Source organism: Methylobacterium sp. A54F (assembly GCF_053346035.1).
In genome coordinates, this window is sequence record NZ_JBKFBF010000001.1 from 596,591 (window position 1) to 651,634 (window position 55,044).

The 55,044-nt window shown below is 67.0% G+C and carries 57 protein-coding genes and 1 tRNA gene (1 of these 58 running past the window's edge); 44 read left to right on the forward strand and 14 right to left on the reverse strand.

Going from position 1 to position 55,044, the window contains the following annotated elements:
* The first annotated feature begins 94 nt into the window (after positions 1-94).
* Both ACLBXP_RS03000 and ACLBXP_RS03005 read left to right on the forward strand, forming a co-directional pair.
* Positions 95-346 (forward strand): hypothetical protein, encoded by a 252-nt coding sequence (locus ACLBXP_RS03000; RefSeq protein ID WP_447666067.1) that lies wholly within the window; start codon positions 95-97, stop codon positions 344-346.
* Between the two features lie 127 nt (positions 347-473).
* Entirely contained in the window at positions 474-725 is a 252-nt protein-coding gene (locus tag ACLBXP_RS03005) for a GCG_CRPN prefix-to-repeats domain-containing protein (RefSeq protein ID WP_447666068.1), read from the forward strand.
* A gap of 208 nt (positions 726-933) precedes the next feature.
* Here ACLBXP_RS03005 and ACLBXP_RS03010 read toward each other — a convergent pair whose 3' ends face one another.
* Positions 934-1,326, reverse strand: coding sequence for an exopolysaccharide production protein YjbE (locus ACLBXP_RS03010; protein WP_447666069.1), 393 nt, complete (start codon positions 1,324-1,326; stop codon positions 934-936).
* A gap of 1,195 nt (positions 1,327-2,521) precedes the next feature.
* Positions 2,522-2,851: an HU family DNA-binding protein gene (locus ACLBXP_RS03015; RefSeq protein WP_447666070.1), complete on the reverse strand. Its 330-nt coding sequence runs from the start codon at positions 2,849-2,851 to the stop codon at positions 2,522-2,524.
* An 891-nt stretch (positions 2,852-3,742) separates the two neighbouring features.
* Between ACLBXP_RS03015 and ACLBXP_RS03020 the strand changes: the two genes are divergently transcribed.
* Positions 3,743-3,886, forward strand: a complete 144-nt coding sequence (locus tag ACLBXP_RS03020; protein ID WP_447666071.1) for a hypothetical protein — start codon at positions 3,743-3,745, stop codon at positions 3,884-3,886.
* 39 nt (positions 3,887-3,925) lie between these two features.
* Here ACLBXP_RS03020 and ACLBXP_RS03025 read toward each other — a convergent pair whose 3' ends face one another.
* From ACLBXP_RS03025 to ACLBXP_RS03035, 3 genes are all read right to left on the reverse strand, one after another.
* Positions 3,926-4,339 carry a response regulator gene (locus ACLBXP_RS03025; RefSeq protein WP_447666072.1) on the reverse strand — a complete coding sequence of 138 codons (414 nt, stop codon included), beginning with the start codon at positions 4,337-4,339 and terminating at the stop codon, positions 3,926-3,928.
* A 7-nt stretch (positions 4,340-4,346) separates the two neighbouring features.
* Positions 4,347-4,517: a DUF3606 domain-containing protein gene (locus ACLBXP_RS03030; protein ID WP_447666073.1), complete on the reverse strand. Its 171-nt coding sequence runs from the start codon at positions 4,515-4,517 to the stop codon at positions 4,347-4,349.
* Positions 4,518-4,824: 307 nt separating this feature from the next.
* Entirely contained in the window at positions 4,825-5,178 is a 354-nt protein-coding gene (locus ACLBXP_RS03035) for an HU family DNA-binding protein (protein ID WP_447666074.1), read from the reverse strand.
* Between the two features lie 180 nt (positions 5,179-5,358).
* Here ACLBXP_RS03035 and ACLBXP_RS03040 point away from each other — a divergent pair, with 180 nt between their 5' ends.
* The 6 genes from ACLBXP_RS03040 to ACLBXP_RS03065 all read left to right on the forward strand — a co-directional run bounded on the left by ACLBXP_RS03040 (position 5,359) and on the right by ACLBXP_RS03065 (position 8,898).
* Positions 5,359-6,480: a histidine kinase dimerization/phosphoacceptor domain -containing protein gene (locus ACLBXP_RS03040; protein WP_447666075.1), complete on the forward strand. Its 1,122-nt coding sequence runs from the start codon at positions 5,359-5,361 to the stop codon at positions 6,478-6,480.
* On the forward strand, positions 6,477-6,911 hold the full coding sequence (locus tag ACLBXP_RS03045) for a response regulator (RefSeq protein ID WP_447666076.1): 435 nt from the start codon (positions 6,477-6,479) through the stop codon (positions 6,909-6,911). The genes ACLBXP_RS03040 and ACLBXP_RS03045 overlap by 4 nt, the downstream gene beginning before the upstream one ends.
* A gap of 61 nt (positions 6,912-6,972) precedes the next feature.
* A complete protein-coding gene (locus tag ACLBXP_RS03050) occupies positions 6,973-7,383 on the forward strand; it encodes a response regulator (protein ID WP_447666077.1) in 411 nt (136 codons plus the stop codon).
* Positions 7,384-7,422: 39 nt separating this feature from the next.
* A protein-coding gene (locus ACLBXP_RS03055; protein WP_447666078.1) for an IS5 family transposase occupies positions 7,423-8,225 on the forward strand; the annotation gives its coding sequence in 2 pieces (ribosomal slippage) (positions 7,423-7,750 and positions 7,750-8,225; 804 coding nt in all).
* Positions 8,226-8,425: 200 nt separating this feature from the next.
* On the forward strand, positions 8,426-8,668 hold the full coding sequence (locus tag ACLBXP_RS03060; RefSeq protein ID WP_447666079.1) for a hypothetical protein: 243 nt from the start codon (positions 8,426-8,428) through the stop codon (positions 8,666-8,668).
* A 98-nt stretch (positions 8,669-8,766) separates the two neighbouring features.
* Complete coding sequence (locus ACLBXP_RS03065) at positions 8,767-8,898, forward strand: hypothetical protein (RefSeq protein WP_447666080.1); 132 nt, start codon at positions 8,767-8,769, stop codon at positions 8,896-8,898.
* A gap of 452 nt (positions 8,899-9,350) precedes the next feature.
* Here ACLBXP_RS03065 and ACLBXP_RS03070 read toward each other — a convergent pair whose 3' ends face one another.
* Positions 9,351-9,818: a pseudoazurin gene (locus ACLBXP_RS03070; RefSeq protein ID WP_447666081.1), complete on the reverse strand. Its 468-nt coding sequence runs from the start codon at positions 9,816-9,818 to the stop codon at positions 9,351-9,353.
* Between the two features lie 598 nt (positions 9,819-10,416).
* Here ACLBXP_RS03070 and ACLBXP_RS03075 point away from each other — a divergent pair.
* From ACLBXP_RS03075 to ACLBXP_RS03105, 7 genes are all read left to right on the forward strand, one after another.
* Positions 10,417-11,784, forward strand: a complete 1,368-nt coding sequence (locus ACLBXP_RS03075; protein ID WP_447666082.1) for a TadE/TadG family type IV pilus assembly protein — start codon at positions 10,417-10,419, stop codon at positions 11,782-11,784.
* 751 nt (positions 11,785-12,535) lie between these two features.
* Entirely contained in the window at positions 12,536-12,799 is a 264-nt protein-coding gene (locus tag ACLBXP_RS03080; protein WP_447666083.1) for a DUF6894 family protein, read from the forward strand.
* A gap of 225 nt (positions 12,800-13,024) precedes the next feature.
* Positions 13,025-13,252 (forward strand): hypothetical protein, encoded by a 228-nt coding sequence (locus ACLBXP_RS03085; protein WP_447666084.1) that lies wholly within the window; start codon positions 13,025-13,027, stop codon positions 13,250-13,252.
* 513 nt (positions 13,253-13,765) lie between these two features.
* Entirely contained in the window at positions 13,766-14,068 is a 303-nt protein-coding gene (locus tag ACLBXP_RS03090) for a hypothetical protein (protein WP_447666085.1), read from the forward strand.
* A gap of 301 nt (positions 14,069-14,369) precedes the next feature.
* Entirely contained in the window at positions 14,370-16,013 is a 1,644-nt protein-coding gene (locus tag ACLBXP_RS03095; protein ID WP_447666086.1) for a PAS domain-containing protein, read from the forward strand.
* A 26-nt stretch (positions 16,014-16,039) separates the two neighbouring features.
* On the forward strand, positions 16,040-16,396 hold the full coding sequence (locus tag ACLBXP_RS03100; RefSeq protein WP_447666087.1) for a response regulator: 357 nt from the start codon (positions 16,040-16,042) through the stop codon (positions 16,394-16,396).
* Between the two features lie 295 nt (positions 16,397-16,691).
* Positions 16,692-16,964: a PilZ domain-containing protein gene (locus tag ACLBXP_RS03105; RefSeq protein ID WP_447666088.1), complete on the forward strand. Its 273-nt coding sequence runs from the start codon at positions 16,692-16,694 to the stop codon at positions 16,962-16,964.
* 1 nt (position 16,965) lies between these two features.
* Here ACLBXP_RS03105 and ACLBXP_RS03110 read toward each other — a convergent pair whose 3' ends face one another.
* Together ACLBXP_RS03110 and ACLBXP_RS03115 are read right to left on the reverse strand one after the other, a co-directional pair.
* On the reverse strand, positions 16,966-19,869 hold the full coding sequence (locus tag ACLBXP_RS03110) for a hypothetical protein (RefSeq protein ID WP_447666089.1): 2,904 nt from the start codon (positions 19,867-19,869) through the stop codon (positions 16,966-16,968).
* A gap of 16 nt (positions 19,870-19,885) precedes the next feature.
* A complete protein-coding gene (locus ACLBXP_RS03115; RefSeq protein ID WP_447666090.1) occupies positions 19,886-20,320 on the reverse strand; it encodes a hypothetical protein in 435 nt (144 codons plus the stop codon).
* Between the two features lie 160 nt (positions 20,321-20,480).
* On the opposite strand from ACLBXP_RS03115, the gene ACLBXP_RS03120 reads away from it, so the two are divergent.
* Positions 20,481-20,714, forward strand: coding sequence for a hypothetical protein (locus ACLBXP_RS03120; protein ID WP_447666091.1), 234 nt, complete (start codon positions 20,481-20,483; stop codon positions 20,712-20,714).
* On the opposite strand, the gene ACLBXP_RS03125 is transcribed toward ACLBXP_RS03120, so the two are convergent.
* The 4 genes from ACLBXP_RS03125 to ACLBXP_RS03140 all read right to left on the reverse strand — a co-directional run bounded on the left by ACLBXP_RS03125 (position 20,660) and on the right by ACLBXP_RS03140 (position 25,797).
* Entirely contained in the window at positions 20,660-22,876 is a 2,217-nt protein-coding gene (locus ACLBXP_RS03125; protein ID WP_447666092.1) for a hypothetical protein, read from the reverse strand. The two genes, ACLBXP_RS03120 and ACLBXP_RS03125, sit on opposite strands and share 55 nt — an antisense overlap.
* On the reverse strand, positions 22,876-24,675 hold the full coding sequence (locus ACLBXP_RS03130; RefSeq protein WP_447666093.1) for a transglycosylase SLT domain-containing protein: 1,800 nt from the start codon (positions 24,673-24,675) through the stop codon (positions 22,876-22,878). The genes ACLBXP_RS03125 and ACLBXP_RS03130 overlap by 1 nt, the downstream gene beginning before the upstream one ends.
* A gap of 3 nt (positions 24,676-24,678) precedes the next feature.
* Positions 24,679-25,149: a hypothetical protein gene (locus tag ACLBXP_RS03135; protein WP_447666094.1), complete on the reverse strand. Its 471-nt coding sequence runs from the start codon at positions 25,147-25,149 to the stop codon at positions 24,679-24,681.
* 144 nt (positions 25,150-25,293) lie between these two features.
* Positions 25,294-25,797, reverse strand: a complete 504-nt coding sequence (locus ACLBXP_RS03140) for a hypothetical protein (RefSeq protein WP_447666095.1) — start codon at positions 25,795-25,797, stop codon at positions 25,294-25,296.
* Between the two features lie 162 nt (positions 25,798-25,959).
* On the opposite strand from ACLBXP_RS03140, the gene ACLBXP_RS03145 reads away from it, so the two are divergent.
* The 3 genes from ACLBXP_RS03145 (at position 25,960) to ACLBXP_RS03155 (ending at position 28,387) form a co-directional block, all read left to right on the forward strand.
* Positions 25,960-26,169 carry a helix-turn-helix domain-containing protein gene (locus ACLBXP_RS03145; protein WP_447666096.1) on the forward strand — a complete coding sequence of 70 codons (210 nt, stop codon included), beginning with the start codon at positions 25,960-25,962 and terminating at the stop codon, positions 26,167-26,169.
* Between the two features lie 245 nt (positions 26,170-26,414).
* Positions 26,415-26,891 (forward strand): hypothetical protein, encoded by a 477-nt coding sequence (locus ACLBXP_RS03150; RefSeq protein WP_447666097.1) that lies wholly within the window; start codon positions 26,415-26,417, stop codon positions 26,889-26,891.
* Positions 26,892-27,223: 332 nt separating this feature from the next.
* On the forward strand, positions 27,224-28,387 hold the full coding sequence (locus tag ACLBXP_RS03155) for a hypothetical protein (RefSeq protein WP_447666098.1): 1,164 nt from the start codon (positions 27,224-27,226) through the stop codon (positions 28,385-28,387).
* A gap of 76 nt (positions 28,388-28,463) precedes the next feature.
* On the opposite strand, the gene ACLBXP_RS03160 is transcribed toward ACLBXP_RS03155, so the two are convergent.
* Positions 28,464-28,540: transfer RNA gene (locus ACLBXP_RS03160), tRNA-Asp, on the reverse strand.
* 342 nt (positions 28,541-28,882) lie between these two features.
* On the opposite strand from ACLBXP_RS03160, the gene ACLBXP_RS03165 reads away from it, so the two are divergent.
* From ACLBXP_RS03165 to ACLBXP_RS03280, 24 genes are all read left to right on the forward strand, one after another.
* Positions 28,883-29,248, forward strand: coding sequence for an NADH-quinone oxidoreductase subunit A (locus ACLBXP_RS03165; protein WP_447666099.1), 366 nt, complete (start codon positions 28,883-28,885; stop codon positions 29,246-29,248).
* A gap of 54 nt (positions 29,249-29,302) precedes the next feature.
* Entirely contained in the window at positions 29,303-29,890 is a 588-nt protein-coding gene (locus tag ACLBXP_RS03170) for a NuoB/complex I 20 kDa subunit family protein (RefSeq protein ID WP_447666100.1), read from the forward strand.
* A 9-nt stretch (positions 29,891-29,899) separates the two neighbouring features.
* A complete protein-coding gene (locus tag ACLBXP_RS03175; protein WP_447666101.1) occupies positions 29,900-30,553 on the forward strand; it encodes an NADH-quinone oxidoreductase subunit C in 654 nt (217 codons plus the stop codon).
* Between the two features lie 83 nt (positions 30,554-30,636).
* Entirely contained in the window at positions 30,637-30,966 is a 330-nt protein-coding gene (locus ACLBXP_RS03180) for a four helix bundle protein (protein ID WP_447666214.1), read from the forward strand.
* 72 nt (positions 30,967-31,038) lie between these two features.
* Positions 31,039-32,229 (forward strand): NADH-quinone oxidoreductase subunit D, encoded by a 1,191-nt coding sequence (locus ACLBXP_RS03185; RefSeq protein WP_447666102.1) that lies wholly within the window; start codon positions 31,039-31,041, stop codon positions 32,227-32,229.
* A gap of 15 nt (positions 32,230-32,244) precedes the next feature.
* Entirely contained in the window at positions 32,245-33,609 is a 1,365-nt protein-coding gene (nuoE, locus tag ACLBXP_RS03190; protein ID WP_447666103.1) for an NADH-quinone oxidoreductase subunit NuoE, read from the forward strand.
* 3 nt (positions 33,610-33,612) lie between these two features.
* On the forward strand, positions 33,613-33,846 hold the full coding sequence (locus ACLBXP_RS03195; protein ID WP_447666104.1) for a hypothetical protein: 234 nt from the start codon (positions 33,613-33,615) through the stop codon (positions 33,844-33,846).
* Positions 33,847-33,865: 19 nt separating this feature from the next.
* Entirely contained in the window at positions 33,866-35,167 is a 1,302-nt protein-coding gene (gene nuoF / locus ACLBXP_RS03200) for an NADH-quinone oxidoreductase subunit NuoF (RefSeq protein WP_447666105.1), read from the forward strand.
* Positions 35,168-35,210: 43 nt separating this feature from the next.
* The gene (gene nuoG, locus ACLBXP_RS03205) at positions 35,211-37,292 is read left to right on the forward strand and encodes an NADH-quinone oxidoreductase subunit NuoG (protein ID WP_447666106.1); all 2,082 of its coding nucleotides are present in this window, start codon (positions 35,211-35,213) and stop codon (positions 37,290-37,292) included.
* Between the two features lie 12 nt (positions 37,293-37,304).
* Positions 37,305-38,327, forward strand: a complete 1,023-nt coding sequence (nuoH, locus tag ACLBXP_RS03210; RefSeq protein ID WP_447666107.1) for an NADH-quinone oxidoreductase subunit NuoH — start codon at positions 37,305-37,307, stop codon at positions 38,325-38,327.
* A 28-nt stretch (positions 38,328-38,355) separates the two neighbouring features.
* On the forward strand, positions 38,356-38,844 hold the full coding sequence (gene nuoI / locus ACLBXP_RS03215; protein WP_147726108.1) for an NADH-quinone oxidoreductase subunit NuoI: 489 nt from the start codon (positions 38,356-38,358) through the stop codon (positions 38,842-38,844).
* Positions 38,845-39,084: 240 nt separating this feature from the next.
* Positions 39,085-39,705, forward strand: coding sequence for an NADH-quinone oxidoreductase subunit J (locus tag ACLBXP_RS03220; RefSeq protein ID WP_447666108.1), 621 nt, complete (start codon positions 39,085-39,087; stop codon positions 39,703-39,705).
* An 11-nt stretch (positions 39,706-39,716) separates the two neighbouring features.
* A complete protein-coding gene (nuoK, locus tag ACLBXP_RS03225) occupies positions 39,717-40,022 on the forward strand; it encodes an NADH-quinone oxidoreductase subunit NuoK (RefSeq protein ID WP_003598182.1) in 306 nt (101 codons plus the stop codon).
* 73 nt (positions 40,023-40,095) lie between these two features.
* The gene (nuoL, locus tag ACLBXP_RS03230) at positions 40,096-42,213 is read left to right on the forward strand and encodes an NADH-quinone oxidoreductase subunit L (RefSeq protein ID WP_447666109.1); all 2,118 of its coding nucleotides are present in this window, start codon (positions 40,096-40,098) and stop codon (positions 42,211-42,213) included.
* A 34-nt stretch (positions 42,214-42,247) separates the two neighbouring features.
* Positions 42,248-43,771, forward strand: a complete 1,524-nt coding sequence (locus tag ACLBXP_RS03235; protein WP_447666110.1) for an NADH-quinone oxidoreductase subunit M — start codon at positions 42,248-42,250, stop codon at positions 43,769-43,771.
* Between the two features lie 14 nt (positions 43,772-43,785).
* Positions 43,786-45,228, forward strand: coding sequence for an NADH-quinone oxidoreductase subunit NuoN (gene nuoN, locus ACLBXP_RS03240; protein ID WP_447666111.1), 1,443 nt, complete (start codon positions 43,786-43,788; stop codon positions 45,226-45,228).
* Between the two features lie 72 nt (positions 45,229-45,300).
* Entirely contained in the window at positions 45,301-46,113 is an 813-nt protein-coding gene (locus tag ACLBXP_RS03245; protein ID WP_447666112.1) for a biotin--[acetyl-CoA-carboxylase] ligase, read from the forward strand.
* A 16-nt stretch (positions 46,114-46,129) separates the two neighbouring features.
* Positions 46,130-47,803, forward strand: a complete 1,674-nt coding sequence (locus ACLBXP_RS03250) for a ribonuclease J (RefSeq protein ID WP_447666113.1) — start codon at positions 46,130-46,132, stop codon at positions 47,801-47,803.
* Between the two features lie 126 nt (positions 47,804-47,929).
* On the forward strand, positions 47,930-48,334 hold the full coding sequence (mce, locus tag ACLBXP_RS03255) for a methylmalonyl-CoA epimerase (RefSeq protein ID WP_447666114.1): 405 nt from the start codon (positions 47,930-47,932) through the stop codon (positions 48,332-48,334).
* A 5-nt stretch (positions 48,335-48,339) separates the two neighbouring features.
* Positions 48,340-48,699, forward strand: a complete 360-nt coding sequence (locus ACLBXP_RS03260) for a DUF1467 family protein (protein ID WP_447666115.1) — start codon at positions 48,340-48,342, stop codon at positions 48,697-48,699.
* A gap of 90 nt (positions 48,700-48,789) precedes the next feature.
* Positions 48,790-50,109, forward strand: a complete 1,320-nt coding sequence (locus ACLBXP_RS03265; RefSeq protein WP_447666116.1) for a sugar MFS transporter — start codon at positions 48,790-48,792, stop codon at positions 50,107-50,109.
* A gap of 446 nt (positions 50,110-50,555) precedes the next feature.
* Positions 50,556-51,881 carry a proline--tRNA ligase gene (gene proS / locus ACLBXP_RS03270; RefSeq protein WP_447666117.1) on the forward strand — a complete coding sequence of 442 codons (1,326 nt, stop codon included), beginning with the start codon at positions 50,556-50,558 and terminating at the stop codon, positions 51,879-51,881.
* A gap of 8 nt (positions 51,882-51,889) precedes the next feature.
* Complete coding sequence (locus ACLBXP_RS03275; protein ID WP_447666118.1) at positions 51,890-53,188, forward strand: lipoprotein-releasing ABC transporter permease subunit; 1,299 nt, start codon at positions 51,890-51,892, stop codon at positions 53,186-53,188.
* Between the two features lie 124 nt (positions 53,189-53,312).
* On the forward strand, positions 53,313-54,044 hold the full coding sequence (locus tag ACLBXP_RS03280) for an ABC transporter ATP-binding protein (RefSeq protein ID WP_447666119.1): 732 nt from the start codon (positions 53,313-53,315) through the stop codon (positions 54,042-54,044).
* A 220-nt stretch (positions 54,045-54,264) separates the two neighbouring features.
* On the opposite strand, the gene ACLBXP_RS03285 is transcribed toward ACLBXP_RS03280, so the two are convergent.
* A protein-coding gene (locus ACLBXP_RS03285; protein ID WP_447666120.1) for a nucleotide disphospho-sugar-binding domain-containing protein crosses the window boundary here: on the reverse strand, positions 54,265-55,044 show its 3' portion. The gene runs 468 nt beyond the window's last position; the window shows 780 of its 1,248 coding nt (coding positions 469-1,248); its start codon lies off the right edge, out of view; it ends in the stop codon at positions 54,265-54,267.

Below are 55,044 nucleotides of genomic sequence, written 5' to 3' on the forward strand. Positions count from 1 at the left end.
CGCGGCCGCCACCGTGCTGAACTGCTTCCTGTTCGCACTGATGTGGCGGGAGCATCAGAGGGAGACGCAGGGTGGCCCGCAGTCCCGGTGACTGATGCCGGGCCTCCCCGGCTACTTCGCCTTTGCGGGCCTGTTCCTCTACACGAGCGGCGCTCGGCCCCTAGCAGATTGGCTCAACCTATTCGCCGTCGCCTTGCTGGGTGAAGGAATGGGCGCGGTCATCGTCTATTCGATCTTGATCGCAGCCCTGTTCACCCGTGACAGGCCGTGGCGTGATCGGGCTACGCCAGCCCTGATTGCCGCAGTGCTTGTGGTTGCGATGGTGGTCGGCGCCATCAAAGGCTGACCCTTACGAAGCCTTCAGCATCCGCGCCATGATCTGATCGGGTGTCTAGCTCTCGCCGGCCTCAGTCGCTGCTAAGCTGTTAGCGGACCGTGCCAACGGTGCTCGGCCCATCGATAGGGAGAAAGCAATGCTCAAGACGCTCATCCCGGCTGCCCTACTCGCCGCCGTTCTGGTTGCACCAGCCTCAGCCTTGCCACTGGCGCCTCTTCCAGCCCCCGACACCAACGTCGTTCAGGTCTACGGCGGCTGCGGACCCTACGGTCACCGTGGCCCCTACGGTGGTTGTCGCCCTGGCGGTCAGCGAGGCGGTTACTTCGGCCGGGCTTGCCCGCGTGGCTTTCATCTAGGCCGCGGTGGTCGCCGCTGCTGGCCAAACTGACGGAGGGGGCTACAGCCGGCAACCTTCTGCTTCGCCCTCAGTTGGCTTAGTGAGCTTCCAAGCTCAACTCCGATGTTAACGGGGAGCCGGTCAGTACGATGGGAAGCCTTGGCGGCCCGCCGCACTGGCCGGCTCTTCGTCAAGCCCATAGCAAAACCCGCTACGGCGGGTGCCGAGCGGGCTCTTATGAGGGCAGACTGCTTGGTGCTTAGCAGTTGTCGTCCTTGCCGACCCCCTGGTTGGGCGTGGCGTTGTTCATGGCGCCGACCGTGCCAGGCGAGGCAGGCTGCTGGCCGCCGGCTAGGTTCTTGCTCGCCGGATCGGTACCGTTCGCACCCTTCTTCTGATCACCCGAGCTCGTCTGAGCCGCCATCTGGTTGGCGCCCGCGTTGTTCATGGCGCCGACGGTACCGGGCGAAGCGGGCTGCTGACCGCCGGCGAGGTTCTTACTCGATTGGTCGACGTCCGAGCTCTTCTGGTTCGTAGACTGCTGGTTCGGGGTCTTGTCCTTCGCGGCACTCGTGTTGCAGGGAGCTGCGACAGCCGAGCCGATCATGAGGCTGAGGCCGGCGACGGCCCCGACCAGGGTGGAAACCTTCATTGCGTTCCTCCGATGTTTTGGCGAGGAACAAAGCACTGTGGGATGGCCAGAGTTCCCCGATGCCTCAAGACCATGTGGCAATTGCTGGTACCGGCATCTCCTTTTTCAGCGACGATGGAATAGAAGCCGCCTCCGGCAGAGACATCTGGCCGCAGCTAGCAGAGCAAGACAGCACCTTAACCCATATGGACGTCCGTTCGCGCTCGCCTGACTGACGCGGTTCGGAGCGGGCGGCGGCCCCGGTCTTCACCCCGTTGGCGGTGCGGGCCGCCGGCCATCCAAGCGCTTCGTTGTCGCGGTCCTTGCAGCCGCAGGAACGTTGAGCTCGCTGCCTACTTCTCCTGAAAACAATTCTGGGAAGGAGACAGCCATGGACAACGACACGCTGATCCCCATGCTCGCAATCGTGACGCTGGTGATTGTAGTGACGGCTGCATTAATCCTCCGAGGCCGAGTCGCCAAATCTAAGGGGGACCCAGCCCGCTCCAGCTTCACGGAACATCATGGGGAGGCTCCGCGGCAGAACAGGCCTGGCACTGATCACTGAGGCTCAGCCTCTGGGCAAGCCACAGATCAGCCTCACGACGCCTATAGCATTCGGACTACGACCTGATCGGGGGTCTCGGGCTCCCATTCAGGGACAGGCCCATCTGGTGCCACGGAACCGGCAGCTAACCGACTGCCGACATGCTGAGCCTTACGAACCCCGTTGCGTATCAGCTCGCCCACCGTGTGGGCACGGTACGCCCCCCGCCAGCCCATGATCAGCAAGTGCTCAATGATCGAAAGCGTGTGAGGGGTTGCTCATCTGCGTGCTCGCGACGAGCGATGCGATCCGCTCGATCTGCGCTGTCGCTGCAGTGCGTGCCTCGTAAACCTCAAGCCGAGAGGGTGCGCCGTAAGCGATCTCTCGACGCAGCTTAATGCCGAGGACAGCGATCTTCGCACGTATCTCCCCCAGGGCATTATTCCACCCGGGGGCGAAATCGGAATTTCCCTCAAGGCATCTGAGGTGCAGATCAGCCTCGGTTTCGAGCCTTTTAACAGTGTGCGTGCTGGCCCAACACACCTGGAACCGAAGCATGTTTAGGCTGGTCGATATGGTGTCTGACACGGGACCAGGGCTCCTGCAGGCGGGAAGCGGCCGTTAGCCATACAGAACTTCGCACGCTCTGCACGCAATGGTTGGATGCCCTCACTCTGCCTCTAGTGTCTGGGCCACGATCTGATCCGGCGTCTCAGGATCCTGAGAGTTCAGTCTCGCCCGCAGCCCCTTCCCGGCTTTGAACACAACGGCCCGCTTGGCCTCGACGTCGACAGCAGCACCCGTCTTCGGATTGCGCCCTGCCCGAGCCCAGGTCTCCTTCAGGGTGAAGGCCGCAAAGCCGCGCAGTTCGACGCGATCCCCCGCCACCAAGGCATCCGTGATGCGGCCGAGAATGGAGCTCACCACGGAGTCACATTCGCGGGCGGTCAAATGCGGGTGCTTGGCCAAGAGTCGGGCAGCGAGTTCGGATCGGGTCATGCAAGGAGGAAGCACGGCACGTCCTAGCGCTCAATGCAGCCCATGGGTAATCGCCGCGAGATAGGTTACCCATAATCGCGAGTGACGACGAAGCCGGTCTTGTCTTCAAGAAATGCGGCCACCGCGTTAGCATTCTCTGAGGACGGGTCCTTCAACACGATGATGGCCACTATTTCACCGCGCGGGCCTCGGACTTGGATACCATGTTGCCCATTATCGGCTACCAGAACCGTGAAGCACTTCGCTCCGTGGACGGTTCGAGTTTCCACCTCCATCGGGTTCCTCTCAGTGTTGGTTTGAAGGGTGCACGACAGCCGGAATGGCAAATCGGGCAGATCAGCTCCTCGCGAGCCGAGCGGCGGATATCAAGTTGACACAGGATGCCTCGCGCCACTTATCCGCTATCTGGACCATTCGGCATACAGGGTGCAAAGGGTAGGCGTCCTTCCGAGGACGATACCTCCCACTCTTGCCCCAAAGCCCTTTGGCTTGCGGGGCCCTTCACGCCAATTCTCGGCCTGTCATCCCGATATGCTAGAAACGGACCTGGGGGCAGCTTTATGATCACCGGTCCGCAGATCACTGTAGCTCGTAAGCGCCTGGGTTGGTCGCAGTCGCAACTGGCTGAACGCGCTAGGGTGCCGCTCGGTGTCGTGATGCGAGCCGAGAAGAGTAAGAGCGAGTCTACGATCACGATCGCGCAGATGGCGGCTCTGGTTCAGACGCTGCGCTCGCGCGGCATCGAGTTCACCGACGAAGGACCGCATGTGCAGCCGGCCGGGAACGCTGGGTAGCTGCGCGCCGGTATCCAGCCCGATGGCTTGCCAAGGGTTAGCGAAAGATTAAACTCACTACGTACGTAGCCAGCTTCGACTCGTGAAAGGAGCCCCCATGATCCGTGTGCAAGCCACCGAGGATGGGACCTACACGATCTATCGGGATCGCACCGTGCTCGTCACGGGACTGACCCGCGAGCAGGCTGATGATTTTGCTCGATCCAGCAAAGCGATCAGCGACATCCTCGCCGCTGAATAGCAGTTAGAGCCGCTGGACCATCAGGCGCCTGCCGACAGATCACACGCTTCCGGACTGGCGTGAGACGAAAGCGAACACCTGGCCGATGAGATCGCGCGTCCGGTAGGGCTTGGGCATAAACCGCACGCCCGGGGGCATGTCGCCCTCTGCCGGGCGGTCTACGCCTGAGAGGATCAACACACCCATGTGCGGCCAGCGCGAGGCAACGAGCCGCGCTAACTGATAGCCGTTCATGGCTCCCCTCGGCATGGCGAGGTCCGTAATCAGCACGCCGATGTCATCGCGCTGGCTGAGCACTTTCACAGCCTCATCCGAGTTAGAGGCCTCGAACACGGTGATGCCAGCCTCCTCGAAGGCCAGCGCAGTGCTCAACAGGAGCATCGGCTCGTCCTCGACGAGGAGAATACCGATCCTGTCGGCTACGAGCGGCGGGGCAGTCGCAGCCTCAGGCATGGGAGGCTTAAGACGCCCGATGGCCGAGGTAGGCCGCGACGCTGGCGATGCGTGAGCCAACCATCGAGGTAGCCTTCCTCAGGCGCTCCTCGGTGACGCCGAAATGCTGGGCCCAGCGCTGACGAGCCGAGCGATCGTACATGTCGATGTGAGTGGGGTTCCGAGGCTCGGTGGGCATGGACGAGATCCGAAGCTAGAGGCTTGTGAGAGCAGCGTTCGGATCGTCAACGGGGCGTGAGCGAGTCAGTTGCTTCCACGTGAATGCGTTCAACAGGCTTCGCTCTGGCGGCGGCAGATACGCCACGAGTTCGGCACGGGATGCCTAGGGGCATGGCTTCCCACCGGCCCGTGATCAAATCAGGTGGCGGGGCCGAACCGGTCCAAGACACGTGAACCAGCGCCAGCGTAAGCTGGTTTCAGCTCCATGTCCGATCGAGATCCGCTAACGGATTGCGCCTGTGAGCGGCTTCGCAGCCGTATCCTGCTCAGCCTCGTCGTAGAGGGGGCAATCGCGGCTGCTCTGTCGGACGCTGCATGTCGGTCGCGGCGAGCCGGTCAACCTGCGAATTGAGGCGTGCCCGCATCACCTTACCTACCTTCAATACGACAGTTCGTCGCTCGCTCACCGACACCTCGCTCTGGTTCCGTGGATTGCGCCTTTGTCGCGCTGGCATCTCACGCACAGAGAAGGCACCGAAGCCGCGCAGCTCGACACGATCGCCAGCCATCAGGGCATCTGTGATACAAGCGAGGATGGTCCTGACCGCCGCCTCCACCTCCATGGCGTAGAGGTGCGGGTTCCGGGAGGCAATACGATCGACGAGTTCGGAACGGATCATGCGCCCTTCTCCTCGCTCGGCCAACGTCCAGCTCGGACTGTTCAGTTCCTCCATGAGCGCGTGGTCGCGCCGCCCAAACCCTGCAGTCGAGCATCCAGTGCGTTGAACCGTCAGCCGCCAAGGCAGTTAACGACGGGCTCGGCCCCCTGCGGCCTTCACAGTCGCTAAGGGCCAGCAACCATGGAACCAGCCAACGCCTGGCACCTGACCGATCGCCTGAACGCCGAACAGGGGAAGGGTGATCCCTTCGCAGCTGCCATTCGCGCCACTCGCATGGCGATGATCATCACTAATCCGCGAGAGCACGATAACCCGATCGTTTTCGTCAACGATGCCTTCCTGCGCCTGACGGGCTACGGGCGAGAAGAGGTCATGGGCACCAACTGCCGGTTCCTGCAGGGGCCGGAGACTGATCGCGGTGCCGTTCGTCAGGTTCGCGAGGCGGTGGAGGACGTGCGCGACATCTCGATCGATCTGCTCAACTACCGCAAGGATGGCACGCCGTTCTGGAATGCGCTGTACCTCAGCCCAGTCATCAACGAGGCTGATGAACTGCTGTTCTACTTCGCCTCGCAGATGGATGTGACCGATCGCGTAGAGGGCAACCTGCGCATCCTGGAGGACAAGGAGCACTTCGAACGCGAGGTCGCTATACGGACCAAGGATCTGACTGAGGCGTTGGCAGCCAAGACGATGCTCGTCCACGAGGTCGATCACCGCGTCAAAAACAACCTTCAGATGATTGCCTCACTTCTGACCATGCAGACACGCACCATCGCTGATCCGGCTGCCCGGGCGACGATGACTTCCATGCTCAATCGGGTCGAGGCGTTGGGCACCGTGCACCGCCGGCTCTACCAATCGCGCGACGTCGAGCGCTTCGACGTGGCCGCGTTCGCTCAGGACCTTGCTGATGACCTCGTGCGCGGATCAGGGCGCAGCGACGTACGGCTGCACCTCGATCTGGAGGCCGTCGAGGTGCCGGTCGAGAAGGCACCGCCCGTTGCGTTGATGCTGAACGAATTGATCACCAACGCCCTCAAGCATGGGTTCGCCCAGGAGCGTGGTGGCGTCCTGTCCGTATCGGTCAGGCCGGACGGAAACTACATTGCCATCCGCATCACCGACGACGGGCACGGCATGCCCGAGCAGGCAACGGGCAGCGGCTCATTCGGCAAGCGTTTGATCGAGAACCTCTCCCGTCAGCTCGCCGCCAGCATCGCTTGGCATCCCGCCCAGCCCGGTACACGGGTTGAGCTTCGGATCCCGATTGCTGGGAACACCCGGAACGTCCGGTCATGACGGCATCACCGCTACGGGTGCTGATCGTAGAGGACGAAGCACTTATCCTGATGCAGCTGGAAGCGCTGGTCGAGGACGCTGGGCACCGGGTGATCGGCACTGCGATGCGTTGCGCAGAGGCGATCGACCTCGCGCAGGAACTGCGTCCGGACCTTGCGTTCGTCGACCTTAGCTTATGCGATGGCGGCTCCGGGCTTGACGTCGCTCAAACCCTGCATGCGTCAGCGGGCGCGTTGGTTGTGTTCGTCACGGCCAATCCCCTCCGGCTTGGCAATGACCTGGCCGGGGCGGCCGGAGTGATCGCAAAGCCGTTTACGAGGGCGGTGATCGCGGGCGGGATGCCGTATCTCGAGGAGTGCATCAGACACCCGCCACCTATCCGTATGCTTCCAGGCGGCATGCGGATGGCGCCGAGGTACATTGGGCACTGATCCCCTGTGAGACGAATGCGTAGGGGGTGGATCCTCAGGCGCTGCACGAGCATGAGAGTGGATGAGCGACCTGCCTGCCTCGACTGCGCCCTACGCCCTGGCTGTGGATGACGACGGGCTGATCCTGATGGATGCCATCGACATCCTCGCCGATGCGGGGTTCCGCACGCTTGACGCCAGGAACGGTGATCTCGCGATCGGCATCCTCGAAGAGCACCACCGCTCCATCGTTCTTCTGTTCACCGATGTGCAGATACCGGGCACGCGTGATGGCTTTGCGCTTGCCCGGGAAACCGCTCAACGCTGGCCGCATATCTCGATCGTTGCGGCTTCGGGCCACGTTTCACCTGGTCCAGGCGACATGCCAGAGGGCAGCTGCTTCATCGCCAAACCCTTCTCGGCGCGCATAGTGCACGACCACCTCCGTGATATCCTGCCGGACGGGCAAAAGCCTGAACCTTTGAAGGGATAAGAGCCTCTAACAGAACTGGGGTTGGCGCGTTGAGCGGAAATGGCGAGACCGCTCCTTCCCGATGGCCTGTGGGCCGAGATTGCACCGCTGCTGCCGCCTGAACGGGCCAAGCCGAGGGGTGGTCGGCCTCGAACCTCCGACCGCGCGGCACTGACGGGGATCCTGTTCGTGCTGCGCTCAGGCACGCCGTGGGAGTTGCTGCCCCGGGAGATGGGCTGCGGTTCGGGCATGACCTGCTGGCGGCGCTTGCGGGATTGGCAGAAGGCCGGAGTGTGGGACCGTCTGCAGCACGTGCTGCTCGACCGGCTCGGTCGCCAGAACGGCATCGACTTCAGTCGAGCGCTCGACAGCGCCTCGATTGCAGCCAAAAGGGGGGCGCGGCGACGGGCCCGAACCCGACCGACCGGGGCAAGCCGGGTACGAAGCGCCACATCGTCACCGATGCGAAGGGCATCCCCCTCGCGCTGAAGCTGACGGGTGCGAACGTGCACGACAGCCGGATGCTGGAGGCGGTCGTGGATGCCGTCCCGCCGATCCGCTCATGCTGGGGACCGCCGCGCAAGCGTCCCTCGAAGCTGCACGCCGACAAGGCCTACGACCACCGCCGCTGCCGTCAGGCACTGACCCGTCGTCGCATCCAGCCCCGCATCGCCCGGCGCGGGATCGAGAGCAGCCAGCGGCTGGGACGTCGCCGGTGGGTCGTCGAGCGCACCCTGGCCTGGTTCGCCCAGTTCCGTCGCCTCGCTATCCGCTACGAGCGGCGACACGACATCCATCTCGCCTTCTCAACACTAGCCGCAGCCCTCATCGTTTGGCGCTTCATCGAACGATGGTTCTGTTAGAGGTTCTAAGGTGCCGGCGGGTGCCGTCGGCCGGGCCGAGGCTTTTGACGGTGAGTCCTTCATCACGATCGCGCAGATGGATGCGATCATGCGAGCACTGACAGTCGCCGGTGTCGAGTTCGTCTCCGAGAATGAGAGCGAGGCTTGCATCCGCCTCCGGAATACGACGGGCCGAGCGCAGGGAGAGCAGTAAGGCTGACATGACACGTCCCGTCCGACACCAGATCATCGACCGACCTGATGGCACCTTCTGTGCTCTGGTGCTGTTCGATCCAGATCGGCTCTACCGCTGCGATGGTTTCGGCTCGTGGATAGAGGCTACGGAGTGGGTTGAAGGCCTGCACATCATCATGGAGGCCTGTGGCGCGACGGTAGAGCCCTCCGATGCTCTCGACGGCACCGCGAGCGCCAGCGCCCCTGACCTGCGAGAGTGGCGGTTGTGAAGGCGGACCTATCCGAGGTGCAACTCAGCCTCTTGACCCGCGCCTGGCGTCGCCCCGTGGTGTTCTCAGGCGAAGAGAGCGATGAGGAGCGCTTGGCCATGCTGCAGCTCTATGCAGCCGGCTTCATGAGGCAGATCACCAACCCGAGGAAGCCATGGCTGATGGAGTGGCGCAGCACGGCGGCCGGGCAAGCTGAGCTCAGGGCAAGGAAAGCAGATAGGGTCAGGTGAGGATCGGGGCCGCACGGCGACGGCTGTCTGACCGCCACGGCCACTACGATTGTGGTACTCTTGCCCTGTTAGCTAAGCCCGGGTGAGGATGCGCAACTCCCACCTGCTCCAACCGGCCCGGGCTCTGTACCGGTTTACGTGTTTCCAGTGAGGTTGGCGGTCCCATCCAACTTCGTTCAGGTGGAGCTGCCGTCTGTGAGGAGACTGGCGCCACCGGCATGCCGAAGAAGGCGAAAGACATCGGGGAGGTATCCACTCGCTGGCTCGCCGCACTGCGTACGAGAAAATGCGCTCGCCTGACCCAGGGTTCCTGCAACAGGGAACAGGCATTGCGCTGAGGCGAATGCCTGCCGAAGATCTGAGCCTTCCCGCCTCATTCCCGCAGTCGTTGCCGCACGGGCCGTCGATCCGGATGGTCCGAGACGTCTGCTGCGAAGGGCGCCTCTCCTAGATCACTGGAGCTGGGCGAAGAGAGGCTCGAACCGCTTGGCTGCGAGCTTACCGTGTTGCACGCTCTTCGCTTGCTCCAGATTGTCCCGGTTCGCGCCGACCACGACGAGTGCAACCATGCCCATCAGGTAGTGAGGCGAGCATTTGAAGCCGTAGACGCCCTCCTTCTCTAAGGTAATCGTCTCTTCTTTGCCGACCGTGGTCTTGACCACTGGTGTGCCTTCCGGCGCCATGCCCTTGATGCTCTCGATGTTGTGCCCCTTGTCGCTGGGTACGAGTTTGATGCTATCGCCAGGGGCAAGCTTCACGAAGGGCGGATCGAACACCATGGAACCAGCAGGACCACTGTTGAGAGTCTTCACAACGACCTCGGCGGCACGGCCATCTATTGCGAGTGAAATGCTCGCGATGGTTGTCAGCAGCGAGGTAGCAGCTAGAGCCCGAAGGTTTTGCCAGATGCCCTTGATCATTGTGCGTCCCACTTGAAAGTTCAGCCGAGGTCGACAAGGCGGAAAACACAACGACTCTGACGATTAGGCAAGCTGTATCTTTTGTAGTTTTTCTATTTACACAAAGCGTGTCACCGCTCATTCGAGATCAGAGCCATTGCCTTTGGGCGTCAGGGCTCGTTTCCCAAATTTCCGTATTCTTAATCTCGCGTGTTTAGCGTTCGCTGAATTCCATAGTGGGTCGCCAGCAATGCGCGAGTGGTTTTCATCGACATGCGGAAAACTTTACTGCGCAGCGATGCTCGCGAGTGCGAGTGCGATCGTTCTGCAGGCATCCTACTTGTTTGAGGTGTCGCCTTACAGCAGCATCGCGAGCGATGCTGTAGCCATACTGACGACGTTTTCCCTGCTCGTTGCCATCTTCTCTGTGCGACTGAGTGGATCCCGCTAGCCGCAGGAAGGCCCAGCAGAGGCGCTTACAACCGAGACGTTCATTCTAGGCAATGCTGAAATTTAGAATTGCGCAATCAACTTCAGCTTATGATCGACAGCGGGGCGCAAACAAGCTCGCTTTATCACCGTAGCGTTAGTTATTGGGCTGGGGACAAGATCCGCCGTGATGATACCGCAGGCACTCGCGCGGCTTCGCAGGGACGAACGCGGCTCCGTCCTGCTCATCTTCGTCTTCCTGACGCCCGTCCTGTTCGGCTCGACCGCGGCTGCCATCGAGTACGGCCACCTGCGTTACCGCCGCGCCCAGCTCCAGAGCGCCGCCGACATGGGCGTCCTGTCCGGCGGCAACATGCTCAAGCTGTCCAACTCGCAGGACGCGACGATCGCGAGCGTGACCGATCAGGCGATCCGGAGTGCGGCGCTCATCCCGGCCGATCGGAAGGCGGCCATCACGGTGGCCGTCACCGACCAGCGCACGAGCGTCGAGGCGGTGGTGGAGGAGACGCTGCCGACCATGATGGGCCGCATCCTCAGCTACCCGAGCATGACGCTGATCGTCAGGGCGAAGGCGAAGCTCGTCGGCACCATGCGGCTCTGCATGCTGGCGCTGGAGGGCGATGCCCGGGGCGCGTTCAGCCTGGAGAAGAAGGCGCAGGTGACCGCCACGAACTGCTCGCTCTACTCCAACTCCTCCGATCCCGGCGGCCTGACCGGCAAGGACGCCGCCACCGCCCAGGCGCTCACGATCTGCTCGGCCGGCGGCTTCGACGGCGCCAAGGCCTCCTTCACGCCGACGCCGCAGACGGGTTGCCCGGCCGTCAAGGACCCCCTGGCGGATCTCAAGCTGCCGACGGCGCCGCCCGCCACGAGCTGCACGGTGCTGACAAAGCTCGTCAACCAGGTGAAGGGTGGCGAGACGGGCAACGTCGTCAGCACCAGCACCGACCTGGATCCCGGGACCTATTGCGGCGGCCTGCACATCACGAAGAACGCGCAGGTCAACCTCCGGCCGGGGGTCTACATCATGCGGGACGGCCCCCTGATCGTCGATCAGAGTGCCAGTATCACGGGCGTGGGCGTGGGCTTCTTCTTCTCTGGCAGCAAGGGCGGCATGCTGCTGGACAAGAAGACCACCATCTACCTGACCGCCGCTACGAGCGGGTCGATGGCGGGCCTGCTCATGGCCGAGGAGCGCACGGTGTCGAACCCGCTTCCGGTGCCGCTCAACCTCCTGCTGACACCGCCACCGCCGCCGCCGCCGAAGCTCGGTGGCACGAAGCCCCTGCGCGAGTACCGCATCATCAGCGACAATGCCCGCACGATGCTCGGCACGATCTACCTGCCGGCCGGTCGCCTGATCATCGATTCCGACAAGCCGGTGGCCGACCAATCCGCCTACACGGTGATCGTGGCGCAGCAGATCAACCTGTACGAAGGTCCGAACCTCTACCTGAACGCGAACTACGCGGCCACGACCGTACCGGTCCCGAAGGGCGTCGGCCCGGACTCGGGCATGGTGTCGCTGACACGGTGAAGGTGAAACCGGTTCCAGTAACACACTGGCTGGCTAGCCCTCGCAGACGTATCGTGGAAATGCTCGCGAGGCATCGATGGCTACGCTAGTGGACTGCCTCAACCGGCTGGCTCAGGGAAGTGTCGGTTTACCTCAATGCCACCTTCGTCACAGGGCGAAGTGCCTGCCATGACGTAGCGGTACCAGTGCGAGCCCACGGCGCCACCCTTCTACGGTCCAAGAGGCCAGGATGTAGCTATAAACCCTTCACCCCACGGACAAGGTTTTCGAGATCGGGAAAACAGAGGCAAGCGGAACAGCCGAAACGCTGCCGGGAGGCATCGGTCGACCTCAACGGGCAGAGCTGTGCCAATGCCGCCGTGTTCCGTGGAGGTCGTTGAGCTATGCCGTGAGGGTATAAAGCCAAACGGTCTGACGAACGCTGGATGTCACACACTCTTGGCTCGGCGCGTGCTAGGTGCATGGCCGCCGGTCTCACTCCCGGCCGCTCACGCTCGCTGGCCCGGGTTCCCAAGGCGGGTCGGTGGGCGTGGGCTGTGGAGACCCATTCGGGCGATCTTGCCCAGGACGACAAGTAGCCTGCCGGGTGTGTCTTTGTTGGCTGCGGAGGGATCGCCATGCAGCCATGTTTTACAAAAGTAAGGGACATGCCCGCCAAGGCCCGTCTATGCTGCAATTAATCACGGGCTTTGACCGGCGCGCCCGTGAGTGAGAGCCGCCGCGCTCCCGCCTCAATTGAGCGGAGGCGTGCGTGCCGCGGTTCTTCTTCAACGTCTACGACGGGCGCAGCGAGATAGATCGCGGCGGCACCGAGTTGCCGGACCATCATGAGGCGCGGCGTCAGGCCATCCGCTTCGCAGGCAAGATCCTAGACGACGAGGCCCACCGGATCGCACTCGGCGAGGAGTGGCGGATGGAGGTGACGGACGAGCGGGGCTTGGTCCTGTTCCGCCTCGACTTCATAGTGACGGGCTCGCCCGCGATCACCCACAGCCCAGGAGCGAGCGCGTCGTAACGCCTCGGCAACCTCCCTGATGGATGATCCCCATGGCTTCCGGCTTTTCCCTCAGCGACAGGTAGCCAACCCCGCCGGCCGTCATGGTGATTTGGCCGGCGGGGCCATTCGGATCAGCCAGCGCCGCGCCTCTTACCGCGCAGTGCGCAACACGGTTGCCGTCACCAAACCGCCAGCAGTTCCAAACCCGCTTGAACCACCTGCTAGATGACGGGTTGCCGGAGAATGGCATCGTATTTCTGTAAGATCGTTCTCACTGGTCCCGACTACGAATTCAAGCTGAGGAGCCAGTCGGAGCGGACTGCAGCTTTGCAGGCAGAGGGTATGCTGCGCTCTCTGACAGGTGAAACCCGCCAACCTACAACCATCACGATCGAGTGTAGGGATCGCGATGTCGGCGACCGGCTGGCAGGATATCTCTCCGACGTCGCCCGCGAACTGGCGATGGCCTGAAGCTCGGCCTGGTTCATCGGGTCCATATCGAACCAGTGACCCGATCCATGATCTCGACGGCGAGCAGGTCGGGGCGAGGCGGCTAACGCCGGCTGATCGGTCCGATCGGTGCGCTCGCGATGGTAGGTGCTGCCTCCTGAAACAGGCGCTGCGCATAAGTGGGGAGGCCCTCGGCGTTGTTGGCCGCCATACGCTCGCGTAGCGCTACGGCTCGTCGCGCAATGGCTTCTGCATCGCAGATGCGGCAGGGACCGCCTCGGCTGCTAGCGCGGCAATTGTCAGGGGTACGGCAGTTTGAGCGTGGCATTGCGTCAGGATAGCTGCTGGCCTCAAGCTCGGTCGAGCGCTTGCGATGGTGCAGAGCGACACCATGGTGCCGATGAGTGCCCACCGGGGCGTAACGTTGAGGCTTCGTTAACCAAAGGCTGGACACCCTGAGCACGTCGGCTTGAGGGTCCACCCGTGTACCACGCTCACTCGACCAGCACTGAGGGCACTGCCGGGGAATGCCCGGTGCCTTTCGATCTCGTGATGCACCTGATCCGAGCAGAACCCGATACGCTCGCGGACATCCTCGAAAACATGCCGGAGGTGTCCAGGGCGGGCCTGGCTGTCTGGCTCTACGGACGCAGCCACACTCACGAAATCGGCATACGCGTTGCTGCAACCTGCGAGGGCGCTTCCCTACGCCGAACCGCTGGCCTCGTTGGCAACGCTCTTTACGAACTCTCGCGCCAGCCCTCGATGCCGCTACGCCAACGCAGCCACCGGGTCAGTCTTGGCGGAACTCATGGTTCAGGCCATCTGCCGCTCTGACAGTTCACCTCGAGTCAGACTTGGCTTCCGATAGCTAGCTGCCGGAACGGCGAAAATGCCAGTGGCCGTGTTGACCGGCATGAAACTCGTTGGGTTCCCGCGCGGCCTTGGCCCGAACACAATCGCCATGACGTGAGAGGAAGCCCGACGCCGTCCGTCGTGCCCCAGCGGGATCACGACCATCTCGGCCCTCGTCCTCTCCCACCTCCGCGCCAGCGTCGTCGCCTCGCCGCCGCCTTTCCTCCTGCGGTACGGCATCGCCTCCCTGGCAGTCCTCGGCGTCGCCCTGCTGCGCTGGGCGATGTTCGCCGAGTTCGCCCCATGGTTCCTCTTCACCCCCGCCGTGGTGGCCGTGACGCTGCTGCTCGGTGGCGGCGCAGGGCTGTGGGCCACGCTGCTCTCGACGCTTTGCGCCGGGTACGTACTTCTGGAAGTCCCACCCGTCGGCATCCTGTCGCCGATGCAGTGGGCCGCATCCGCGATCTACGCTGCAACCACGTCCGGACTCGTCGGGGTCGTCGTTGCATTGCGGCAGGCGCTTCGCGCCTCGGATGCCGCGCGGGGAGATCTCGGACGTGCCGCGACGGCGGCGACCGAACGCGAGGCGTTTCTCACGAGCGTGCTGTCGAGCTCGACCGACTGCATCAAGGTGCTCGACCTCGACGGCAAGCTGACCTTCATGAGCGAGGGCGGCCAGCGCGTGATGGAGGTCAGCGACTTCAATGCCATCGCCGGGTGTCCGTGGCCGGACTTCTGGACCGGCAGCGGTCACGCGGAGGCGGTCGCGGCCGTGCGTGGCGCGCAAGAGGGACGCTCGGCGAGCTTCGTCGGACGCGCCAGCACGATGCAGGGCACGCCGAAGTGGTGGCACGTCGCAGTGAGCCCGATCCCGGGCCCGGACGGTCGGCCGCGTAACATCCTGTCCGTGTCGCGGGACATCACGGCCCTACACGACAGCGAAGAGGAGCGCGACCGCTTCGTCCGGCTGGCCGAGAACAGCACTGACTTCATCGGCATGGCTCATGTCGACGGGCGGGTGTTCTACATGAACGACGCGGCGCGTCGGCTGGTCGGGCTGGAAGGGGCTAACATCACCACGCTCGCCATCGCCGACTTCTTCCCGCCCGAGGATGCCGAAACGGTGGCGGACGAGGTGCTGCCAGCGGTGGTGCGGGACGGTCACTGGGCGGGCGAACTTCGCTTCCGCCATTTCGTCACGGACGAACTGATCCCCGTTCTCTACTCAGTCTTCCCCGTCACCGACCCGGACGGCAAGACGCTTGGCTACGGCACCGTCACCCGCGACTTCCGCGCCCGCAAGCGGGCCGAGGAAGACATGCAGCTCATGAATTGCGAGCTCGCACACCGGCTGAAGAACGTGCTGGCGGTGGTCCAGTCGGTCGCGCACCAGACCCTGCGCAACGCAGTCGACCTCCCCTCCGCCAGCCAGGACCTGTCGGCGCGGTTGGTGGCGCTCGGGGCAGCCACCGACGTGCTGACGGGGGCCTCCTGGCGCTCGGCCGACCTGAGGGCCTTGGCCGAACATGCCTTGGCGCCGCATGGCGAACTCGGGACGCGCATCGTCCTCGACGGCCCGACCATCGCCTTGCAGCCGCAGGTTGCCGTCGCCCTCGCCCTGGCGCTGCACGAGCTCGCCACGAACGCGGCAAAGTACGGCGCCCTCTCGAACGAGACCGGGCGTGTCGACTTGGCCTGGCAGGTTGACGGAAACGGACCTGACGCCAAGTTCCACCTCGCTTGGAGGGAGCGCGGGGGGCCGCCGGTGTCCGCGCCGACCCGGCGCGGGTTCGGATCGACCTTGATCGAGCGCTCGCTACGTTCGTATTTTGGTGGAACGGCTGATACCGAGTTCCAGCCCAAGGGGTTGGTATTCACGCTGGAAGCCCGCCTGGGCGACGCGGCCATCGGTGGTGGGAATTCGTAGCGTTGGGCCAGAGCACACCGATCGGCATGAAGACAGTCCTCGTGGTGGAGGACGAAGCGCTCCTGCGCTTCGACATCGTCGCCTTCTTCGAGGAGCGGGGCTGGCGGGTGTTCGAGGCCGGGAACGCTGAGGAGGCCATCGCCATCCTGGATCAGCACGGCGAGATCCGGGTCGTGCTGACCGACGTGCAGATGCCCGGCGACATGGACGGGCTGAAGCTCGCCCATTACGTGCGCGAGCGGTTTCCCCCGACGCTCCTGTTCGTGGTCTCCGACCAGGCCCCGGTGACCCTTGAGGCATTGCCGGCGCGAGCGACCTTTCTGCCCAAACCGTTCGACCTGCACCGGGTGATGCGTCAGATCGATCGCAGCGGCGTGGCTTAAGAGCTTTCGCCTACAGTAACATGGACGAGCCGAGATCAAGATCATCGACGTGTGCACCTACCAGCTGGGACGAAAGCTCGCGAATGCCTAGCGGGCAAGACCTACGCCGAGACGATCTAGGGGCGTGGCTACAAGCTTCAGAAGGGCGCTGTACGATCGCTGGCGAGAGCGAGCTGACGTGAGGAAAGCGGGAACACCATCCCGGAAGCGACCTCAAGAAAAATGTTAACTTAATATTTGTCAGTACGTCGCTGAATGTCTCTAATCGTCCACTGACTCTGCGGTCCCGTTCCCCATGCCCGAACAACAGGAACGGCGGCGTGCGCCGCGTCGGCAGACTGCCATCCCCGCTCTTGTCCGGCTCGATGACGGAACGGAGATGTCCTGCATGATCCGCGACGTTTCCAAGGGTGGAGCTCGCCTCGGTGTTGCGCCCCAAGCGGACCTGCCGAGTGATTTCTATCTCGTGATGAAGTCATCGGGCCAGGCGATGCCAGTCCGGCTTGTCTGGCGCGACGGTAACTACGCCGGCATCTCGATCCACGCTACTCATCCATCTGCGAAGTAGGTCACAGGCCCCAAGCGGCGGCCGGGGTGCCGATCGGGTAGTTCCCGTAAGAGCCGTAGTTGCTGCCGGCGCCGAACGACGGGCGAGCTGCGGTGCCGAGCGTCGGGCCCAGCGCCGCGAGGTTCGCGTTGTGCTGGTTCGTGGCCGCCAGCGCCCGGTTGTTGGCGTCAATCATCTCCTGCTGGTGGCGCAGGTAGGCCATCTCCGAAGCGTAAGGGTCGAACAGCCCCGAGCCGCCCATGACGTTCGGGTCCCCGAAGCTGCTGCCCGAGCTGGCCGCAGGCTGCCCGCCGCCGAGGTTGTTGACGTCGAACCCGGACACGTTCGTGTTGGCTCCGAAATCATAGGCTCCGATCCCGCCGACACCGCCAGCCGGCGCGCCCATGTCGCCAGCGTTCGTGCCGTAGTAAGAGCCGAAGCTCTGCGGACTGGCCCCGAGGCCGCCACCCACGTTCGCGTTGGAGAAGCCCCACGGGTTGCTCAGGCCGCCCCCTCCGCCGCTCAGGATGTTCCCGCCGGGGCTGTAACCGCCGTACCCATAAGCGCTCGCTCCATAGCTAGGGTTGTAGGCCGGCGGCTGATATCCGCCCGTCCCTGTAGCAAGGGCCGTGATCGCAGGATTGGGCGTGATGCCGGTCCCGAACGATCCGGGAGCGACGCCGCCGGACAGGTTGGCACCCGTGAACTGGAACGGCCGATCGCCCACGGTGTACTGCCGCCCCTCCTGGCCACCGTATTCGAGCCAGTGCTGGAACGGGTTCATCCCAGACGCCGCAACGTCTTGGTTCTGGTTGAGGTACGCCGTCGCGTCGAAGTTCGCGTTGAGGTGATCGCCCCTCGTGTCGACGGCCCGACCCTCTGCTAGGCCGTACTGCATCAGGTGGAGCAAGGGGTCCACGCCGGCCGCTGCAACATCGGCGTTCGCGCGCAGGTACTCCTGCGGATCGAATTTGAAGTTGCCGACCGCCGTCCCATCGGCTGCAATGACGGGGGTGGTAGCCGTCGCGGTTGCGCCGAGGCCCTGAGCATCGCCGGCATTCGTCAGACCACCCGTCCCGCTGCCCGTGGCCGTCACGCCCGTGAGGTTCTGGCCGCCCGTGACAGAGCCCCCAAGACCCGCCGTGCCGCCACCGAACCCGCCGGAGGCGCGCCCTTCTGCGTTCCCGTAGAGCAGGAGGTGCTGAAGGGCTGGCATCCCGGCCGTGGCAACGTCGGGGTTGCTCGCGAGGTACGAGACCGCGTTGAAGCCGGGGGCGAGGCGGTCCCCAGCCTCATCAAGCGGTCGACCCTCGTTGTAGCCATAGGTCTGGTAGTGCTGAAGCGGGTCGAGCTGGGCGGCCGCCACATCGGGGTTGGCCCGCAGGTAGGCGTTCGCGTCGAAGCTGTAGCCGATAGGCAGGCCGTCGACGCCGAGGTTGCCGAGGCCGCCCGTGGCCGTTCCGGTTGCGGTGATGACGTTGCCAGTTCCGGTCGCGGAGGCACCCAAGCCCTGAGCGTCACCCGCGTTCGTAAGGCCGGGCGTTGCCGTCCCTGAAGCGGTGACGTTGTACCCGGGGATGATGCCCTGCCCGAGCGAGCCATACCCGGCCGGCATCCCGCCCGTGTTCGCGTACTGTGCGAAGTCGAGGGCCCCGATGTTGCGCCGCTCGTTGGCGCCGTACTCAAGGAAATGGGCCGTCGGGGACATACCTGAGGCGGCGACGTCCGGGTTCTGCGCGAGGTAGGCGGCATCATTGAAGCCGACCGGCAGCCGATCGCCGGCTGTATCGAGGGCGCGGTTCTCGTATCGGCCGTACTGAATGAAATGCGGGAGGGCACCCATGCCCGCTGCAGCAACATCTGGGTTGGCAGCGAGGTACTGGCTGGCGTCAAACGTGAAATTGCCGGCGCCGATGTTGTGCGACACATCGAGGTTGGAGAAGTCGGCCCGGTTCGGGACGTAGATCGACGGGTTCACGCCCGTCTGCTGACCGCGCGCCTGCGCCTCGGGTGAGGTCGCGATGCCGTTCAGGACATCGAAGAGGCCGGTGGCACCGCGAGCAATGCCCTCCACGCCAGATCGCAGTTCGTCCGCGGTCGGGAGGCGTCCCAAAGCAGCCTGGTACTGGCCAGCGATGTTCCGAGCAGCACCCTGCAATCCCTCCGTGAGGGTGTCGGAGAAAAGGTCTAGGGGGCCACGATTGTCGATGCTGAGATCCGCATCGCTCAGGCGATCAGGCGGCAGCGGAGCGTTGAGAACCGCTCTTTGTCGACCGGGATCCAGCGTCGACAAGAGCCGATCACGAGCGCCGTTATAATCGAAACTGTTGATCTGCTGATAAATTCCTGCGGTGTTCTGCGGGTCGCCCCCATACCAATACTCACCGCCTATCAATGGATTGTTCGACTTGGCTACGCCTAAGCCCATGCCGACATGCTCATCGTATCGGCCGGGGCCATAAGCAGCAGGGTTGCCGGTCGAGTAGAAGGTCGCACCGCCGGAGATGCCCCGCAGATCGGCCGTCCCAAGAACGCCGCGCGCTGCTGCAAGGTTGATGTCCACCTGCTGCTGCATCGCGGGCGACAGGCGATCATAGTAAGTCGGATCGGCGCCGATCTGGTTGATGATGTTGTACATCTGCGTGGCGCTGTTGTAGGCGCCACGCTCGGACGGATACCAAGTCGAGAACTGCGATGGGGTGGCAAGCTGCGCGGCGATGCCAGTGTATGTATTGCCGGCACCGTCCGTGTAATTATTGTAGGTGTTGAAGCGACTGTTCGACCCGCGGTTGGCGGCAAGGTCAATGACCATGGCCCGGCCGCGCAAGTCCTGGTTGCCTGCCTCGCCCTGAACTGTGCCGAGCGCCCTTGCTAGGTCGTCAATATCCGAGAAGCCGTATTGGGTCGGATCTATCGCATAGGGCATCGACGTAACGCTTTCATTACTTGCAGACCCCCTCGCCAAGGGTCAGCCCGGCCAGAGGACCGTCGTAGATATCGGCCGCAGTCGTGGGCCCGAACGCGGCCTTACTGGCCCAGTTGACGCCCTGACCCGCCGAGCCCTCAAACGAGGAGCCCATCACGGCCGGAGTGGTGCGAGGCATGATGTCGAACCGAACGACGTAACGCCGGGCGCCATCATCAACTTCGAGGGCATTCCAGCGCCGTGCAGCCGCCCAGCGGACAGGGCGGACGCTTCGCCCAACTAGCTCCGGATGAGTGACCCTGCCGTCAGGCACGAGGGCGGCGCGGCCGATCGTGAACTCGCGCTCTGACACCGCGCACTCGGTGGCAGCCTCGGGGCCGCTGGCCTTCCTCGCTTCGGCACCGCCACAGAGAATAGCTGCACCCAGAAGACCAAAAACCAGCGCGCGCATCGTTCCACTCCATGAACAAAGTAGAGATGCGGCTACGCTCGCGGTCCCGCTAGAGTCCAGCGCATGTTTATTTGCGTGTGACAGTGTAACAGTATTCTGCCGGCCCCGAACTGCGTCCGACGCTTGCGTCCGCCGCCCCGCCCGCCATATTGAGGAGGCCATGGGGTACATCGCCCGCGCTATCATCACCGTCGTGCTCTTCAGCCTCGTGATGTGGCTGGTCGCGGTCGGACTGAAGGTCACGTTATTGCCGGCCTCCGACCAGTTGGCCGAATGGCTTGGAGAGGGGCCGACCCTAGCCCTCATTGCTGCGGTCTTCCTCGCGATCGGCATACCCAGTTACCTCACGAGCGCTCGGGCGGCCAAGGCGCGGCGCTCCGACCGGTCGTTCTGAGACTGAAGCATCTGCCGCACGAAGCGCTCAGTGGCGTTCGCCGGGATCTCACCGCGTTCCGCTGCTGCGAGCCGAGCCTCCAAGGCAGAGATCAATGCCTCCCGCTCGGGCCCTGCCTTCATCGTGAGGATCGCGGCCGCCTCGCGGTTGCGCGTGAGATCCGCTGCCCGCCCGATGGCGCTCGTCCCTAGCCGCAGTGCTCTCATGCCGGCGCCGGCTGCTGCGCCGGTCTTTCCAGCAATCAGGCCCGGCAGCAGAACGCCCTGTTCGCCAGACGAGGCTGACACCTCCCGGGGAGCCATCTCGCCCGCTGCCGTGAGGCGCTGCGCGCTCTGCGAGTTCTCCACGATGCGCCGGTTCGCGATGTCGAAAGCTGCCTCTCGGTCGACGGCAGCCGCCAGCCCCGCGGTCGGCTCCTCCCCGAACACCGTGCCCATGCGCGAGCGGTTGTAGTCGCCCTCGCCAAGCAGCGCCTTCCGCAGGGCCAGCCGGTCGTTGAGCTGCGTGCCCGTCAGGCGATCCACCTCGGCACGCAGGCCCGCTCGCTGCGCATCCGCAACCTCGGGCGTCATGGCTGCGGTGTCGGCGGCGAGCTGTGCCGGCCGGGCAGCCTCGCGCCCGCCGTTGAGGAGCGTCTGCCCTCGGTCGAACGCCTCGCGCTGCTGAAAGAAGTGCTGCGCCGTCCGGTTCGCGTCGGCGTACCCGGGCACCTGAGCCTCAAGGGCTTGGTTCAACTCGCTCCGAACCGTGGTGAGCGCCCGAAGCTCGCTGCGGGCTGCCGAACCCTGCTGGCTACGGACGGCCGCGATCTGAGCGTCGAGGGCTTCCTTGGCGTTATGCAGCGCCTCTGGACGCCTGTCGGGCACCAGGGCACGACCGACGCCTTCCACGTCGCCTTCGGTGTGGAGTAGGCTCCAAGCGCGCTGCAGGGCGTGCTGAGCCCCGCCCTTCTCCTGCTCGCCGAGACGCCCGATGGTAGCGAGTACGTCGCTGGTATCGACCCTGCCGGGATTGGAGAGGGCCGCCTGGTAGAGGCGAGGCACCGCAGCGTCGTACGCATCGTCCAGCGCAGCGTTGAATGCCGCCGGATCTCGCGTCGCTCCGAGGGTAGCATCCACATCGGCCGCAAGGCGTGCGTTGGCGCCGGCAGCCCGCTCCGTGATGGGGGCAGTGATCGTCTCCCGCGTCTCTGGCCGGATCGCTAAGCCCTGCGCGCGTCCCTCGAAGGAGGGCGAAGCATCAAGCAGCATTCCCTCAGGGCCGAGGTCGGCAAGGCGCGCTCGCACCGCGTCAGCACCACCAGAATTCTTCAGATCCTCCGCAAGCTTCGCAGCCGCCGCGTTGCTCGCACCCGGGACCTCGACATTGCGAGGGCCGAGAACACTACTGGCCGCGCGGACGCCCTTGCCGATCGCAGCGCCCGCGAGAGGGCCCGTTAGACCAAGAGCACCGCCGAGCAAAGCTCCTTTCCGAATATCCTGAAGGTCCCCGTCACTCCGCACGGCGGCGTCGGCTCCACCGAGAGCCACTGAGGTAAGTCCTGAGGCACCGGTCCGCGCCGCTAGGCCAGCCGTACCGGCCCCGAATGCTGCCGGAGCAGCAGCCACCAGAGGCGCGGTTCCGACCACGCCGCCCAGCAACTCCCCGCCCGTCGTCGCCTTCGGGTTCGTGTTGGCCGCACGTTCCCCGAAGTTCTCGACGTCCTTCAGGGCCTGGTCATAGGGAATGCCGAAGGAGGTTGCCCGCAGGAAGGCGGCCATCTTGTTGGTGCCCCTGAGCAGCGCGGGGCCGATCACCGGGACGCCGTTGATGATGCCTCGCCCCACGGCGGCGGATCCGGTGTCGAAGTCCTGCCCCATCTTCTGCTGGTAGACAGTGAGGAGCGCCTTTTCCTGCCGCTGGTCGACGGCCAGAGGATCCACACCTTCCCGGGTTAGCCGTGCACGCGCCTCAGGCGTCCATTGGCCGGCGCTGTTGCGTGCGCTGAGCCCACGCTCAAAGAACGGCTGCAACGCCGCTGTAGCTCGATCCTGGACGTTCCCAGCCGGGTCCATGACGGTGGGCGTCGGCGGCGTGTCGAACTGGTCGAAGAAGTTGCTGCCAGCCGCAGGCGAGCGTCCGGGGGCTGCCGGGGCGTCGAACTGGTCGAAGAAGTTCGCCATCACTGGCTCCCGAGGATGCTGTCGGCAGCCCCAGGCCCATACTTCGCGTCAAACTCAGCACGGCGGCTTCGATCAGACCTGAGGGCGGAGATGGCGGCTGCCGGCGGCGCCGACTGAACAGCCGGGCTCTGGCCTAACGGGCTACCCTGCTGGCCGACCTTGTAGTCCTGCAGCTTGCCCTCGCCGTCGTAGATGAACTTCGGGCGGTAGCTTGCCCCGGCATCGCGAGCCATGCCCTCCGTCGCCGTCTGGCGCAGCTTCCGCTTGCGCTCAACTTCGGCTGCAGGATCCCCAGGCAGAGGGAAGTACTGACGGTCTGCGGCGTCGTACTCCGACTGTCCGATCGCCGCGCCCGACTCCTTACGAAGCTGCGCCGCGATCCAGTTTTCCTTTGCCGATTTGTAGGAGCGATAAGCGTCGGAGTTAAAGAACGACCCGAGCGCGCCTCCGATCACCGGAACGCTACCTGGCGCCCGCTCTAGCCGGCTCGTGCCGACCGCATCCTCAAGGGTGGTCTCTCCGTCCTTCTGCAGGCCCCGGAACGTCTGCTCGTTCTGGAACATGCGGTCCGCGAAGCCACCAGACTTCAACTCGGCCTCGGTCTGCTTGCCCCCGCCCGGGTTGGCATAGGGGTTCATGGTCACGCCACTGTTCGCGGGAAGCTGGCCCGTGAGGCCGTAAGCCTGAAGCGCGGCGCCGGTCAGACCCGCCTTCTGACCGTCCTCCATGTTCTGGTCGTAGGTGGACTTCTTGCCGGGCGTAAGCGACGTGACCTTGCCATCTTTGTCGATGCTGATGGTGGCGCCCGTCGCCGGGTCCGTACGGAGATCTGGAGCGTTGGCCTTGTCCTTCGCGAGGTCCAACTGCTCTCGCTGAAGGCCCTGGCTGAACTTCGTGTTCTCCATGCTGTTGGCCAGCGACCGCTCCTGCAGGCCGTAGCTCCGATCCGTGTTCGCCTGCGACTGCGCCGCGTCCTGCCGGCCTGTCTGAAAGGCGCGCTCGTCCTTCGACCGCTGGTAGACGAGAGCGTCGCGATCCTGCTGCGCCTTCATCTGTGACTGCAGGATCGTGGGGAGGTTGCCGAGCGGATTGAAGCGGTTACCCGACAGCAAAGCCAGGCCGATGGAGGTCATCAGGTTGCCGGCATTGAACCCGCTGTCCGCCGGCTTGGATGCCGCGTAGGCGCTGGGGCTGAAGGTGTCGGCACCAGACCCGCCCGTGAGCGTGCCCGAGCCCTCGTTGCCTGCGATCATGGTAGACCCGCCGACCGGGGATGCGCCGTCGAACTTGCTCGTCCAGCGGCTCGCAAGCTGTCCTGCCGAGAGGCCACCGCCTGCATTCAGCCGAGCGGCATCGCCACCGACCACAGCCGCCGCCGAGGCGTTCGGGTTGGCCAGAAGGTTAGCAGCGCCACCCGACCCCTGTTGGTGGGCGAGATACAGTTCACCGCCGGTCGGGTCGCGGCCGAGACGCTGGCGCAGGTAATCTTGATTGTCGCCGGCCAACTGCGCAGCAGCCAGTGTCGCTAGCACGGGGTCGCGCTTGTCAGCCGAGGAGTTCAGCCCGTAGTTGCGGCCCGTGCTGTTGATGAACTGGAACAGGCCCTCAGCCGATGAGTTCGGGTTCTTGGCATTCGGGTTGCCACGGCTCTCGATCTGCGCCGTCCGGCCGAGAAAGCCTGCAGGGAGCCCTCCCTCTTGCTCTAGCAGGGCGTAGAGCTTGCGCAGATCACCCGACTGCACCGCAGCGTCGAAATCGGCGTCGGGGGCGCCAGGGTCCATCGTATCAGGGTACGCCATGGATCAGGCCTCCGAGCCGTAGACGACGAGGTGCACGAGGTCGTCGCGAAGCTCCCGGGCCTCATCCATCGCCCCGAAGGCAGCAACGAGTTCGAGTCCACTGGCCGCTGCGATAGGAGCCGCACCCTCGTTGGGATCGGCCGAGGCAACGGCCGCCTGCTGCGCGAGGAACAGGCCGAGGTGTCGGTGCGCCGCGATCAGGCGCTCGAAGAACGCTTGCCTGAAGGGCGGCAGCTTCTCAGTCGCGTACTCGCGCACCGCTGTATCAAGGTCGCTGCCGGATACGTCGTCCTCTCGCAGGGCCGCCAGAGCCGCATAGAGGGCTTCGCGGGTCATGTCGGGGCAATCGCTGCTGATCCGGTCCTGAACGGCGCGGCGAATGTATTCGCCGGGCGGCTCCCCCCGCTGGCGTGCAGCCGCGCGGATTTGCTCGCGGAGATCAGAGCGAGCACGGAACGAAAGCACTTCCGGCATTTGCCGGCGCTTCAATCGGTCTGGGATAGGGGCATTAGACATCTGCGCGACACCAATCTAGCCGCACATGGTCTACCATGACCCAAGTTATTCAGCAAATATCCAGACAATTATCCGCTCTAGTAGGCTGCTGTTGCCAAGTTTCTATTCTTTGGGTTCCTGCGACGCCCTCTCGTTTTTCATAGCCTCCGTGTAAGCCTGAAGCCACGCTGGCTCCTCGACTGTGAGCCCGTGGAAAATGCTGTCAGCAGAGAAGCGCGCTATCTCTAGACCCGCGTTGATCGCAACGTCAGAAGGCTCCGCGTCGCGACTACCCGCCATTTTATCCGAGGGTCGGAAGTTCAGCAGGATTGCCCGCATAGCGATGAGCGCGCGGTTCATCGTGTCTGCGTCACTATGGAATGGCTTTCCAGTCTGGATCTGCGCGAGGACAGCGCAAGACGACAAGGCTTGCATGAAAGTCGCGATTTCTCGGGTGCCAAATCTAGCTGAGATCTCGTCTTGCTGACGTCCGTAACTCTCAAGCTCATGAACGATTTCAAGATTAAGCGAGGTTTTACGATAATTGGCCCGGTCTTCGACATCCTTACGCACCCGCTCGGGCAGTCGCAGGGTGAGCGATACCTTCTCATTCGGGTCGCGCGCCATGATCCGTCATCCACAAAGGCTAACTGCTGCCAACCAGCCCTTACTTGGTAGTACGGCCCGATCAGGCGCACAAGTGCGCCCAGACGCCATATTTGACACCGACAGCGAATGGCATCATATCTGAGCCTACTGCTCCGCGTCGGAGCGCACGAGGTTCGGCCGATGACTTCGCAGGAGATGATGACCGAGCTGAGCAAAGCGACGCTCCCGATCCCAGTCGCCGGCAAGCTTCTGGGGATCAGCCGCGACACTGCATACGACGCGGCAAGGAGTGGTGATTTGCCAACACTGCGGTTCGGGCGGCGCCTCGTCGTCCCGACGAGCAAGCTCAGAGAAATGCTTGGGCTGCCGCCGCAGAAAACAGCCGCCTGATCCGCCGGCAATCGCGGATCACTCCCCACGGAGAGGACGACCCAAATGAAAGAAGCCCCCGCCACGGGCATGGCGAAGGCTTCTCGGAATGTCGCAGTTGGCACAGCAGACTTCTCCGAGATAGCACTCCCCAGCCTCGATTTCCAGAAGCATCGTCTCAGGGTCCGCTACGGAATTCCTGAAGCCACAGCCGGCCTCCTCGCCGAGCTGGCGCTCGCGCGCTCCGATACGTGGAGCGCCCGGCGATGAACGCGCGCACTCCCTTCCCCGCTCGCGTCCGGCTGCTGATCCCTCTTCTCGCCTCCAAACACGTGGGCGAGGTGGTCGGAACAGCCGGCGCTCTGGGTCGCACCCTTGAGGGTGCCGGCCTCGACTACCACGACCTAGCGGCCGCGATCCCGATTACGGCCGACGAGGCCACCATGCCGGCATTCGACACGTCGGGTTGGCAGGCTGCCTCAGCCCGACCAGCGCCGCCGTACCGACCGAGCCGGCGGTCTCACTACGTGTTCACCCCAGCCCAGACGGCAGAGCATCGGCGCATGGCCCTGTTCTGCAGGAATGAGGACCATGGTCGTCTCAGCCCCCGTGAGCGTGAGTTCGTAGCCAATGTCGCGTCCTGGCGACGTGAGCTGAGCATCGCCCAGGCCGATTGGTTGGCCGACATCACCGACCGGCTTGAGGATCCGTACTGTGCTGAGCAGGGGAGGGCGGGCGTCTGATGGCCTTCTCCCTCTGCACCCCGACCACGTTCCTTCTGTCGCGACCGGAGGCGTAGCTATGCGCTTCCGCATCGAACCCCGTGATGTGCCGCCGGACGTGGCTGCCCGCCGCCTCGGCAAGTCACCATCCGACTTTGCGGCTGCTCTGAGCAAGCTGATCGCTCGGGGTTTCCCTCGGCCGGATCCAGACACCGGCAACTTCGATCTGATGGCGATCGAACGGTGGTGTGACACTCGCCACCCGCACCTCTTCAGCTTGACCGCTCAACCCGTAGCCCGCGACGCTCAGGCCGTCGTGGGCAGCAGGTTGGCGAGGATGCGCGGTGACTAAGGTGAAGATCCCCAACTATCAGGTCAGGCGCAACCGTCGTGGGTTTTGGGAGCCCACGAAGAAGATGCGCCTGCTCGGCTTCCAGAGCGTTCCGTGCGGTGTCGACGGACCTGACGCATGGGCGACTGCCCAAGCCTGGAACGATCGGTGGCAGAAGACGCGCCGCGGCGAGGATCCGGCGCCCGCTCTGATTGCTGCCGAACTGAACCTCTCGCCCGAGCGGGCGGAGGAGCTGACCGTCTATCCCTACGGTTCGATCGGTGAAGCATTTCGACGCTATCGGCGCACTGTAGAGTGGGCCGAGCGGAAGGCACCCCGAACTCGCGAGGATTGGTGGCGCGGCTGGCGACGGATCAAGCCCATTTTCGGCGACGTCGACCCACGCACGGTGACGCTCGAAGAGATCAGCGAGTGGCGCAAGATCATCGAGGAGCGCGTGTCGCTCCGTGAGGCCCATAGAGCTCTGAAAATCTGGAGGGCTCTGTGGCAGGTGATGGGCGGCCTGCACTACTGCGACAAGAACCGCGACCCCTCCTGGGGTGTTCGGAATACCGCAGCGGCCGGGCGCTCACAGACCTGGACGGAAGGCGAAGCAGTTCGGCTCGTCAAGCGCGCTTGGCGAATGGGATACCGCGGTCTGGCCGCCGGGCTTGCTGTCATGTGGGACACGCAGCTGTCACCGGGCGATGTGCGAGCGCTGACCGCCGGCCAGCGAACCCGAGACCGGCTCGGCCGCGCGTTCTTCACTGAGCGTAGCAAGACAGGCGCTGCCGTGGGGGGCGTTCTGTCCGCACGGTCGGCTTTTGCGCTCGACGCTTACCTGAGCCGTCTCGGGGTCGACCTACACGCTGAGGCGCAGGTGATCCGGAACCGATCCGGTCAGCCCTACCTCAAGAACGCTTTCGCTGAAGATTTCCGCGAGGTGCGCGCTGCTGAGTTCGGCCACCTTGAGCGTCGACAGATGCTCGATTTTCGCCGCTCGGGCGCGGTCGAGGCGATCGTCGGTGAAGCCAAGTCCGAGCAGCTGGCCCACGCGATGGGCAACACGCTGTCAGCATCGAACGCACTCTTTGAAACCTACGTGCCCGTCCAGACGGCGACGATCGTTCAAGTCGCCGAAGCGCGGCGGCGTGGGCGGCGCAAGCTTCGAGAGGAGAACGGATGAGCAGCAAAAGTCGGAACACCCGGCCAACCGAAGTCGGAACAGGAAGCTACGAAGCGATGCAAGCTATTGAAAAACCTGGCGCGGGCGACGGGGCTCGAACCCGCGACCTCCGGCGTGACAGGCCGGCACTCTAACCAACTGAGCTACGCCCGCGTGGCGGTCGCCTCAAGGGGCGACGGGCCGGGGTTTAGGTGGGCGGCCGGGGGCTGTCAAGCAGAGTCGCGGCACAAAGGTCCGCGCCCTCGCCCGCGGCTCGCCCGGCGGCAAACCGCCGTGCGCGGCGGCCCCGCGCTGCGCCGATCTGCCATCCTGCGCGGGGCCTGACACCGCCCCATCTCCCGTTGCGCAGGGTCCATTGTGCGACGCGCAATGCCCTTGTTTCACCCGGACCGCTCGTCTAATCCACGCCCCGAGCGCACTCTGGCATTGGAGCAATTCCATTTGCCGCCCGAGTCGACGAGGGTGCCGCGGCAAAACCCGAGCGAGAGGTGTCGCATGACCGGTCTCCTGGCGGATTACCTGCCCCTCATCGTCTTCATCGGCGTGTCGCTGTTCATTGCCGTCGCGCTCCTCGTGGCGCCGTTCCTCGTGGCCTACAACAGCCCCGATCCGGAGAAGCTGTCGGCCTACGAGTGCGGCTTCAACGCCTTCGACGACGCGCGCATGAAGTTCGACGTGCGCTTCTACCTCGTCGCCATCCTGTTCATCATCTTCGACCTCGAGGTGGCCTTCCTGTTTCCCTGGGCCATCACCTTCGGGGAGCTCGGCTGGTTCGGCTTCTGGTCGATGATGATCTTCCTCGGCGTGCTGACGGTCGGCTTCGTCTACGAGTGGCGCAAGGGCGCCCTCGAATGGGACTAGCCGCCGACGCCGCCCCGGCCCTCCGGCCGCCCCACCCGCGTTTCCGAGGCATCCATGGCCTTCACGCCTGAACTCTCCCGCGCCCCGACGATCGCCCCGCAGGCGAAGGGCCTCGTCGACCCGGCCACCGGCCGGCCCATCGGTGCCGACGACCCGACCTTCCTGTCGATCTCGGACGAGCTCGCCGACCGCGGCTTCCTCGTCACCTCGGCGGACGAGCTGATCAACTGGGCCCGCACCGGCTCGCTGATGTGGATGACCTTCGGCCTCGCCTGCTGCGCGGTCGAGATGATGCAGATGTCGATGCCGCGCTACGATTGCGAGCGCTTCGGCTTCGCCCCGCGCGGCAGCCCGCGCCAGTCCGACGTGATGATCGTGGCCGGCACGCTCACCAACAAGATGGCCCCGGCGCTCCGCAAGGTCTACGACCAGATGCCGGAGCCGCGCTACGTCATCTCCATGGGCTCCTGCGCCAACGGCGGCGGCTACTACCACTATTCCTACTCGGTGGTGCGCGGCTGCGACCGCGTGGTGCCGGTGGACATCTACGTGCCCGGCTGCCCGCCCACCGCCGAGGCGCTGCTCTACGGCGTGCTGCTCCTGCAGAAGAAGATCCGCCGCCTCGGCACGATCGAGCGCTGAGGGCGAGCCATGACCAACGGCATCTCGATCCTCCCCCACACGCAGCCGGCCTCGGGCGAGGCCGCGTTGGAGGCGCTCGGCGCGCGCATCGCCGGCGCCCTCGGCCCGGCGGTCGTCGACCGCACCATCGCCTTCGGCGAGCTGAGCCTCGTGGTGCAGGCCTCCGACATCGCCTACGCGCTGACCTACCTGCGCGACGACCCGGCCTGCGCCTTCCGCTGCTTCATCGACATCTGCGGCGTCGACTACCCGGCGCGGGCGCAGCGCTTCGACGTGGTCTACCACCTGCTGTCGCTGCGCCACAACGCGCGCATCCGCGTGAAGGTGCAGACGGACGAGAACACGCCCGTCCCCTCCGTCATCGAGGTCTTCCCCGCAGCGAACTGGTTCGAGCGCGAGACCTACGACCTTTACGGCATCCTGTTCTCCGGCCACCCGGACCTGCGCCGCCTCCTCACCGACTACGGCTTCGAGGGTCATCCCCTGCGCAAGGACTTCCCGCTCACCGGCTTCGTCGAGGTCCGCTACGACCAGGACGAGGCGCGCGTCGTCTACGAGCCCGTGAAGCTCACCCAGGAGTTCCGGAACTTCGACTTCCTCTCGCCCTGGGAGGGCACGGAGTACGTGCTGCCGGGGGACGAAAAGGCGCGGAAGAGCGAATAGAGAGTAGCGAATAGCGAATAGGGGGGCGCGTGGCTTCGTCGGCGATCACCTCCTATCGGGACCTGAAGGTTTGGCAGGACGCAATGGCATTGGCTGAGGCCTGTTACCGCGAGACGCGGACGTTCCCCCGGGAGGAAATGTTCGGCCTGACCGCGCAAATCCGCCGGTCGGCGGTGTCCGTCGCGGCCAACATCGCCGAGGGGCACGGGCGCGAGACCGCCGGTGCCTTCGTCCAGTTCCTGCGGGTCGCTCAAGGCTCGCTCAAGGAACTCGAGACGCACCTGCTGCTGTCGTCCCGCATCGGGGTCATGGCAGCGGCAACGACGGACGAGCTTCTCGCCCGCAGCGACGAGATCGGGCGGATGGTGCGTGCGCTGATCCGCTCACTGCAGAACGCAGCGAACGGGCGATAGGAGCACGACGATGCCGCAGCGTCCCTACTCGCTATTCGCTACTCCCTATTCGCTCTCCGGCGGAGCCGGCCGATGACCGAACACAACATCCGCAACTTCGCGATCAACTTCGGGCCGCAGCACCCGGCGGCGCACGGGGTGCTGCGCCTCGTGCTGGAACTCGACGGCGAGGTGGTCGAGCGGGTCGACCCGCATATCGGGCTTCTGCACCGGGGCACCGAGAAGCTCATCGAGCACAAGACCTACCTGCAGGCGACGCCCTACTTCGACCGGCTCGACTACGTGTCGCCGATGAACCAGGAGCACGCCTTCTGCCTCGCCATCGAGCGGCTGCTCGGGCTCGCGGTGCCGCGCCGCGCGCAGCTGATCCGCACGCTGTTCTGCGAGATCGGGCGCCTGCTCTCCCACCTCCTCAACGTCACCACGCAGGCGATGGACGTCGGCGCGCTGACGCCGCCCCTGTGGGGCTTCGAGGAGCGCGAGAAGCTGATGATCTTCTACGAGCGCGCCTCCGGGGCGCGGCTCCACGCCAACTACTTCCGGCCGGGCGGCGTCCACCAGGACCTGCCCCCGAAGCTCATCGACGACATCGAGGCGTTCTGCGAGACCTTCCCGCAGGTGGTGGACGACCTCGACGACCTCGTCATGGCCAACCGCATCTTCAAGCAGCGCAACGTCGACATCGGCATCGTGTCGGTCGACGAGGCGATGGCCTGGGGCTTCTCGGGCGTGATGGTGCGCGGCTCCGGCATCCCGTGGGACCTGCGCAAGAGCCAGCCCTACGAGGCCTACGAGGAGATGGAGTTCGACATCCCCGTGGGACGCAACGGCGACACCTACGACCGCCAGGTGATCCGCATGGAGGAGATGCGCCAGTCCGTGCGCATCATGAAGCAGTGCATCGCCAAGCTGCGGGAGCCGGCCGGCCAGGGGCCCATCGCGGCGCTCGACGGCAAGGTGGCGCCGCCGCCGCGCCGCGAGATGAAACGCTCGATGGAGGCGCTGATCCACCACTTCAAGCTCTACACCGAGGGCTTCCACGTGCCGGCGGGCGAGGTCTACGCGGCCGTCGAGGCGCCCAAGGGCGAGTTCGGCGTCTATCTGGTCTCCGACGGCACCAACAAGCCGTACCGCTGCAAGATCCGGGCGCCGGGCTTCGCCCACCTGCAGGCGATGGACTGGATGTGCCGGGGGCACCTCCTCGCCGACGTGTCCTGCGTGCTCGGCACGCTGGACATCGTGTTCGGCGAAGTGGACCGCTGAGGGGTTTTCGACGTCATGGCCAACCGCAGACTGGCACCCGCCGCCGCGCAGCCCGAGAGCTTCGCCTTCACGCCCGAGAACGCCGCGTGGGCGCGGGGGCAGATCGCGAAGTACCCGGAGGGCCGCCAGGCCTCGGCCGTGATCCCGCTCCTCTGGAAGGCGCAGGAGCAGAACGGCGGCTGGCTGCCCCAGAAGGCGATCGAGGCGGTGGCCGACGAGCTCGGCATGCCCCACATCCGCGTGCTCGAGGTGGCGACCTTCTACACGATGTTCGCCCTCGAGCCGGTGGGGCGCTACTGGATCCAGCTCTGCGGCACGGTGCCGTGCGATTCCTGTGGCGCCCGCGAGCTGAAGGCGATGCTGCAGGAGCGCCTCGGACCGGCCGGCCACGTCAGCCCGGATGGCAACTTCTCCTGGCTCGAGGTCGAGTGCCTCGGCGCCTGCTGCAACGCGCCGATGGTGCAGATCAACCACGACTACTACGAGGACCTGACGCCCGAACTCCTCGGCCGGCTGATGGACGACCTCGCGGCCGGGCGCCCCGTGAAACCCGGCTCGCAGGCCGGCCGCGTCTCCTCGGAGCCGCAGGACGCCGTCAACACGCTGCAGGACGCGAGCCTCTTCGACGGCTCCCGCATCGGGGCTTGGCGCAAGCGCTTCGAGCAGGTCCATCAGGAAGAGGGCGATGCGGAGCGCGCCCGGGACGAGGCGGCCTCCGCCGAGAAGCAGGCCGCCGAGCAGCCGAAGCCCGCCCGGCCCGAGGCCGGCCGCGCCGTCGAGAGCCCGCCGGCCGACGCCCCGGCCCAGCGCGCGGCCGAGGGCCAGGAGCCGATCAAGAGCGAGGACCGGGACGATGCCGCCGACCGCGGCCAGTCCACGGCGAAGCACGGCGCCGCCCGCCCGACCGACGCCGCCGTCCTCGACACGCCGGCCCAGCGCGCCGCCGAGGGCGAGCCCCAGGCCGCCGAGGCCGGCGCCCAATCCTCCCTCGACCGGGACGAGGTTCCGCCCCAGCCGGAGGCCTCCGGCGCCAGCGAGGCGGAGATCGCGGCCGAGGACGAGGAGGCGCGCGTCGCCGGTGCCCTCAGGGCCCTGCCGAAGGACGCCAGCCCCGAGCAGAAGGCCGACGCGGTCGGCACCCGCCCGCCCGCCCGCGACGCGGCCCGCGGCGGCACCGCCGACGAGCTCACCCGCATCAAGGGCATCGGCCCCGGCAACCAGCGCCGCCTGCACGCGCTCGGCATCTACCATTTCGACCAGATCGCCGCCTGGACCCGCGACGAAATCGCCTGGGTCGGCACCTACCTCGCGTTCCCGGGTCGCATCGACCGCGAGGACTGGGTGGGGCAGGCAAAGGCCCTCGCCGGCAAGGAGGGCTGACCCATGGCGGAGATCACGAACGAACTCCTCTATGAGGTCCTGAAGGCGGTTCAGGCGCCCCTGGGCAACATGGACGAGAGCATGCGGGAGATGCGCGGGGAGATCGGCGGCGTGCGCACCAGCTTGCAGGCCGTGCAGACCGACATCGGGAACCTGTACGAGTCCTACGGCGCGCTCGACGCCCGCCTGTCTCGCATCGAACGCCGCCTCGATATCATCAGCGTCCCGGCCAACTGAGCGACGGGGAAGAAAGACCATGCTCTCCGATCAGGATCGCATCTTCACGAACCTCTACGGCCTGCACTCGCCGGGCCTGGAGGCGGCCAAGCAGCGCGGCGCCTGGGACGGCACCAAGTTCCTGCTGGAGATGGGCCGCGACTGGATCATCGAGGAGATGAAGGCCTCGGGCCTGCGCGGCCGCGGCGGCGCCGGCTTCCCCACCGGCCTCAAGTGGTCGTTCATGCCCAAGAAGTCGGACGGGCGCCCGCACTACCTCGTCGTCAACGCCGACGAGTCGGAGCCGGGCACCTGCAAGGACCGGGAGATCATGCGGCACGACCCGCATCTCCTGATCGAGGGTTGCATGCTGGCCTGCTTCGCCATGGGCGCGCATGCCTGCTACATCTACATCCGCGGCGAGTACGTCGCCGAGAAGCACGCCCTGCAGCGCGCCGTGGACGAGGCCTACGAGGCCCGCCTCGTCGGCCAGTCGAACGTGCACGACTACCCCTTCGACATCTACGTCCACCACGGCGCGGGCGCTTACATCTGCGGCGAGGAGACGGCCCTCATCGAGAGCCTCGAGGGCAAGAAGGGCATGCCGCGCCTCAAGCCCCCGTTCCCGGCCAACATGGGCCTCTACGGCTGCCCGACGACCGTCAACAACGTCGAGTCGATTGCGGTGGCGGGCACCATCCTGCGCCGCGGCGGCGCGTGGTTCGCGGGGCTCGGCGGCAAGAACAACACCGGCACGAAGCTGTTCTGCGTCTCGGGCCACGTGAACAAGCCCTGCAACGTCGAGGAAGAGCTCGGCATCACCTTCCGCGAGCTGATCGACCGCCATTGCGGCGGCATGCGCGGCGGCTGGGACAACCTGCTCTGCTCGATCCCCGGCGGCTCCTCGGTGCCCCTGGTGCCGGCCGAGCAGATCATCGACGCCAAGATGGATTTCGACACCCTGCGCGGCCTCGGCTCCGGCCTCGGCACCGCGGCGGTGATCGTGCTCGACCGCTCCACCGACATCGTCCAGGCCATCGCGCGCATCGCCTACTTCTACAAGCACGAGTCCTGCGGCCAGTGCACGCCCTGCCGCGAGGGCACGGGCTGGATGTGGCGGGTGATGCTGCGCATGGCGGAAGGCCGCGCCCAGAAGCGCGAGATCGACATGCTCCTCGACGTGACGAAGCAGATCGAGGGTCATACCATCTGCGCGCTGGGCGACGCGGCGGCCTGGCCGATCCAGGGCCTCATCCGCCACTTCCGCCCCGAGATCGAGAAGCGGATCGACCGCTACAGCGCGAACCCGCACGGCGAGCCCGTGCCGATGGCCGCGGAGTGATCCGCGCCGTGCCGGCACCGCAGTCCGAGACCGAGAAGCACCCATGACCAAGATCCTCGTCGACGGCACCGAGGTCGATGTCCCGGCCGAGTACACGCTGCTCCAGGCCTGCGAGGCAGCGGGCGCGGAGATCCCGCGCTTCTGCTTCCACGAGCGGCTGTCGATCGCCGGCAACTGCCGCATGTGCCTCGTGGAGCTGAAGGGTGCGCCCAAGCCCGTCGCTTCCTGCGCCTACGCCGTGAAGGACTGCCGGCCCGGCCCCAACGGCGAGCCGCCGGAGGTGCTGACGCGCTCCGGCATCACCAAGAAGGCGCGCGAGGGGGTGATGGAGTTCCTCCTCATCAACCACCCCCTCGATTGCCCGATCTGCGACCAGGGCGGCCACTGCGACCTGCAAGACCAGGCCATGGCCTACGGCGTCGACTCGACCCGCTACGGCGAGAACAAGCGGGCGGTCGAGGAGAAGTACATCGGCCCGCTGGTGCGGACCGCCATGAACCGCTGCATCCACTGCACCCGCTGCGTGCGCTTCCTCGCGGAGGTGGCCGGCGTGCCGGACCTCGGCGCCATCGGCCGCGGCGAGGACATGGAGATCACGAGCTACCTCGAGCAGGCGATGCACTCGGAGCTGCAGGGCAACGTCGCCGACCTCTGCCCGGTGGGCGCCCTGGTGCACCGGCCGCAGAGCTACAACATCCGCCCCTGGGAGCTGTCGAAGACCGAATCCGTCGACGTGATGGACGCGGTGGGCTCGGCGATCCGGGTCGACGCCCGCGGCCGGGAGGTCATGCAGATCGAGCCCCGCGTCAACGAGGCGATCAACGAGGAGTGGATCTCCGACAAGACCCGCCACGCCGTCGACGGCCTGCGCCTGCAGCGCCTCGACCGGCCGTACCTGCGCGAGAACGGCCGCCTGCGCCCCGCCTCCTGGGGCGAGGCCTTCGCGGCCATCAAGGCGAAGCTTTCGGGCGCCGACCCGAAGCGCGTCGGCGCCATCGTGGGCGACCTCGCGGCGGTCGAGGAGACCTTCGCCTTGAAGGCCCTGATGACGGCGCTGGGCGTGACGAACCTCGACGGCCGACAGGCCGGCGAGGCGCTGGACCCGGCCTGGGGCCGGGCCGCCTACACCTTCGGCCCGACCATCCCCGGCATCGAGGAGGCGGACGCCATCCTGTTCGTCGGCGCCAACCCGCGCCTCGAGGCCTCGCTCCTCAACGTGCGCATCCGCAAGCGCTGGCGCATGGGGCCGCTGCCGGTCGGCCTGATCGGCGAGCCCGCCGACCTCACCTATCCCCGCGTGCAGATCGGCGCGGGGCCGGAGAGCCTGGCCGAGCTCGCCGCCGGCCGGCACAGCTTCGCCGAGACGCTGAAGGCCGCCGAGCGGCCGGTGGTGGTGGTCGGCATGGGCGCGCTGGCCCGGCCGGACGGGGCCGCGATCCTCGCGGCCGCCGCCGCGCTCGCCCGCGACGTCGGCGCGGTCACGCCGGACTGGAACGGCTTCGGCGTCCTGCACACGGCGGCCGCCCGGGTGGGCAGCCTCGACCTCGGCTTCGTGCCGGGGGAGGGCGGCCTCGACCTCGCCGGGATGGTGGCGCCCGGCGCCCTCGACGTGCTGTTCAACCTCGGCGCCGACGAGGTCGAGATCGGCCCGGGCGCCTTCGTGATCTACCAGGGCACCCACGGCGATCGCGGCGCGGCCCGCGCCGACGTGATCCTGCCCGGCGCCGCCTACACCGAGAAGAACGCCACCTTCGTCAACCTCGAGGGCCGGGTGCAGACCACGAACCGGGCCGGCTTCCCGCCGGGCGACGCCCGCGAGGACTGGGCGATCCTGCGCGCCCTCTCGGATGTGCTGGGCCAGCGCCTGCCCTATGATTCGCTGGGAGCGCTCCGCCGCGCCCTCTACGCCGCGCATCCGCACCTCGCGGGCCTCGACGCGGTGGCGGCGACCGACGCCCCGGCCGCGGTCGAGCGCCTCGCGGGCCTCGGCGGCAGCCCCGGGCGCGAGCCGTTCCGGTCGCCGATCCTCGACTTCTACCTCACCAACCCGGTCACCCGCGCCTCGCGGGTGCTCGCCGAATGCTCGGGGCTCGCGCGCGGGCGCGCCCTCGAGGCGGCCGAATAAGGGGCGGCACCGATGACCTTCCTCGAGGTGCTCGGCACCGTCCTGCTCATCGCGCTGAAGAGCTTCGTGCTCCTCGCCGCGCTCCTGGTCTTCATCGCCTACGCGCTGCTCGCCGACCGCAAGATCTGGGCGGCGGTGCAGCTGCGGCGCGGCCCGAACGTCGTCGGACCGTGGGGCCTGCTGCAATCCTTCGCGGATCTCCTGAAGTTCGTCCTCAAGGAGCCGGTCATCCCGGCGGGCGCCAACAAGGCGATCTTCCTCCTCGCGCCCCTCGTCTTCGCGACGCTGGCGCTGTCCTCCTGGGCGGTGATCCCGCTCGCCGAGAACTGGGCGGTGGCCGACATCAACGTCGGCATCACCTACATCTTCGCGATCTCGTCGCTCGGCGTGTACGGCGTCATCATGGGCGGCTGGGCCTCGAACTCGAAGTACGCCTTCCTGGGCGCGCTCCGCTCGGCCGCGCAGATGATCTCCTACGAGGTGTCGCTCGGCTTCGTGATCATCTGCGTGCTGCTCTGCGCCGGGAGCCTCAACCTCTCCCGGATCGTGATGGCGCAGGACACGGCGCTCGGCCTGTTCGGCTGGTACTGGCTGTGGCTGTTCCCGATGTTCGTGGTGTTCTTCATCTCGGCGCTCGCCGAGACGAACCGCCCGCCCTTCGACCTTCCGGAGGCCGAGTCCGAGCTGGTGGCCGGCTACATGGTGGAGTACTCGTCCACCCCCTACCTGCTCTTCATGCTCGGCGAGTACGTGGCCATCATGACCATGTGCGCCCTCGGCACGGTCCTGTTCCTCGGCGGCTGGCTCTCGCCCATCCCCTTCGCGCCGTTCACCTGGATCCCCGGGGTGATCTGGTTCGCCCTGAAGGCGAGCTTCCTGTTCTTCATGATCGCCATGGTGAAGGCCATGGTGCCCCGCTACCGCTACGACCAGCTGATGCGGCTGGGCTGGAAGGTCTTCCTGCCGCTCTCGCTGATCTCGGTCGTCGTCGTCGCCTTCGTCCTCAAGCTCACCGGCCTCGCGCCGGGGGCCTGACCGCCACACAGCATCCGGAGATCGCAGCATGAAGCTCGATCAAGTCGCCAAGGGCCTGCTCCTGAAGGAGTTCGTGTCGGGGTTCGTCCTCGCCATGAAGTACTTCTTCAAGCCGAAGGCGACCATCAACTACCCGTTCGAGATGGGCCACCGCGGACCCCGCTTCCGGGGCGAGCACGCCCTGCGCCGCTACCCCAACGGCGAGGAGCGCTGCATCGCCTGCAAGCTCTGCGAGGCGATCTGCCCGGCCCAGGCCATCACCATCGAGGCGGGGCCCCGCCGCAACGACGGCACGCGGCGCACCACGCGCTACGACATCGACATGGTGAAGTGCATCTACTGCGGCATGTGCCAGGAGGCCTGCCCGGTGGACGCGATCGTGGAGGGCCCGAACTTCGAGTTCTCGGTCGAGACCCGCGAGGAGCTGCTCTACGACAAGGAGAAGCTTCTCCTGAACGGGGACCGCTGGGAGCGCGAGATCGCCCGCAACCTCGCGATGGATGCGCCGTACCGCTGACGCGGTGCGGGCAAATGACGAGAGGCGAATGACGAATGGAAGGCGTCGGTGCGTGAAGCACCCCGGCCGCCCCATCCGCAAGCGTCCCCATTCGTTATTCGCCCCTCGTCATTCGCTCGCGGCGCGAGCCGCGGACATGTTGTGCCCCACCCCCGTGGGGCCTATAGACGGGCCGCCTGCGCGGCCCCGTTGGATCACGAGGCAGAAGGGGCCGCTTCGGGCGGCCGACGCTGACACCGCATGACCGCAGCCGCAGCCTTCTTCTACCTGTTCGCGGGGCTCGCCGTCGCCTCGGGCTTCATGGTGATCGCCTCGCGCAATCCCGTAGCCTCGGTGCTGTTCCTGATCCTGGCCTTCGTGAACGCGGCCGGGCTGTTCGTGCTGATGGGCGCCGAGTTCCTGGCGATGATCCTCGTCGTCGTCTACGTCGGCGCGGTCGCGGTGCTGTTCCTGTTCGTCGTGATGATGCTCGACGTGGACTTCGCCGAACTGCGCCAGGGCTTCCAGAAGTACCTGCCGGTGGGCGGGCTGATCGGCGCCGTGTTCCTGATCGAGCTGCTCCTCGTCGTCGGCTCCTGGACGATCGACCCGGGCCTCGTGCAGGCGCCGCTCGGCAACGCGGCGGCGGGCGAGAGCTTCACCAACACGGTCGCCCTCGGGCGGGTCCTCTACACGGACTACGTCTACTTCTTCCAGATCGCCGGCCTCGTGCTCCTCGTGGCGATGATCGGCGCCATCGTGCTGACCCTGCGCGACCGCCCCGGCGTGAAGCGCCAGAACATCAGCGTGCAGAACGCCCGCACGCAGGCCATGGCGGTCGAGACCCGCAAGGTGCCCTCGCGCCAGGGCGTCGAGGTCTAGGGAGGCAAGCGATGATCGGCCTGAGCCACTACCTCACCGTCGCGGCGATCCTGTTCACCCTCGGGGTGCTCGGCATCTTCATCAACCGCAAGAACGTCATCGTGATCCTGATGTCGGTGGAGCTGATCCTGCTCGCCGTGAACATCAACCTCGTGGCCTTCTCGACCCACCTCAACGACATCACCGGCCAGGTCTTCGCCCTGTTCGTGCTCACCGTCGCGGCGGCCGAGGCGGCGATCGGCCTCGCCATCCTGGTCGTGTTCTTCCGCAACCGCGGCTCCATCGCGGTGGAGGACGTGAGCATGATGAAGGGCTGAGCGCGCCAACCCCTGTCACCCTCACCGGCAAGGGGCGCGCCCCGCGCCCCGCGAAGGCGGACCGACTGACCCGATGTATCACGCGATCGTCTTCTTCCCGCTGATCGGAGCCCTCGTGGCCGGTCTGTTCGGGCGCTTCCTCGGCGCGCGGGCCTGCGAGTACGTCACCACCGCCTGCCTCGCCTTCGCCTGCCTGCTCGCCTGGGGCGTGTTCATCGAGCACGACCACGGCACCCGGGTGCAGGTGGCGACGTGGTTCACGGCGGGCGACCTCACGGTCGACTGGGCCTTCCGGATCGACCGGCTCACCAAGGTGATGCTCGTCGTCGTCACCACCGTCTCGACCCTCGTGCACCTCTACTCCATCGGCTACATGGAGGAGGATCCGCACCGGCCGCGCTTCTTCGCCTACCTGTCGCTGTTCACCTTCGCCATGCTGATGCTGGTGACGGCCGACAACCTCGTGCAGATGTTCTTCGGCTGGGAGGGCGTCGGCCTCGCGAGCTACCTGCTGATCGGCTTCTGGTACGAGAAGCCCTCGGCCAATGCAGCCGCCATGAAGGCGTTCATCGTCAACCGCGTCGGGGATTTCGGCTTCTCGCTCGGCATCTTCCTCGTCTTCGTGCTGTTCGGCTCGGTCGCCTTCGACGGCATCTTTCCCCGCGTGAACGAGCTGAAGGACGCCCACTTCCACTTCCTCGGATACGAGTGGCACGCCCTCACCCTCGCCTGCCTGCTCCTGTTCATGGGCGCCATGGGCAAGTCCGCGCAGTTCCTGCTGCACACCTGGCTGCCCGACGCCATGGAGGGCCCGACGCCGGTCTCGGCGCTGATCCACGCCGCCACCATGGTGACGGCGGGCGTCTTCATGGTCGCGCGGCTCTCGCCGCTGTTCGAGCTTGCTCCGAACGCCCTCGTCGTCGTCACGGTGATCGGCGGCATCACGGCCTTCTTCGCGGCCACGATCGGCCTCGTGCAGAACGACATCAAGCGGGTCATCGCCTATTCGACCTGCTCGCAGCTCGGCTACATGTTCGTGGCCCTCGGCGTCGGCGCCTACGCGGCCGGCGTGTTCCACCTGTTCACCCACGCCTTCTTCAAGGCGCTGCTGTTCCTCGGCGCCGGCTCGGTCATCCACGCGATGCACCACGAGCAGGACATGCGGAACATGGGCGGCCTGCGCCCCTACATCCCCTTCACGACCGCCATGATGGCGATCGGCACGCTCGCGCTGATCGGCTTCCCGTTCACTGCCGGCTACTACTCGAAGGACGCGATCATCGAAGCGGCCTACGTCTCGACCCGGCCCGGGCACACGCTGGCCTTCCTGGCCACCGTGATCGCGGCCTTCTTCACCTCGTTCTACTCCTGGCGCCTGTTCTTCCTCACCTTCGAGGGGCCGGCCCGCTGGGGCGCCCACGCGACGCATGCCCACCACGACGCGCCGGCGGTGGCCCATGCTGCTGGGGCCCACGCCGCTGTTGCCCACGAGGCGGACGGCGCGCCCGGTCACACGGAGGGCGTCGCCCACGACGACCGCGGCCACGACATCGAGCCGCCCCACAAGAGCGACCTCGTGGCCGACGACCACCACGGCCACCACGGCGACCACAAGCCCCACGAGAGCCCCCTCGTGATGACGATCCCGCTCGCCGTGCTCGCCCTCGGCGCGCTCTTCGCGGGCCTCGTCTTCAAGAACGGCTTCATCGGCGAGGGCATGGACGAGTTCTGGGGCCACGCCCTGGCGCACGGGCCCGACAACCACATCATGCACGACATCCACAACGTGCCGGGCTGGGTCTCGGCCTCGCCGTTCATCATGCTGGTGCTGGGCTTCGTGCTGGCCTTCTGGATGTATATCCGCCGCCCGGAGCTGCCGGGAGCGCTCGCCCACCAGCAGCCGATCCTGTACCGCTTCCTCCTGAACAAGTGGTACTTCGACGAGATCTACGACCGCATCTTCGTGCGGCCCGCCAAGGATTTCGGCCTGTTCCTCTGGAAGGAGGGCGACGGGCGCGTCATCGACGGGCTCGGCCCGAACGGCATCGCCGCCCGCGTCGTCGACGTGACCCGCGGGGTCGTGCGCCTGCAGACCGGCTACGTCTACCACTACGCCTTCGTGATGCTCGTCGGCGTGGCGGGGCTGATCTCCTGGTACCTGATGGCCGGCCTGCCGAAGGGCGGACACTGATGGCCGGCACCAAGAAGAACGGGAGCACCCGCTGATGTTCGGCCTCGGCATCCTCTCCGGCCTGCTCATCGTGCCCCTGGCCGGCGCGGCCTTCATCCTCACGCTGAACGGCGACGAGGCGAGCGTGAAGCGCAACGCCCGCTGGGCGGCGCTCGCCACGACCATCGTGACCTTCCTGCTCTCGCTGGTGGCCTGGGGCCGCTACGACGCCACCACGGCGAGCTTCCAGCTCGTCGAGAGCCACGCCTGGCTCACCGACACCATCCGGTTCAAGCTCGGCGTCGACGGCTTCTCGATGCCGCTGATCCTGCTGACCACCTTCCTGATGCCGTTCTGCATCGGCGCCTCGTGGCACGCGATCGACACCCGCGTGAAGGAGTACTACGTCGCCTTCCTGGTCCTCGAGACGACGATGATCGGCGTGTTCCAGGCCCTCGACCTGGTGCTGTTCTACCTGTTCTTCGAGGCCGGCCTGATCCCGATGTTCCTCATCATCGGCATCTGGGGCGGCAAGCGGCGCATCTACGCGAGCTTCAAGTTCTTCCTCTACACGCTGCTCGGCTCGGTGCTGATGCTGCTCGCCATCATGGCGATGTACTGGCAGGCCGGCACCACCGACATCCCGACGCTCCTGCAGACGCGCTTCCCCACGGGGATGCAGACCTGGCTCTGGCTCGCCTTCTTCGCCTCCTTCGCGGTGAAGATGCCGATGTGGCCGGTCCATACCTGGCTCCCCGACGCCCACGTCGAGGCGCCGACCGCGGGCTCGGTGATCCTGGCCGGCATCCTGCTCAAGATGGGCGGCTACGGCTTCATCCGGGTCTCGCTGCCGATGTTCCCGGACGCGAGCCACGACTTCGCGCCCCTCGTCTTCGCCCTGTCGGTCATCGCGATCATCTTCACCTCGCTGATCGCGATGATGCAGACCGACATCAAGAAGCTCATCGCCTACTCGTCGGTCGCCCACATGGGCTTCGTGACGCTCGGGCTCTTCACCCTCAACGAGCAGGGCATCCAGGGCGCGCTGTTCCTGATGATCTCGCACGGCATCGTGTCCGGCGCGCTCTTCCTCTGCGTGGGCGTCGTCTACGACCGCATGCACACCCGAGAGATCGCGGCCTACGGCGGCCTCGTGCGGCGGATGCCGCTCTACGCGGTGGCCATGATGGTGTTCACGATGGCCAATGTCGGCCTGCCGGGCACCTCCGGCTTCGTCGGCGAGTTCCTGGCGATGATGGGCGCCTTCAAGGCGAACCCCACGGTGGCCTTCTTCTCCGTCTTCGGCATCATCCTCTCGGCGGGCTACGCCCTCTGGCTCTACGCCCGGGTGATCTACGGCCGGCTCGAGAAGCCGAACCTCCAGGGCATCCTCGACCTCGACACCCGGGAGAAGATCATCATCGCGCCGCTCGTGGCGCTGACGATCTACTACGGCGTGCACCCCGCCCCGATCCTCGACGTGTTCGCGCCCTCCACCGAGGCGCTGATGGCGAGCATGAAGACCGCCCTGTCGAACACCCAGACCGCGGCCGCCGCGCTGCCGACCGTGCCGCGCTGAAGGTTTTGCCCGCCATGACCGCCCACTCCGTGCTGCCCGCCCTCTCGCCGCTTCTGCCCGAGCTGATCCTCGGCATCGGCGTGATGGTGCTGATCCTCTACGGCGCCTTCCGGGGCGAGCGCTCGGTGGAGGGCGTCAACGTCGGCGCGCTGATCCTCCTGATCCTCGCCTTCTTCGTGGTGGTCTCGCAGAAGGGCGACGGGCGCATCACCACGCTCTCCGGCGCCTTCATCTCGGACGGCTTCTCGCGGGTCATGAAGGGGCTGATCCTGCTGGGCTCGGCCGCCACGATCCTGCTCTCGCGCGACTTCTTCCAGCGCGAGCGGGTGGACCGCTTCGAGTTCCCGATCCTCGTCGTGCTCTGCACGATCGGCATGCTGGTCATGGCCTCGGCCAACGACCTCATCGCCCTCTACCTCGGCCTGGAGCTGCAGTCCCTCGCCGCCTACGTGATCGCGGCCTTCCACCGGGACGACGCGAAGTCCACCGAGGCCGGCCTCAAGTACTTCGTCCTCGGCGCGCTCTCCTCCGGCATGCTCCTCTACGGGGCGTCCCTGGTCTACGGCTTCACCGGCACCGTCTCGTTCCCGGGCATCGTCTCGGCGCTGCACGGGCAGCCGGGCTTCGGCATCGTGCTCGGCATCGTGTTCGTGGCCGCCGGCGTGTGCTTCAAGATGGCGGCCGTGCCGTTCCACATGTGGACGCCGGACGTCTACGAGGGCGCCCCGACCCCGGTGACCGCCTTCTTCGCCTCGGCCCCCAAGATGGCGGCCGTCGCCATGACGGTGCGGGTCTTCATCGGCGCCTTCCCGGACGTCACCGCGGTCTGGCAGCAGATCATCGTGTTCGTCTCGATCGCCTCGATGGCGCTCGGCTCCTTCGCGGCGATCGGCCAGCGCAACATCAAGCGGCTGATGGCCTATTCGTCGATCGGCAACGTCGGCTACGCGCTGATCGGCCTCGCGGCGGGCTCGGAGGAGGGCATCCGCGGCGTCGTGATCTACATGATCATCTACCTCGCCATGACGCTCGGCGCCTTCGCGATCATCCTGTCCATGCGCCGCCGGGACGTGATGTTCGAGACGATCGAGGACCTGTCCGGCCTCTCGCGCACCCATCCGTGGCTGGCCTTCTGCCTCGCCATGATGATGTTCTCGCTCGCCGGCATCCCGCCGCTCGCCGGCTTCTTCGCGAAGTTCTACGTCTTCGCCGCCGCCATCAAGGCCGGCCTCGTGACGCTCGCGGTGATCGGCGTCGTCACCAGCGTCGTCGGCGCCTACTACTACCTGCGCGTCGTGCGGATCATGTACTTCGACGAGCCGCAGGCGCCCTACGAGCGCATGGCCCCGGGCCCGTTCATCGTGCTCACCCTGTCGAGCATCGTGGTCGCGCTGTTCTGGATCCTCCCGGCCCCGCTCCTCGGCGCCGCCGGCGCCGCCGCGAAGGCCCTGTTCTGAGCGCCGCACATGCCCGGCGCGGACCCGGTCCCTCCCTGGCCGTGATCCGCCGCCCATGAGCTCCCCCCGCTCATGAGCTACCGCCTCGGCGGCTTGGCCCGCGCGGAGGGCCACCGGCTGCACGTCCACGAGAGCCTGCCCTCCACCAACACGGAGGCGATGGAGCAGGCCCGCGCCGGCGCGGCCGGCCCACTCTGGGTCGTGGCCCGTCGCCAGGAAGCGGGGCGGGGCCGGCGCGGCAACGCCTGGATCTCGCAGCCCGGAAACCTCGCGGCCAGCGTGCTCTGGCCGGTCCCCGGCGTCGAGCCGGAGCGGATCGCGACCCTCGGCTTCGTGGCGGGCGTGGCGCTCGCCGAGGCCGTCGAGGCCGTCACCCGCGGCATCGCGCCGGCTGACATTCCGGACGGGCCCGACCGATCTCTCCGGTTGAAGTGGCCGAACGACCTCCTGGCCGGCGGCGCCAAGCTCGCCGGGATCCTGCTGGAGGCCGAGGTGCTGGCAGGCGGCCGGCGGGCGGTGGTGATCGGGTTCGGGGTCAACGTCGCGGCGGCGCCGGAGGGGCTCACCTACCCGGCGGCCTCGCTGGCCGGGCTCGGTTACGCGGTACAGGCCGAAAAAGTCCTTGAAGAACTCACGAATCGTGTCACCGAGACCGCACGCATCTGGAATCGCGGCCGCGGCTTTCCGAACGTCCGGACAGCATGGGTGGCGCGGGCGTCCGGTCTCGGGGCGCCGGTGGCGGTCCGGACCGGCACCGACCGGATCGAAGGGATTTTCGACGGAATCGACGAGGGGGGGCGGCTCGTGATCCTCGCCCCGGACGGACGCAGACGAACCGTGACGGCGGGCGAGGTGCATTTCGGAACGGCCGCGACGGCGGCATGACAGCGGAACACGTTTGATGACGACTGGACAAGACGAGCTCGTCTTCCTGCCGCTCGGCGGGGTGGGCGAGATCGGCATGAACGCGGCGCTCTACGGCTTCGGGCCGGAGAAGGGTCGCAAGTGGATCATGATCGATTGCGGCATGGGCTTCGCGGGCGAGGAGGCGATGCCCGGCATCGACCTGATGTTCCCCGATCTCAGCTTCATCGAGGAGCGCAAGAAGGACCTCCTCGGCATCTTCATCACGCACGCGCACGAGGACCATATCGGGGCGATCAGCGAGCTGTGGCCCCGCCTCAAGGTGCCGGTCTACGCCACGCGCTTCGCCAAGAACCTCCTCGAGACCCGCCGCCTCGGCGAGCCGGGGGCCCCGAAGGTGGACCTGCGCGAGATCAAGCCGGGCCGCCGCGTGACGGTGGGCCCCTTCGAGCTCGACTTCGTGCCGGTCTCGCACTCGATCCCCGAATCCAACGCCGTGGCGATCCGCACCGCGCACGGGCTCGTCGTCCACACCGGGGACTGGAAGCTCGACGCGACGCCGGTGCTCGGCGACGTCACCGAGGAGGCGGCGTTCCGGGCGCTCGGCGACGAGGGCATCTTGGCGCTCGTGTGCGATTCCACCAACGTCGTGCGCGAGGGCCGCTCGCCCAGCGAGGCGGAGGTCGCCGCCACGCTCGCCCGCATCATCAAGGATTCGCCCCACCGCGTCGCGGTGACGACCTTCGCGTCGAACGTCGCCCGCATCCGGGCTGTGGCGGAGGCCGCCCAGGCCTGCGGACGCAGCGTGATCGCGGTCGGACGGGCCATGGACAGGGTCATCGACGTCGCGCGCGAGTGCGGCTACCTCGACGGCATCCCGGACTTCCTCTCCGCCGACAGCTACGGCAGCCTGCCGCGCGAGAAGGCGGTGGCCCTGCTCACCGGCTCGCAGGGCGAGCCCCGGGCGGCGCTGGCCCGCGTCTCCCGCCGCGACCACCCGAGCGTCAGCCTGACGGCGGGCGACCGGGTGATCTTCTCCTCCCGCGCGATCCCCGGCAATGAGCGGGACGTCGGCGCGATCATCAACGACCTCATCGAGATGGGCGTCGAGGTGGTCACCGACCGGACCGAGCTCGTCCACGTCTCGGGCCACCCGCGCCGCGACGAGATGGCGGAGATGTACGCCTGGACGCGGCCGCAGACCGCGATCCCCGTCCACGGCGAGGCCCTCCACCTCGACGAGCACGCGCGCTTCGCCCGCGCGCAGGGCGTCCAGAACGTGGTCAAGGCCCGAAACGGCTCCCTGATCCGCCTCGCCCCCGGCAAGGCGGAGGTGGTCAACCACGTCAAGGCCGGCCGGCTCTTCAAGGACGGCAACGTCCTCATCGACGACCGGGACCGCGCGATCCCCGAGCGCCGCAAGCTCTCGCAGGCCGGCCTCGTCTCGGTGGCCATCGCCATCGACGAGACGGGCGAGGTGCTCGGCGAGCCCGCCATCGACATCATCGGGCTGCCGAACCGCGGCCGCTCCGGCGAGCCGATGATCGACACCGTGATCGACGCGGTCTCGCGCACCCTCGCGGGGCTCTCGCGCGGCAAGCGCAAGGACTCGGAGAGCGTCGAGAAGACCGTCGACCGGGCGGTCCGCACCGCCTGCAACGAGGTCTGGGGCAAGAAGCCCGCCTGCCACGTGCAGGTGGTGGAGGTGTGATACCGTTCCGCTTCGTTTGAAGCGGAACGGGTCCCCCGGGCCGGCACGGCGACCGGGCGGACGCCGCATGGGGCCTTCCCCTCTCCGCACGGGGCGGGAGGGCCAACGACGAGGGAGGAAGGAACGATGATCGGTCGGCTCAACCACGTGGCCATCGCGGTGCGCGACCTCGATGCGGCCTGCGCCGTCTACCGCGACACGCTCGGGGCCAAGATCTCCGAGCCCCTGCCGCAGCCCGAGCACGGCGTCACCGTCGTGTTCGTGGAGTTGCCCAACAGCAAGGTCGAGCTGATGGCGCCCCTCGGCGAGGGCTCGCCGATCGCGAGCTTCGTGGAGCGCAACCCGGGCGGCGGCGTGCACCACGTCTGCTACGAGGTCGACGACATCCTGGCCGCGCGCGACCAGCTCAAGGCGCAGGGCGCGCGGGTGCTCGGCACCGGCGAGCCGCGCATCGGCGCCCACGGCAAGCCGGTGCTGTTCCTGCACCCGAAGGACTTCCTCGGCACGCTCACCGAGCTGGAGCAGGTCTGAGCGCCTTGGCAGCCTCCCTGGCCACGTCCCTCGACCGCCTCGTCGCGCCCTTCGCGCGCTCGACCCCGCGGGCCCTCGGCCTCGTGGTGGTGATCGCCGTCGTCTTCATCGCGGTGGCGGTCGCGGCGTTCCGGCTCACGATCTTCGGGGCCACCGCCCTCTACTTCGTGGTGTGGTGGACGCTGCTCTTCGCGATCCTGCCGCTCCGCAACCAGCCGGAGGCGGAGGCCCACCGCATGGTGCCCGGCCAGGACCCCGGCGCCCCCGCGGCGCCGCGGCTGCGCGAGAAGGCGATCTGGACCACGCTCGGGGCCGGCCTCGTCCTGCTTCTCGCGCTTTGCGTGTTTCCGCTCGCGGGCTTGTAACTTCAAGTTGATTGACAGCGCCCGCACGGGCTTCGACTAATCCCTGAAACGGCCTGCGCTCCGGCGCGGCCGAACGAGGGGAGGATCGCCATGCTCGCGCAGGGAAACCTGCCGCGCGGGGACGCCGCGACGGATTCGGGTGCGGCGCGCCGGCGCTGGCTCCTGCCCTTCATGCTGGCCCTGTTCTTCACCTGGGGCCTCGCCACGGTCCTCGTGGACATCATCACCCCGAAGCTGAAGAGCCTGTTCGCCCTGAGCTACGCCGAGGCGACGCTCACGCAGTTCTGCTTCTTCCTCGCCTACGCGGTCATCTCGCTGCCGGCCGGCCTGCTCGTCGCCCGCATCGGCTACATGCGCGGCCTCGTCCTCGGCCTCCTCGTGATGGCCGCCGGCGGCCTGATGTTCGCCCCGGCCGCGAAGGTCGGGCTCTACCCCGTGTTCCTCCTCGCCCTGTTCGTGATGGCCTCGGGCATCGCGGTGCTTCAGGTCGCCGCCAACCCCCTGGTGACCCGCCTCGGCCCCGCCGACCAGGCCCCGAGCCGGCTGACGCTCGCCCAGACCTTCAACGCGCTGGGCACCACGGTCGGCCCGGTCATCGGCGCCTGGGCGATCCTCTCGCACGAGCCCGCCACCCCGGCGGACCCCGCCGCGCTCGCACCCGCCGCCCTGGCGGCGGCGCGCCAGGCCGAGGCCGCCGTGCTGCAGACGCCCTTCCTGGTCATCGCCGGAGCCCTCATCGGCCTCGCGGTCCTGTTCTGGTCCGTCCGCTCCTGGGTGCGCGAGGACGGGCGGGGCGCGGAGGCCACGGGCCTCGGGCTCGACCTGCTGCGCCGCCCGCGCCTCGCCCTCGGGGCGTCGGCGATCTTCCTCTACGTCGGGGCCGAGGTCGCCATCGGCACGCTGATGGTGAGCTACCTGGAGCAGCCCCGCGTGCTCGGGGCCGACCCGGCGACGGCCGGCCACCTGCTCAGCGTCTACTGGGGCGGCGCGCTCGCCGGGCGCATCGTCGGCAGCGTCGTGCTGCGCTACGTCCGGGCCGGGGCGGCGCTGGCGTTCTGCGCCTTCGCGGCGGGGCTCCTCGTCACGGTCTCGGGGCTGTCGAGCGGGCCGGTCGCGGCCTGGACGCTGCTGGCCGTGGGGCTCGCCAACGCCATCATGTTCCCGACGATCTTCGCGATGGCGATCGAGGGCCTGGGCGAGCGCACCGCGCAGGGGGCCGGCATCGTCTGCGTGGCGATCGTCGGCGGTGCGGTGGTGCCCGTGCTCACGGGCCTCCTGGCCGACCGGATCGGCCTGAGCCTGGCCCTCGGCGCGCCGGTTCTCTGCTACCTGTGCATCGCGGCCTACGCCCTCGCCAACCTCCGGGAGGCCGCGCGCCAGGGAGCACCCACCGGCGCCATGGCGGCCTGAAATGGGCAATAAAAAAGCAAGGCGCGATGCCTTGCTTTTGAAACGAGTAGACGCTCGATCAGCCTTGAAATGTCCTACGCATTGCTTGCGTGGCGGCTGTATTTTTCCTCCCGAGACTCGGACCGTGCGCGCCCTCTGACGGGGCAGCGACCATCACGGCGTCGCTTATAGGAAGAACAATTCGTGCTGTCACCCGGTCGGGGGAGGCTTTGTGCGTTTTTTTTCCAAAGTCAGCCGCATCGTCCGGCAGGACGCGGTGCCGCACCGGGCATCCGGGCAACGCTTTCCCGCGGAAACGGCCGGCCTCGTCGTGGTGGGCCCCGCGGCCGCCCGCCAGGGTCCTGCGGCGCTTGTCTTTTCCCGGCGCAATGTGTTGTGTGCCCCCGCGGCCGGGCGCGGCCGACCCCCGCGCAGATCCGAGTTCCCGCGCAGAGCCAAGGCCCACCATGCGTCTCTCCCGCTACTTCCTGCCGACCCTGCGCGAGACGCCCAAGGAGGCCGAGATCGTCTCGCACCGGCTGATGCTGCGGGCGGGCCTCGTGCGCCAGGAATCCGCCGGCATCTACGCCTGGCTGCCCTTGGGCCTGCGGGTCCTCAACAAGGTCTGCGCCGTGATCCGCGAGGAGCAGGACCGGGCCGGCGCCGTCGAGCTGCTGCTGCCGACCGTGCAGTCGGCCGAGGTCTGGCGGGAATCCGGCCGCTACGACGCCTACGGCAAGGAGATGCTCCGCATCAAGGACCGCCACGAGCGCGAGATGCTCTACGGCCCCACCGCCGAGGAGGTCATCACCGGGATCTTCCGGGCGAGCGTGCGCTCCTACAAGGACCTGCCGAAGAACCTCTACCAGATCTCCTGGAAGTTCCGCGACGAGGTGCGCCCGCGCTTCGGCACCATGCGCTCGCGCGAGTTCCTGATGAAGGACGCCTACTCGTTCGACTTCGACCAGGCGGGGGCCCGCCACGCCTACAACCGGATGTTCGTGGCCTACCTGCGCACCTTCGCAGGGCTCGGTCTCAAGGCGATCCCGATGCGCGCCGATACCGGCCCGATCGGCGGCGACCTCAGCCACGAGTTCATCATCCTGGCCTCGACCGGCGAGAGCGAGGTGTTCTGCGACCGCGCCTACCTCGACTTCGACATCCCGCCCGCCACCACCGACTTCGAGGACGTGGCGGGGCTCCAGGGCGTCGTCGACGCCTGGACGTCCCACTACGCCGCCACGGACGAGATGCACGAGCCGGCGGCCTTCGCGGAGGTGCCGGAGGAGAGCCGCATGGCGGCCCGCGGCATCGAGGTCGGCCACATCTTCTATTTCGGCACCAAGTACTCCGAGCCGATGGGGGCCCGGGTCACCGGCCCGGACGGAATCGAGCGGCCCGTGCACATGGGCTCCTACGGCATCGGGCCGAGCCGCCTCGTCGCGGCGATCATCGAGGCGGGCCACGACGAGGCCGGCATCGTCTGGCCGGACGCGGTGGCGCCCTTCGACGTCGCGCTGATCAACCTGAAGGTCGGGGATGCGGGCACCGACGCGGCCTGCGCCGAGATCCAGGCCCAGCTCGAGGCGGGCGGCCTCAGCGTGCTCTACGACGATCGCGACGAGCGGCCGGGCGCCAAGTTCGCGACGGCCGACCTCATCGGCCTGCCCTGGCAGGTGATCGTCGGGCCGAAGAGCCTCGCCGAGGGCCGGGTCGAGCTGAAGCGGCGCGCGAGCGGGGAGCGCGAGACCCTGGCGCCGGTCGATCTCCTCGCCCGCCTGAAGCGCCTCTGATGGGGGCGATGGCGGACCGGATCGGCGGGCGGCTGCGGGACGTGGCGGGGGGCTTCCGCGCCGCCTCGACGGCGCCCTTCGCGCCCTTCGAGTGGATCATCGCGGGCCGCTACCTGCGGGCGCGGCGGCGCGGCGGCGGCGTCTCGGTGGTGGCCTTCTTCTCGGTGCTCGGCATCGCGCTCGGCGTCGCGACGCTGATCATCGTGCTCTCGGTGATGAACGGCTTCCGCACGGAGCTCCTGTCCAAGATCGTCGGCATCAACGGGCACGTCTTCGTGACCCCGATCGACAAGCTGTTCACCGACTACGCCGACCTCTCCGAGCGCCTCTCGAAGGTCGCGGGCGTGCGGGCCGCGATCCCCCTCGTCGAGGGGCAGGCCTTCGCCTCCTCCCCCTACGGCGGCAGCGGCGTGCTGGTGCGCGGCGTGCGCGCGGAGGACCTCGACGGCATCGCGGCGATCGCGAAGAACATCCGCGGCGGCACGCTCGCCGGCTTCGACGACGGCTCGGGCGTGGTGATCGGGCGGCGGCTCGCCGACACCCTCGGCCTCCAGGCCGGGGACACCATCACGCTCTCGACGCCGAAGGGCGCCACCACGCCCTTCGGCACCGCGCCGCGCACCAAGAGCTACGCCGTCAAGGCGATCTTCGAGATCGGCATGACGGAGTTCGACTCGACCTTCGTGTTCATGCCGCTCGCCGAGTCGCAGACCTTCTTCAACCGCGACGGCGACGTCAGCCTGATCGAGATCTACATCGACAACCCGGACGGGGTGGCGGCGATGCGCGAGCCCCTGGAGATGGCGGCCGAGCGCCCCGTGCTCCTCACCGACTGGCGCCAGCGCAACCGCACCTTCTTCGGGGCCCTCGAGGTGGAGCGGAACGTGATGTTCCTGATCCTCAGCCTGATCGTCGTGGTGGCGACCCTCAACATCGTCTCGGGGCTGATCCTGCTCGTGCGCGACAAGTCGAGCGACATCGCGATCCTGCGCACCATGGGGGCGACGCCCGGCACCGTGATGCGGGTCTTCCTCATCAACGGCGCCCTGATCGGCCTCGTCGGCACCCTCGCGGGGCTCGGCCTCGGAGTCCTGATCACCCTCAACATCAAGCCGATCCAGCACGTCCTCTTCCCCGGGGCCTGGGACCCGACCGTGCGCTTCCTCGCCGAGATCCCGGCCGAGATGAACCCGACGGAGATCACGGTCGTGGTGATCACCGCCTTCCTGCTGTCGCTCGCGGCGACGCTCTATCCCTCCTGGCGCGCGGCCCGGCTCGATCCGGTGCAGGCGCTGCGCTACGGCTGACGCCATCCCCGCTTGATTGAAGCGGAGATGGCGTCGGCCCTGGCCCGCGCGGCGCTTGAGCGAAGGCGATTTCCGCCATCGCGAAGCGATCAAACGGAAATCGTATGAGACCCGGGACCCCGTCATGAGCACCGATGATGCCGGCACCGCGCCGGCGCCGGGGACCGGCGCCCAGCCGGTGCCGGCCCTGTTCTTCGCCCGCGTGGAGCGGCGCTACGCCCAGGCGGAGGGCGCGCTGGAGATCCTGCGCGGCGCCGACCTCGCGATCTGGCCCGGCGAGCTCGTCGCGCTCGTCGCGCCCTCCGGCGCCGGCAAGTCGACCCTCCTGCACCTCGCCGGGCTCCTGGAGCGGCCGGACGGGGGCGAGGTCTACATCGGCGGCCAGCCGACCGCCGCGATGGGCGATGCCGCGCGCACCCGCCTCCGGCGCGAGGAGATGGGCTTCGTCTACCAGTTCCACCACCTGCTGCCCGAGTTCTCGGCGCTGGAGAACGTGGTGATGCCCCAGCTCATCCGCGGCCTCGGTCGCCGGGAGGCGAAGGACCGCGCCACCGAGCTCCTGAGCTTCCTCGGCCTCAAGGAGCGCCTCGTGCACCGCCCGGCCGAGCTGTCCGGCGGCGAGCAGCAGCGGGTCGCCATCGCCCGCGCCGTGGCGAACGGGCCGCGGCTGCTGCTCGCCGACGAGCCCACCGGCAACCTCGACCCGCACACGGCCGGCCACGTCTTCAACATCCTGCTGTCGCTGGTGCGGGCCTCGGGCCTCGCCGCCCTCATCGCCACCCACAACCTCGACCTCGCGGCCCGCATGGACCGGCGTGTGACGATCCGCGACGGGCTGATCGAGCAGCTGGCCTGAGACCCTGTTTGAGGCGTTATTCCAACGCGTTACCTCATCCTGAGGTGCCGCGTCAGCGGCCTCGAAGGAGGGCTCCAGGGATCGCGCGGCTTCTGGACGGCTCCTTCGAGGCTGCTTCGCAGCACCTCAGGATGAGGGGGATGGGCTGGACAACGGCCACCGGTCCGACAGCCCTTTGCTGTCATGAATCAAACAGGCTCTGAGCCGGCCGCCGGGCGGCTCAGGCGGCCCGCATCCGCTCGATCTCGTCGCAGGCGCGGGCCACGCCGTCCTGGCCCGCCATCCGGGCCCGGGCCGCCGCGCAGGCGGCAGCCACCTCGGGCGCGCCGAGGAGGCGTTCGAGCACCGCCGCGCCCCGGCCCGGGGTGAAGCGGCGCCGGCTCAGCGTCGCGCCGAGGCCGAGGCGCTTCAGGCGGGCGCCCTCGTCGTAATGGTCGAAGGCCACCGGCACCACGAGCTGCGGCAGACCGGCCGCGAGCCCCTGCGCCACCGTGCCGATGCCCCCGTGATGGACGAGGGCGGCGCAGCGCGGGAGCAGGGCCCCGAACGGCGCGTAGGCGGCGTGCATGATGCCCGGCGGAAGGTCGGCCGGCACCTGCCCGGCCTGCGGCGCCAGCAGCACGCCGCGCCGGTTCATCCGCCGGCACAGCGCCACCGCGGTCTCGAAGAAGGCCCGGCCCCGGCGCATGGCGGAGCCATAGGTGAAGGCCAGCGGCGGCGGGCCGTCGTCGAGGAACCCGACGAGCTCCGGCGGCAGCGCGTCCCGGTCGCCGAAGCGGTCGGCGATCGGGAAGGGCACCTGCACGGCCTGGGCGGGCCAGTCCGGCTGGGGCGGCGCGAACCACTCGGGGAACATCAGAAGCATCCGCGCGGGGCTGTTCCAGCCGTGGCGCAGCCGCCGCACCGGGCGGAGCCCCAGGCCCTCCCGGTAGGCGTTGAGGGCGGGCAGCGCGGCCGGCCCGATCACGAAGTCGTCCGCGCCGCGCCCGAGCCAGTGCCG

Bases quoted from the DNA above. Each gene is read 5' to 3' on its own strand.
- ACLBXP_RS03000 (WP_447666067.1), top strand. From the start codon at position 95: ATGCCGGGCCTCCCCGGCTACTTCGCCTTTGCGGGCCTGTTCCTCTAC.
- ACLBXP_RS03005 (WP_447666068.1), top strand. From the start codon at position 474: ATGCTCAAGACGCTCATCCCGGCTGCCCTACTCGCCGCCGTTCTGGTT.
- ACLBXP_RS03010 (WP_447666069.1), bottom strand. From the start codon at position 1,326: ATGAAGGTTTCCACCCTGGTCGGGGCCGTCGCCGGCCTCAGCCTCATG.
- ACLBXP_RS03015 (WP_447666070.1), bottom strand. From the start codon at position 2,851: ATGACCCGATCCGAACTCGCTGCCCGACTCTTGGCCAAGCACCCGCAT.
- ACLBXP_RS03020 (WP_447666071.1), top strand. From the start codon at position 3,743: ATGATCCGTGTGCAAGCCACCGAGGATGGGACCTACACGATCTATCGG.
- ACLBXP_RS03025 (WP_447666072.1), bottom strand. From the start codon at position 4,339: ATGCCTGAGGCTGCGACTGCCCCGCCGCTCGTAGCCGACAGGATCGGT.
- ACLBXP_RS03030 (WP_447666073.1), bottom strand. From the start codon at position 4,517: ATGCCCACCGAGCCTCGGAACCCCACTCACATCGACATGTACGATCGC.
- ACLBXP_RS03035 (WP_447666074.1), bottom strand. From the start codon at position 5,178: ATGATCCGTTCCGAACTCGTCGATCGTATTGCCTCCCGGAACCCGCAC.
- ACLBXP_RS03040 (WP_447666075.1), top strand. From the start codon at position 5,359: ATGGAACCAGCCAACGCCTGGCACCTGACCGATCGCCTGAACGCCGAA.
- ACLBXP_RS03045 (WP_447666076.1), top strand. From the start codon at position 6,477: ATGACGGCATCACCGCTACGGGTGCTGATCGTAGAGGACGAAGCACTT.
- ACLBXP_RS03050 (WP_447666077.1), top strand. From the start codon at position 6,973: ATGAGCGACCTGCCTGCCTCGACTGCGCCCTACGCCCTGGCTGTGGAT.
- ACLBXP_RS03060 (WP_447666079.1), top strand. From the start codon at position 8,426: ATGACACGTCCCGTCCGACACCAGATCATCGACCGACCTGATGGCACC.
- ACLBXP_RS03065 (WP_447666080.1), top strand. From the start codon at position 8,767: ATGCTGCAGCTCTATGCAGCCGGCTTCATGAGGCAGATCACCAACCCG.
- ACLBXP_RS03070 (WP_447666081.1), bottom strand. From the start codon at position 9,818: ATGATCAAGGGCATCTGGCAAAACCTTCGGGCTCTAGCTGCTACCTCG.
- ACLBXP_RS03075 (WP_447666082.1), top strand. From the start codon at position 10,417: ATGATACCGCAGGCACTCGCGCGGCTTCGCAGGGACGAACGCGGCTCC.
- ACLBXP_RS03085 (WP_447666084.1), top strand. From the start codon at position 13,025: ATGGCATCGTATTTCTGTAAGATCGTTCTCACTGGTCCCGACTACGAA.
- ACLBXP_RS03095 (WP_447666086.1), top strand. From the start codon at position 14,370: ATGTTCGCCGAGTTCGCCCCATGGTTCCTCTTCACCCCCGCCGTGGTG.
- ACLBXP_RS03100 (WP_447666087.1), top strand. From the start codon at position 16,040: ATGAAGACAGTCCTCGTGGTGGAGGACGAAGCGCTCCTGCGCTTCGAC.
- ACLBXP_RS03105 (WP_447666088.1), top strand. From the start codon at position 16,692: ATGCCCGAACAACAGGAACGGCGGCGTGCGCCGCGTCGGCAGACTGCC.
- ACLBXP_RS03110 (WP_447666089.1), bottom strand. From the start codon at position 19,869: ATGCCCTATGCGATAGATCCGACCCAATACGGCTTCTCGGATATTGAC.
- ACLBXP_RS03115 (WP_447666090.1), bottom strand. From the start codon at position 20,320: ATGCGCGCGCTGGTTTTTGGTCTTCTGGGTGCAGCTATTCTCTGTGGC.
- ACLBXP_RS03120 (WP_447666091.1), top strand. From the start codon at position 20,481: ATGGGGTACATCGCCCGCGCTATCATCACCGTCGTGCTCTTCAGCCTC.
- ACLBXP_RS03125 (WP_447666092.1), bottom strand. From the start codon at position 22,876: ATGGCGAACTTCTTCGACCAGTTCGACGCCCCGGCAGCCCCCGGACGC.
- ACLBXP_RS03130 (WP_447666093.1), bottom strand. From the start codon at position 24,675: ATGGCGTACCCTGATACGATGGACCCTGGCGCCCCCGACGCCGATTTC.
- ACLBXP_RS03135 (WP_447666094.1), bottom strand. From the start codon at position 25,149: ATGCCGGAAGTGCTTTCGTTCCGTGCTCGCTCTGATCTCCGCGAGCAA.
- ACLBXP_RS03140 (WP_447666095.1), bottom strand. From the start codon at position 25,797: ATGGCGCGCGACCCGAATGAGAAGGTATCGCTCACCCTGCGACTGCCC.
- ACLBXP_RS03145 (WP_447666096.1), top strand. From the start codon at position 25,960: ATGACTTCGCAGGAGATGATGACCGAGCTGAGCAAAGCGACGCTCCCG.
- ACLBXP_RS03150 (WP_447666097.1), top strand. From the start codon at position 26,415: ATGAACGCGCGCACTCCCTTCCCCGCTCGCGTCCGGCTGCTGATCCCT.
- ACLBXP_RS03165 (WP_447666099.1), top strand. From the start codon at position 28,883: ATGACCGGTCTCCTGGCGGATTACCTGCCCCTCATCGTCTTCATCGGC.
- ACLBXP_RS03170 (WP_447666100.1), top strand. From the start codon at position 29,303: ATGGCCTTCACGCCTGAACTCTCCCGCGCCCCGACGATCGCCCCGCAG.
- ACLBXP_RS03175 (WP_447666101.1), top strand. From the start codon at position 29,900: ATGACCAACGGCATCTCGATCCTCCCCCACACGCAGCCGGCCTCGGGC.
- ACLBXP_RS03180 (WP_447666214.1), top strand. From the start codon at position 30,637: ATGGCATTGGCTGAGGCCTGTTACCGCGAGACGCGGACGTTCCCCCGG.
- ACLBXP_RS03185 (WP_447666102.1), top strand. From the start codon at position 31,039: ATGACCGAACACAACATCCGCAACTTCGCGATCAACTTCGGGCCGCAG.
- nuoE (WP_447666103.1), top strand. From the start codon at position 32,245: ATGGCCAACCGCAGACTGGCACCCGCCGCCGCGCAGCCCGAGAGCTTC.
- ACLBXP_RS03195 (WP_447666104.1), top strand. From the start codon at position 33,613: ATGGCGGAGATCACGAACGAACTCCTCTATGAGGTCCTGAAGGCGGTT.
- nuoF (WP_447666105.1), top strand. From the start codon at position 33,866: ATGCTCTCCGATCAGGATCGCATCTTCACGAACCTCTACGGCCTGCAC.
- nuoG (WP_447666106.1), top strand. From the start codon at position 35,211: ATGACCAAGATCCTCGTCGACGGCACCGAGGTCGATGTCCCGGCCGAG.
- nuoH (WP_447666107.1), top strand. From the start codon at position 37,305: ATGACCTTCCTCGAGGTGCTCGGCACCGTCCTGCTCATCGCGCTGAAG.
- nuoI (WP_147726108.1), top strand. From the start codon at position 38,356: ATGAAGCTCGATCAAGTCGCCAAGGGCCTGCTCCTGAAGGAGTTCGTG.
- ACLBXP_RS03220 (WP_447666108.1), top strand. From the start codon at position 39,085: ATGACCGCAGCCGCAGCCTTCTTCTACCTGTTCGCGGGGCTCGCCGTC.
- nuoK (WP_003598182.1), top strand. From the start codon at position 39,717: ATGATCGGCCTGAGCCACTACCTCACCGTCGCGGCGATCCTGTTCACC.
- nuoL (WP_447666109.1), top strand. From the start codon at position 40,096: ATGTATCACGCGATCGTCTTCTTCCCGCTGATCGGAGCCCTCGTGGCC.
- ACLBXP_RS03235 (WP_447666110.1), top strand. From the start codon at position 42,248: ATGTTCGGCCTCGGCATCCTCTCCGGCCTGCTCATCGTGCCCCTGGCC.
- nuoN (WP_447666111.1), top strand. From the start codon at position 43,786: ATGACCGCCCACTCCGTGCTGCCCGCCCTCTCGCCGCTTCTGCCCGAG.
- ACLBXP_RS03245 (WP_447666112.1), top strand. From the start codon at position 45,301: ATGAGCTACCGCCTCGGCGGCTTGGCCCGCGCGGAGGGCCACCGGCTG.
- ACLBXP_RS03250 (WP_447666113.1), top strand. From the start codon at position 46,130: ATGACGACTGGACAAGACGAGCTCGTCTTCCTGCCGCTCGGCGGGGTG.
- mce (WP_447666114.1), top strand. From the start codon at position 47,930: ATGATCGGTCGGCTCAACCACGTGGCCATCGCGGTGCGCGACCTCGAT.
- ACLBXP_RS03265 (WP_447666116.1), top strand. From the start codon at position 48,790: ATGCTCGCGCAGGGAAACCTGCCGCGCGGGGACGCCGCGACGGATTCG.
- proS (WP_447666117.1), top strand. From the start codon at position 50,556: ATGCGTCTCTCCCGCTACTTCCTGCCGACCCTGCGCGAGACGCCCAAG.
- ACLBXP_RS03275 (WP_447666118.1), top strand. From the start codon at position 51,890: ATGGCGGACCGGATCGGCGGGCGGCTGCGGGACGTGGCGGGGGGCTTC.
- ACLBXP_RS03280 (WP_447666119.1), top strand. From the start codon at position 53,313: ATGAGCACCGATGATGCCGGCACCGCGCCGGCGCCGGGGACCGGCGCC.